Below are 57,050 nucleotides of genomic sequence, written 5' to 3'. Positions count from 1 at the left end.
TTTCCACAAAAATAATGAAAAAAAGTTGCTATATAATAATCATATTTAAATTTATTACATCTAATTATTTAGAATTACTATAAATAATAAAATAATAAATTGTACAATATTAAATTTCAAAACATGACCAATATCATGTTTTTGTATTTTTTAAATATACTTAAACTGTTGATTTTAAATAAATTAAAAATAAATTAGAATTGATATATTTATCTAGTTTGAGATATTATTCATATGTTTTATTGAGGGGTAATTTTAGTTTTTAAGTCTTATTATCAGTATTTTATACTAAGCTATTTAATGTGATATAGAACTCTATTCGATATTAAATTATTATTTCTTAATTTTTGTTTTATTATATTTTCAAAAATTACACTATATTTTTATTTTAAGTTAAAAAAAATTGTTTTACAGTATATGTTATACACTTGTTTGATTTTTTTATTAGCAAAAAAACATTAATATTGTAAAGCGTTTAAAACATTTGTATTTTATGAAAAAATCTATTTTAGAAATAGGAAATTTGCTACCAATAGCAGCAGGTTTTCTGTTACTTCCGAACTTTGTTTTTGCACAGAATGCAGAACAAGTAAAGAAAATTAAAGAGTCATCTAATCTCAAGCAACTAAATTTGTTGCAGAAAGGGTTTAGTAAGGCTACTCTTAGTGTTAAAGAGCTACAGGCTAAAGCAAAAGACCTTAAAATTCCATTTATGGGTGAAGCCAATGGTAAACTTTACCAACTTCAAGGCTTTGATAAAAAGGGGAGAGCTCTTTACTATATTACATATAACACGGGAGCTGCCGAAGGTACAGGTACTAGTAAACTTCATCCTAGTGCTGGAGTTTTCAACCTAGAAGGTAGTGGAATGAAGGTGCACGAATGGGACGGAGGAAAAGTGAGAGCTACCCATCAAGAGTTTGGAGGAAGAGTAACTCAGAAAGATGTCCCATTAAGTAATAGCGATCATGCTACCCATGTAGCGGGAACTATGGTAGCATCAGGAGTAGATGCTCTGGTGAAAGGAATGGCTCCCAAGGCTACATTAGATGCTTATGATTGGAATAATGATGAGAATGAAATGGTGGCTGCTGCTGCTGCTGGAGCAATTTTATCCAATCATTCTTATGGTTATTTGGGAGGATTCGAGTGGGGAAATTGGTCAGGAACTCAAGGCTGGCACTGGTTTGGAAGCGATGAGGACACTGAATATAAAGGCTATGGACAGTATACAGCTCCTGATAGAGATTGGGATTTAATTGCTCTTAATGCACCTTACTATTTACCTGTGAAAGCAGCAGGAAATCCTAGAGGAGATGGTCCTGCACCAGGAGAGACACATTATGTGAGAGACTCTGCAGGGCAATGGATGGCTTCAACGAAAGTAAGACAAAGAAATGGAGGTGATAATGGGTTTGATTGTATTATTTTCGGAAGCACAGGTAAAAATATTCTTACTGTAGGCGCTGCAAATAAAATAGTGGGAGGATATAAGACACCTCAAGATGTAAGAATGGCTAGTTTTAGTGCATTTGGACCTGTAGACGATGGAAGAATTAAGCCTGATATTTCTGGCGTTGGTGTTGACCTTAAATCTAGTGTATCTACAGGAGATACTGCTTATGGAACAATGAGCGGAACCTCTATGGCTTCTCCTAATGTTACAGGCTCTTTATTATTGTTACAAGAGCATTATTTCAAGAAGTTTAATGCTCATATGAAGTCAGCTACTTTAAAAGCATTGGCTATTGCTACAGCTAACGAAGCAGGTGAAGCTCCAGGACCAGACTATGCTTCTGGGTGGGGATTGTTAAACGCATTTGATGCAGCTAAGACTATTTCGCTAAGGAATCAATATTCTTTAATAGAGGAAAAAACTTTGCAAAATGGAGCAACAGAAGAATTGCAAGTAGTAGCTTCTGGAACAGAACCTCTAAAAGTAACTATTGCGTGGACAGATCCAGTTCCTGAAACTCTTCCTAGTATGGATAATCTTAACAATCGTACCAAAATGCTGGTAAACGATTTAGATATTAGAGTAATAAAAGATGGAGTAGAGGAACTGCCTTGGAGACTAAATCCTGACAATCCTGCATCTCCAGCTATTAAAGCTGACAATGACGTAGATAATGTGGAGCAAGTTGTAATAGATAACCCTGTGCCTGGTGCAACTTATACCATAAAGGTAACTCACAAAGGAACTCTAAAAAAGAATAATGTAACTACAGATGCTACAGGAACAGCAGTAACATTAGTTAATGCTGATAGTCAGGATTACGCTATGGTAGTTACTGGTATCAATAGTGGTGTAGCAAAAGACTTAGCAGTAACAGCTGTTAATGTAAAAGTATCTCCAGTAGAATATTCTTCTACTACACCTGTAGAGTTTAAAATAACCAACAAAGGTAACTCAGCTTCTACAGAGGCTAAAGTGATTTATAAGTTAATCAATAAAGATAATGGTCAAGAAGTTACTCAAGGTGAGATTACAGTTCCTACTTTAAACTCAGGAGAAACGGTAGCTTTAGTACAAAATATAGACTTATCTAAATCCTTTGTTAATTATACAATTACTTCGGAAGTAGTCTATACAGGTGATGAGGTAGAGCTTAATAATAAAGCCAGTGTAGAAGCATATGGTGTTGTAGCAGACTTAACCCCAGACTTATCATCTCATGAGTTTGGTTATGAAGATGATTTTGCTAAAAATGGTTGGACATCTGAAGATAAAGATGCTGATGGAAGAACATGGCGAAAATATGATGATGCAACTCTAGCTTATGAAGGTAGCTCTTTTGCATTAAATTTCCCAGGAAACAAAACTAATGTAAATGATTGGCTATTCTCTAACCCTCTAAAACTTAAAAAGAATACTCTTTATAGAGTGATATTCTATGCTCGTAAATTCCAAACTCCTATTGAAAATATTAGTATCTTCTTAGGTTCTGCAGCTAATAGCTCTTCAATGACTAAAGAAGTGGCTCCTAAGGTGGAAGCTCTTACGGCTTACAATAGATACTCTTATGAGTTTAGTGTAGATACTGACCAAATAGCTTATATCGGATTTAATCATAAAACAGAAGGTAGTGCTTTATCTTATGCCTTTGCTATAGATAAAACAAGGTTTGAGTATGCAGAAGATAAACCTAATATTGATTTTAAAGCAAGTAAATTAAACCCTAATTCTTTTGAAACGGTTAGTTTAACTAACAGTACGGTTACAGCTTCCACATTACCTATAAGTTCTTGGGAATGGTCTTTCAATCCTAGTACAGTAAGTTTTGTAGAGAATACTTCTGCTAGTTCTAAAGAACCTAAAGTAGTATTCAACCAAGAGGGAGTTTATGCAGTTACCCTTAAAGCTACTAATGCGAAAGGAGAAAATTCTCTAAGTAAGAGTGCTTACGTTACAGTCAAAAATACAGCTACGGTAGCAGACTTTACAGTAAATAATCAGAATATATACTCTGGTGAAGCGGTAATATTTACTAATACTTCTACAGGTAACCCTAAACCAACAGAGTACAAATGGACTATCACTCCGTCTGATGGAGTAGAGTATGTAGGAGGAACTAAAGATACTTCTGAAAACCCTAATGTTAAGTTTTCTAAAATAGGTAAATACAAAGTAGGGCTTACTGCTACATCTGCACACAGTACTAACACTAAAGAAAAAGATAATTATATCACAGTAACAGGCATCTACAATAGCGTAGAAAACCTAACACATAGCTTTGATGAGAATACAAAAAATCTAGCTCTTAAATGGGATAGACCAGAAATGAATCCTGTATATTCCGAAGGCTTTGAAAGTGCTGGAAACTTACCTGCAGGAATGACCGTGATTGATGGTAATACAGATAATCAAACATGGACTATTTCATCGGCTACATTGTTTAAAAATTCTGGAGGCTATGGTATTAGATCTTATTCTTGGTTCTCTGGAGCAATAGATGCTGATGACTATTTAGTAACACCTAAGTTAAGAAAAGGAGCAGAAGTATTGAAGTATGCTGTAAAATTCCCTTGGCCAGAAAGATATGATGTTTATGTTGTTGAAGCTCCAGCTTCAGGACAAGCACCTACTGTAGATGAGATAAAAGCAGGGTATAAAGTTTATACATTTGATGCAACAGGAAATGCTCCGACATTCGTTACTAAAACTTTTAACATTAAGCAATATACAAATAAAGAGTTCTTTGTAGCATTCCACCATAGAACTAAAAAAGCTGATGATGCTTTCTATATTGCATTAGATGATGTAGAAGTAGGTTACGATAACTCTCCAGCAGGAAAATCTAGTGCTAGCATTACAGATAAAGCATTGGCAACTTCTTCTGAGTTAGACTATAAGAAAGTTCTTTTAGCAGGACAGAAATTAGTTTCAAACGATGTACTTAAGGAAGGCGATAGCAAAGTAAATAATATTTCTAATCCTAAAATAACATTCGGAATAACTACATTACCTTACCTAGTAGGCTATGAGGTTGTTAAAGATGGTGTAAGTGTAAGCAATATTAATGATTACAGCACTCGTCTATACAACGAAACTATGACTACAAATGGTTCATATACTTACGATGTGTACGCGGTATATTCTGATGGAGTTAAATCTGATAAACAAACTGTTGTAGTTAATATTACTACGCTTTCTACATCAGATGTTAACGCAAATGGAGGATTAAAAGTATATCCTAATCCGTCTAATGGCAACTTTGTAGTAGAAGCAGCTCCTACTGTATCTTCTCTAAAAGCTGGAGTTTACGATATGTCTGGAAAACAGATTTTATCTAACAGCTACAACGGAAACAAGTTTGAGCTTAATTTAACTCAACAGCCTAAAGGTGTTTATATCCTAAATCTAGTAGATGATAAAGGAGTAAAACACAATGTAAAACTGATGGTTAAATAAAAATTGATATTCATTTCAAAATCAATTTTAATAAATAGAGAAAGTCGGCTTTTAGTCGGCTTTCTTTTTGTTTTATTTTTAAAATAAAATTACCTTTGTGGTTATGAATTTTCCAAGTAAGGTTTTAGAAAAAGCCGTAGAAGAAATATCAGGTCTCCCAGGGATAGGTAGAAAATCGGCTCTTAGGCTAGCACTTCATTTGCTTAGACAACCGAGTTCGCAAGGAATAGCTCTAGGCGATGCTATACAAAATCTAGTTACGGAGATAAAATACTGTAAAGAATGTCATAACTTTTCGGACACAGATATTTGCGAAATTTGTTCAGATGACAGTAGACACGCTGAGCTCTTATGCGTTGTGGAAGATGTGAGAGATGTAATGGCGATAGAAAATACAGGGAAATTCAAAGGGAAATATTTGGTTCTAGGAGGTAAAATATCGCCTATGGAAGGTATTGGACCTCAACAACTAAATATAGAAACTTTAGAAAGCAAACTAGAAACAGGAGAGATAGAGGAGGTAATTTTTGCACTGTCTGCCACTATGGAAGGCGATACCACCGTATATTATTTATATAAAAAGTTTAAGCATTTTCAGGTTAAATTCTCCAATATTGCGAGAGGTATTTCTGTTGGAGATGAGCTAGAGTACGCTGATGAAGTTTCTTTAGGGAGGTCTATTTTAAACCGAATACCTTATAAAGGTCATTAAGTTTTTATGAAAAAAAAACTAAGCATTATCATCGTTAATTATAATGTAACCGATTTATTGTTGGCTTGTGTTCAATCCATAGAAAAGTATGCAGCTAAAGTAGATTACGAGATTATAGTTATAGATAACTGCTCTACAGACAACTCTTGGCAAAAACTTAAACACACCTTTCCGAAGGTTACTTTTATAGCATTAGAAGAGAATTTAGGTTTCTCCAAAGCGAATAATATTGCCGCTACAAAAGCTCAAGGCGAATATATTTTATTACTAAATCCAGATACCGAGTTAGAAAGTGATGGGCTAGATGGTTTGCTAGAATTTGCTGATGGTTGTAATAATTTGGGTTGCATCGGTGTAAAAATGCATAATTTGGCGGGGGATTTTCTTCCTGAGAGTAAGCGTTCTGTTCCGAATATCATCAATTCTTTTGAAAAACTATTTCTATTTACCTCTCGGAAAAACAACCGTAAAACCTATTATAGAAACGATATTAACGAAAACGAAATTGCTTGTGTAGAAGTGATTACAGGAGCTTTTCTTTTAATGAAAAGAGAACTATATCTGGATATAGGAGGCTTAGACGAAAGATATTTTATGTACGGCGAAGATATAGATTTGTGCTATACTCTTATCTGTAAAGGCTTTCAAAACTACTATTATGGGGCTTATTCTATACTTCATCACAAGGGACAAAGCACCGTGAAAGATTTAAAATATTTGTCAAGATTTTATGGAGCGATGTTTTTATTTTTAGAAAAATACTATAAGTCCAAAAATAGATTCAAATATCTATTTTTATTACAAGGTTTAAAACTAAAATACTTTATAGAACGCCTAAAACTAAAAAAAGCGAAAGAAATGTAATCTCTTTCGCTTTTTTCTATTATTTAAGACCAAAAATATTAGTTTCCTGTATTGCTTGGAGCTACTGGTGTAGCTGTATTGTTTAAATCTACTTTTTGGTTTGGTGCTTGTGGGGCATTAGGTAACTCTGTTTTCTTAGGAGCTACAGGAGCCACATTTATTGTAGGTTTTGCAGTTAATACCACACTTAAAACAATCAGCAACACTACTGTAATTCCTAATGTCCAAGTTGCTTTTTCCATAAAATCATTAGTTCTTTGAACTCCAAAAGAAGCTGAAGACGCTCCCCCGAATGTTCCTGAAAGACCTCCACCTTTAGGGTTTTGTGCCATAACTACCATTACCAACAACACGCACACAATTACTATAAGAACCATAAATAGTGTAAAAACTGTACCCATAACTAAAAAGATAATTTTTTAAGTCCGCAAATATAAGAAGAATAATTTTATATTAAGAATAAAATCATCAAAACTTATATAAAAAAGAGGCAACTCCAAATAGAATTGCCTCTTAATGTTCAAAAAGTTATGATTTTATCAACTATTTAAAATCTGTTTCTTGAGCTTTATTAAATTCGTAAGATTTTACTTCAAAAGTAATATCCATACCACTCATATTCTGGTTGATTTTGAACGGCATTTTAACTCCTGAAACTTCTTTGTAATCAGAGAAAGTAGAAGGGATAGTCATTTCTTTGTCACCCATTTTTTCTACTTTAGTTTCACCTAATTTCAATCCAGATTTTACGCTGTAAAAATAAGTGGTTTTACCTGATTTAATAGCATAAGCATCTTCATTATTTACCTTTTCAATGCCTTTTAGTTCATAGTTACCATTATTAGCAAACGCTAATTCTTTGAATACTTCAGTAGATTTTTGCATCTCTTGTTTAGCCTGTTCTGGCATAGGAATTTTGTTTCCTTGAGCCATAATATAGCCTTCTTTACCATCAAATACAACTTTTTGCATAGAGTTGCCCATCATTTTCATATCCATCATCATTTTACCACCTTTTGCTTGTACTAAAGTCATTTCCAAAGGCATTCCCTGAACGGTAGCCGTAGCATTCATTGTAACAGAATTGATTTTACTAACCGCCTCTTTTCCACCTATGGCTTTAATGTAGTTTTGAGCAACGCTTTCTACATTTACATTAGCATCTACTTTTTTAACTTCAGGTTTTTTGCTAGGATTTGCATAGGCATCGTAATATTTTACTGGATAACCTAATTTTTCTAAATTATCCGCAATATCTGTTGCTTTACCAGCGATGAAAATTCTCGCTTGATTAGGCAAAATATTTTCATTAACCACCTTTTTAATATCAGCAGCTGTTACCTTTTCTATAGACTTTAAATAATTAGTATAGAAATCAGCAGGTAGATTTTGAAGTTTTTGGTTTAAAGCAAATCTAGCAATAGTTTCAGGTTTTTCTAAAGACATTATGAAACTACCTTTCAGTTTTGCCTTAGCGTTTTGTAACTCTTCTGGTTTTACAGTAGAGATGGCATTAAGCTCATTGATGAATTCTTTTACAGCCTTATCTGTAACCTCATTTCTTACACTTGCTTCTGCACTAAAGTTAGGCGAGTATTTACTCGTAGATAGGTTAGAATATGCCCCGTAAGTAAATGCATTTTTCTCTCTAAGGTTCATAAACAATCTGCCTTCGCCACCGCCACCAAGTATATAATTCGCCATAACTCCAGCAAAATATTGTGGGTCTTTCATTTGTAAAGTAGAAACATTACCTACTTTAATGATAGATTGTACAGCATTAGGAACATCTACTACATTCACTTCGGTAGTGGTTAGATTTTTCGCAGGTGCAGGAGTTGGGATTTTAACATTAGATTTTTTCCAATTTTTAAATTGGCTTTCTATCTGTTTCTTTACTTCATCATATTTTACATCTCCTACAATTACAAGATAAGCATTGTTAGGGGTGTAATATTTTTGATAGAATTCTTGCACATCTTTTAGTTGAATTTTATTGATGCTTTCCGCTGTTTTAAACTCTCCTAAAGCGGTATTTTTACCATAAATAAGTGCATCAGACACTCGGTTAGCGATAGCTTCTGCACTCTTTTCGTCTGCTTTAAGTCCTTCTAAAGCCCTTTCTTTAGACTTTTGAACTTCTTCACTAGAGAATTTTGGATTGATGATAGCATCTGCCATAAGGCTTACTACTTCTGGGTAATATTTAGATAGTGTATTGGCAAATGCTCCAGAAGCACCAAAATTTAATCTAGCTCCTAAGAAGTCTACTTTTTTATTAAATTCTTCTTTGCTAAGGGAAGTAGTGCCATTACCTAATTGACTTGCCATAATGTTAGAAACCCCAGCAATATCGCCCTCGTATATAGGAGGTGTGTCTATGGTAAGAGTAACATTAACCCTAGGGAGTTTATGATTTTCTACCACCATTACGGTAAGTCCGTTTTTAAGGGTGAAAGTTTTAGGCTGTGCCACATTTACCGTAGGAGTAGGTCCTGGTTTTGGCATTGCATTAAGGTCTATATTTTGAGCAGATAACATTCCTGAAACTAGAAATGCCGCTGCAATGTATTTGATATTTTTCATTGTTGATTAGAATTATTTTTTTTGAGGTAAATAATTGATGTTGATTCTTTGATTTGGATTAAGGTATTTAATCGCTGCTTGTTTTAAATCTTCACGGGTGATAGAACGGTAGATATCTATCTCTTTATTGATAAGATTAGTATCTCCTTTCAAAACATAACTATCTGCTAGAGAATGAGCGATACCTTCCACAGTAGAATTAGAATTTACAAACTGATTTTCAAACTGGTTTTGAAGTTTCTGATAATCTTCTTCCGAAATTAGTGTAGTTTGTAGTTTTTTGATTTCAGCATCTATATCCTTTTCTAGTGTAGCCTTAGTAGTAGCTCCCATAGGTATTGCAAAGAATGCGAAGATGCTATAATCTTCCATACCGATATTAGCAGCTTGTACCTGCAAAGCCTTTTTCTCTTGATCTACCAACTTCTTGTATAAAACAGAAGATTTGCCACTACTTAAATAACTGCCCAACATTTCTAAAACATAAGCATCTTTTTCTTTATTAGAAGGCGTTCTATAAGTAAATACATACGCTGGAATTTGGATATTATTATCATAAACCGTTACCTCCTCTTGTTTTGTAATAGGCGTTTCTTTGGGGAAGTTTCTAGTAATTTCTGCACCTCTAGGAATAGTAGAGTAGTATTCGTTAATCCATTTTTTAGTTTGTTCAGGATTGATGTCTCCAGCCACAACTAAAGTAGCATTGTTGGGTACATAATACTTTTTAAAGAAATTTTGAAACTCCTCTAATTTTGCTGCATTTAAGTCTTCCATAGAGCCAATGGTAGTCCCTTTGTAAGGATGATTTTTAAAAGCAGAAGTTAAAATACTATTAAATAGATTTCCGTAAGGTTGGTTATCCATTCTTAGCCTTTTTTCTTCTTTCACAACCTCTCTTTGAGTATCCACGCCTACTTGATTAATGATGGGGTGTCTCATTCTTTCAGCCTCCATCCAAAGTCCTAATTGAGTATTATTAGACGGGAAAGTTTCGTAGTAGTAAGTTCTATCTCCAGTGGTGTTAGCATTGTTATTACCACCGTTAGAAGAAACTACTTTAAACCATTCGCCTCTTTTAATATTTGGAGTTCCTTCAAATAAAAGGTGTTCAAAAAAGTGAGCAAAGCCTGTTCTGCCTTCCATCTCGTCTTTAGCACCTACGTGGTACATTACAGCAGTAGTAACTACCGGAGCAGAATTGTCTTGATGGAGAATCACATGAAGTCCGTTAGGGAGATCGTACTCCTCAAATTTGATTTGTTGTGCATTTAGCAGAACTCCCGCGAAAGTAGCCACTGCCAAAGAGAAAAACTTTTTTTTCATTACGATATTAAATTTATTTTTTGTTTTAAATTTCTTAAACCATTAGTAGGGTTTTCTAATGATTTGTTACAAAGTTAGAATGTTTTAATTGAACTTTCTTATAAGAAAATGTTAAAGTTTCAATCTGTAAAAGATAGATAAATGAAAAGTCATTTTTGTTTTTTTTCAAAAACTCAACAGATTCTTATAGAATTGTTGGAGGAGAGAATACTGAGAAATTTAATAATAAACAAAAATTAAACCGTCATATTTTAACGGTTTTGTTTTTGATTTTTGTTGTATAAAATTAAAGATATGGAAATACAACTTCACTTCGATGTTCTAGAAACAATTGAGAAAATTCATTTAAAATCGAAAGATGTTCAATTGAAAAAATCATTAAAGGAAAAACAGCCAAGTTTTGATTTAGTTGTGAAATTCTGTTCCGAAGAGAAATGGAGTATAGAAAATGGATTTGTTAGGAAGATTGGTTTTTAAAGAATTAATATGTAAATTCAAGGGAAATTAAAAAAAGATAATGTGATTTCGGAAACATGAGAAGTAAAATCTATACATCATTGTTTTGTTTACGAATATGATGAGTTTCAAAATTGGATAAAGCGAACTATTTTTGCCAAAAAAAAATCATGGGAGATTTATTACAAAATATAAATACTGTTCTTAAAAAACACAATGATAATATTTATAAAAACGGAGAAAATTTCAATATATACTCTCTTTTAGGTTTAGAAAGACAAGAAAATAACACTCATTCCAAAATTATTGCGGAACTACTTTCCCCTGATGGAAGTCACGGACAAGGAGATTTGTTTTTACAACTTTTTCTTTCAGAAATCTACGGAGAATGCTATTTGACAAAGGATTTTATTAGAGTAACTCGTGAGTGTTATTGCGGTCAAATTGATAAAAATAGCGAAAATGGAGGCAGGATAGATATTTTGATTGAAAATGGCAATAAACAATGGATGATTGAAAATAAAATAGATGCTGTTGAACAGTATAAACAATTGGAAAGGTATCATAATAAATTTCCAAATGGAGAACTTTTATTTCTGACGATGACAGGGTATCAATCTAGCTATCATAAGGAGCTTTCAGAGAAAAAAATAAGCTATAAATGTATTAGCTACCAAAATACAATCTGTAACTGGTTGGAAAAATGCACTGCAGAATTAGAAAAAAACTCTAATAAATTGTATTTGAAAACAGCCATACAACAGTATCATAATTTGATAAAAAACATGAATAATAAAGGTATTAATCAAGAAAAACAAATGGAAATAGTTGATGAAATTAAAGCCAATATAGAAGCCTCTTTTGAAATAAAAACGCTATTCAATAGAGCCGTGGAAGAAATTTTGCAAGATCTTTCTGATGAGATTTCAGATTTTTTAGGTTTAAAAGAAATCAATTCTACCAATTGGAATAAATATTTTACAAAAGATAATTGGGGAAATTTAGCCATAGGATTTGAACATGAAGGTTACAGCGTGTTTTTAGGAATTTGTACTATTGATAATTCGAAAGAATTGAATCCTATTATTCATGATAAACTAAAATCTTTCCAACAAGAAATCAATGACGAACTTGGAACCGTATCTTGGAGATGCTGGAAGTATTTTATTGAAACTAATGACGAAGAAAATTATGTAAAAAGATTTATTTCAAACTCCGAAAAGAAAAAATATTTAATTGAAAATTTAAAAACTTTTGCAGACTATTTAGATAAAATTTGTATTTAAAATTACAGTTGAAGCCACTCTTTCAGCGTTTTTCTTCTTTTTAGAAGATATGAAACAGCGTTGCTAAAAGTAGGAAGAGACTCTAGGCTAAAAGGATGAATGATGTTTTCTTTAAAATCTATAATTCCAAATTTCCCAGATTTGTTTTTCACACCAAAAAAATGTAGTCCAAGAAATTGCCCAGTAGTATAATTGGGTGAGATAATCCATTCTCCTTTTATGTCAATAAAACCAAAATCAACACCATTTTCAGACACACAGCAATAATTGAGGCTGAATTTGTTGACTTTAGCAAAGGGTTTCCCTATTACTTTCTGATTTTGAATGTTCATCAAAAACCAAGATTCGTTTCTCTTTACCCAAACAAAACTAGAAAAAGCAATTTTAATATCATCGTAAATTGGAGGTATTATTTTTGTGAAATCTTTAGAAAGAATCCCTTTCTTTTTACAAGTGGAAAAAATTAAAAAGTCTAACAAATAATCATTTGGGTATAACTCAACTTCAAGTTTCATTTTTGTTTTTTTTACAAATTTCTTGAAGTATTCAGACAAAATAAGGCGATTAAAAAAAAGTTTTCTCAGACTTATTTTGTCTGTTTAATCCTTTATCTTTACAATATAAAAATTCACAATGGCAAAAACAGAACAAATGCTTCGTTTGAAGTATATAGAAGAGCTACTAAGGCGGAGAAAAGAAAAAGGTGCGTCTTTTCAAGAAATTGAAAATTACTTAAAAGAAAAATTTGAAGAAAAAGACATTTTAGATCAACTCAAATTCACAGAGCGTACTTTTCTCAGAGATAAAAAGGCAATTTTAGAAATCTCAGGTATTGAAATTTCTTATTCCCGTGCAAACAATGCCTATTACATTAGTAATGAGGAATTGGAACTATATGAAGAAAATATCTTTGATAATTTACTTTTAGTTGAGGCTTACAGAGAAGTCAAAGGCAGGGAAAATATTATGCTTTTCGAAAAAAGGAAAGCAAGAGGATTACAGCATCTTCACGGACTCATTCACGCTATCGTCAATAAAAAAGTCATCTGTTTTACTTACCAAAAATTTTGGACAGACGAAAAGTTTGAAAGAATTGTAGAACCTTATGCTTTGAAGGAATTTGAACATCGCTGGTATTTGTTAGCAAAAGATCATCAGTCAAAAGGTGACAAAACATTATTTATGAAGACTTTTGGACTAGACAGAATCTCTGATTTGAACGTTAAAAATAAAACCTTTAAAAGAGAAACTTATGAACCCCAAAAAGCCTTTGAAAATTCTTTTGGCATTATTGCTACAAATGGAGAAGAACCACAAGAAATTGTTCTTTCATTCGATTGGCATCAGGGAAACTATATTAAGGCTTTGCCTTTGCATCCATCACAGAAAATCGTTTCCGAAACGAATGATGAGTTGGTGATTTCAGTATTTGTCGTTCCAACTTACGATTTTGAACGAGAAATTTTATCTTATGGGGATAGAGTCCGAATTGTTGAACCAAAGTCTTTTAAAGCAAAAATCAAATCAGAAGTCAAAGGTATGCTGAAGAATTTAAGTTAATTTTATCATCAATAAAAGTTAATGTTTTGTATAACAAATTTTCTAACTAAAGAACATCATCAGTATTTTTTTTAATCGTTTATAGATTGTAAATTTGTGGGATTTTTGGAGAGACAATATTAAAAAAGCACTTCTATGGTAGATTATTTGAAGGGATTGAATGAAGCTCAGTACGAAGCAGTTACTACAATACAAGGTCCACTAATGGTATTAGCAGGAGCTGGTTCTGGTAAAACGCGTGTACTTACGATGCGTATTGCACACTTAATTACCAATGGAGTAGATCCTTTTAATATACTTGCACTTACCTTTACCAACAAAGCCGCTAGGGAAATGAAGGAGAGGATTGCCAAAGTAGTTGGAGAAAGCGATGCTAAAAGCCTATGGATGGGGACTTTCCACTCAGTTTTTGCAAGAATATTAAGGAGCGAGGCTCATTACTTAGGATTTCCTTCCAACTTTACCATTTACGACTCTCAAGATGCTCTTAATGTACTTAAGAAGGTCATCAAAGACCTTAATATAGACTCTGATTTATACAAACCTAAAAAAGTACAAGCCAGAATCTCTCAATACAAAAACAATCTCATCACCGTAAGGGCTTACTATAACAATCCTGAACTTATGGAAAACGATGCCCGAGCAAATATGAAGCTCATTGGGCAAATTTATCAGAAATATGTGGAAGTTTGTTTTAAAAACGGAGCGATGGATTTTGACGACTTGCTTTTGAGAACCAACGAACTTCTCACGCGTTTCCCCGAAGTTCTTGCAAAATATCAAGACAGATTTAGATACATTTTAGTAGATGAGTATCAGGATACCAACCATTCTCAATATCTTATTGTAAAGGCGTTAGCCTCCAAATTTGAAAATATTTGTGTCGTGGGAGATGATGCCCAATCTATCTACTCTTTTAGGGGAGCTAATATTTATAACATTCTGAACTTTAAAAAAGATTATCCAGATGCCGTAACGGTTTCGCTAGAGCAAAACTACCGTTCTACACAGAATATTGTAAACGCTGCTAATGTGGTGATTGCTAAAAACCAGCAACAGTTCAAAAAGAATGTATTTAGTGCCAATGAAGAAGGCGAAAAACTTAAAGTTTACCGTTCACTTTCAGATGCCGACGAAGCCAACTTTGTTGCCGCAAACATTTGGGAGCTGCACAACTCTCAACAAAGAAAGTTCAATGAGTTTGCTATTTTATATAGAACAAACTCTCAAACTAGAGCTTTTGAAGATGCTTTAAGACGAAAAAATATTCCATACCGTGTCTATGGCGGATTGTCTTTTTATCAAAGAAAAGAGGTTAAAGATTTACTAGCCTACCTAAGACTTTTGGTAAACGAAAACGATGCCGAGGCACTCACAAGAATCATCAACTATCCCGTGAGAGGTATAGGCGAAACCACACAAAACAAACTTATTGTTTACGCAGATGGGCAAGGGTTGTCTTTGGCTCAAGTTCTGTCAGATTTGCCATTTCACGCACCTAGATTAGGGCTTAATAATTCGGCTCTCAATAAGCTAAATGATTTTTGGCAAATGATAAAAGCATTCCAAGTGATGCTTAAAACCGAAAATGCTTACACCGTTTCAATGGAGGTAGCTAAAAGAAGTGGGCTTATCAAAAACCTAAAAGACGACCAAACTCCAGAAGGAATTTCTAGGTTAGAAAACATACAGGAATTGATGAACTCAATGCAAGGTTTCATTGAGGAACAGCAACAACTTGAAGAAGGCGATGCTAGTCTTTCTAACTTTTTAGAAAACATTGCCCTTTCGGCAGACACTCAAGACAAGCCAGACGGCAGTGAGGATATGGTTTCTCTGATGACAATACACCTTTCCAAAGGTCTAGAATTTCCTGTGGTACATCTTGTAGGATTAGAAGAGAATTTGTTCCCGAGTTTTATGAGCAGTAGCTCCCGAGAAGAATTGGAGGAGGAGCGAAGGCTCTTCTATGTAGCTTTAACTCGTGCTGAAAAACAAGCCTATCTTTCCTATGCGGTTTCTCGTTTCCAATGGGGAAAAATTACAGACTCGGAGCCGAGCAGATTTCTTAGCGAAATAGATGCTCAATATTTAGACTTCCTTAATGCAAGTATGGAAAGGCGTTTTGTAAATCATTCAGGGATTAAATCTAATATTTTTGATGATACACCATCAGCTCCAATCGCTTTTAAAAAGAAAGAACCTAAGAAAACCATCAATCGTGCAGAAACGAGTTTTCAGCCTAAAGAACCTAAAAAGCTAAAACCGTTAGCATCAGCTAAAATTAACAATCCTGCTGGTGGAACAACGCAAGACATACAAGTAGGCGATAGAGTAAGACACGATAGGTTTGGTATGGGAGAGGTTATTTTTATTGATGGTACCGATGCTACCAACATCAAAGCAAAAGTTCATTTTGAACACGAAGGCGAAAAAAACTTGATTTTAAAGTTTGCTAGACTAGAGAAGCTCTAAGATTTAGTAGGAAATCTCAACTATTAGAAAAAAGATTTTGTTTATCTTTGCTCTATGACTGAGAACACCGATAAAAAATTATATCTTGTAGATGCCTACGCAATGATTTTTAGAGGCTATTATGCCTTTATCAGAAATCCTAGACTTACCACTGGTGGATTAGACACTTCCGCTATCTATGGTTTTACTAATTCTCTTATTGAGTTAATTAAAAAGGAACGTCCTACTCACTTAGCCGTCGTTTTTGATGTGGGGAGACAAAATGTAAGACACGAAGATTTTTCTGACTATAAAGCCAACAGAGCTGAAACTCCAGAGGCAATAAAAATTGCGGTACCTTACATTCATCGTATTTTAAAGGCAATGCATATCCCAATTTTAGGAGTAGAGGGCTACGAGGCAGATGATGTTATAGGTACTATTGCAGGCAAGGCAGAGAAGCAAGGTTACGAGGTGTTTATGGTAACGCCAGATAAAGATTTTGCACAACTCGTTACAGAGCATATAAAAATCTATAAACCAGGATTAAAAGGTGGTGATGTTGAAATCTTAGGTGTAAAGGAAGTTTTAGAAAAATACGAAATAGAAAACCCTAAGCAGATTATAGATTATCTAGGAATGATGGGTGATTCGGTGGATAATATCCCTGGGCTTGAAGGAGTGGGAGAGAAGACTGCAAAAAAATTCATCAAGGAGTATGGCTCTATGGAAAATCTTCTAGCCAATACTCATCAGCTTAAAGGTAAATTAAAAGAAAAGGTGGAAGCCTCTGCAGAGCGTGGTCTAATGTCAAAAAAACTAGCCACCATACTTTGTGATGCTCCCATAGAGTTTCATCAAGAGGAATACGATTTAGAAACACCTAACTTTGAAGAGGTAAAACAAATTTTTGAAGAGATAGAATTCCGAAGATTGTACGAAAATCTTTACAAAGCCTTCTCTACTGAAAAATCAGTAGAGGAAAAAAAATCGGATAAAGATTCTGTTCAGTCGCCAGTACAGTTAGATTTATTTTCAGATTTTGAAGCGTTAGAACAGACTACAACTACCAAACATACTATAGAAGACCGAGAGCATCTCTATCAATATATAGATACAGAAAAAGGTCAACTTTTGCTCCTACAAAATCTATTGAAACAAAAAGCGGTTTGTTTTGATACAGAAACCACCTCTTTAGATGAGATGGAAACAGAGCTTATAGGCATTAGTTTCAGTTATAAAAAAGGCTTGGCTTATTATGTCCCAATCCCTGAAAATAGAGCGGAGGCACAGGCTATTGTAGAGCGTTTTCGTCCGTTTTTTGAAAAGGAAAGTATCTTAAAAATTGCTCATAATTTAAAATACGATTACAAAGTACTCCTAAATTACGACATAGAGGTTAAAGGCAATTTATTTGATACAATGATTGCTCACTACCTGCTCAATCCTGATGGCAGACACGGTATGGATTATCTTTCTGAAATGTACCTTAACTATAAGCCTATAGCATTAGAAACTTTAATTGGCAAAAAAGGAAAAGGGCAAAAAACATTAAGAGAAATTGACCTACCGACACAAACACAATACGCTGCAGAAGATGCTGATATTACCTTTCAGTTATACGAAATTTTTTCGCCTCAACTAAGAAAAGAAGAAGTAGAAGAGGTATTTTATAAGATAGAAATGCCTTTAGTTAAAGTATTAGCTAAAATGGAACTTGCTGGTGTAGCTTTGGATAAAGAATGGCTAAAAGATGAAAGTATTAGCTTAGAGCAAGATTTAAAGATTTTAGAAGGACAAATATTTGAACAGGCAGGAGAAGAACTAAACATTAACTCACCTAAACAATTAGGAGATATATTATTTGAAAAATTAAAACTAGACCCTAAAGCTAAAAAGACCAAAACAGGACAATATTCCACATCAGAAGATGTTTTACAAAAACTTTCTCATAAACACGAGATTATCAAGTTAATTTTGGAATACCGACAATTACAAAAACTAAAATCCACTTATGTAGATGCTTTGCCAAATCAAATAAGTCCAATAGATGGCAGAGTACATACCAGTTTCGCCCAAACAGTAGCCGCTACTGGGAGATTAGCTAGTAATAATCCTAATTTACAGAATATCCCTATAAGAACGGAACGAGGACAACAGGTAAGAGGTGCTTTTGTAGCTCCAAAAGGTTCTAAAATTGTTTCAGCCGACTATTCTCAAATAGAACTTCGTCTTATTGCAGAAATTTCTGGAGAGGAAACTATGATAAACGCATTTAAGGAGGGGCAAGATATTCACGCTTCTACGGCTTCCAAATTGTTTGATGTTCCTTTGAGTGAAGTGTCCAAAACTCAAAGAAGCCAAGCCAAAACAGTTAATTTTGGTATTATTTATGGGCAAAGTGCTTTCGCTTTAGCAGACCAAACAGGTCTTTCTAGAACTGATGCCAAACAACTCATAGATTCCTATTACGAAACTTATCCAAAGTTAAAAGCCTTTATGACAGAGCAAGTTCAAACGGCTAGAAAAAAAGGTTATGTAGAAACTATAATGGGAAGAAAAAGACACCTTAAAGATATAAACTCTAACAATTTTATAGTAAGAGGACATGCAGAAAGAAATGCTGTAAACGCCCCAATACAAGGTAGTGCTGCTGATATTATAAAACTGGCAATGATAAAAATAGATTCTGAAATAAAAGCTCAAGGTTTAAAAACCAAAATGCTTTTACAGGTACACGATGAATTGGTATTTGAAGTCCCAAATGAAGAGATAGAGGTTGCGACTACTTTAATAAAACAAGAAATGGAAACTGCTTATTCTACCAAAGTACCATTGCTTACAGAGGTTGGGGTAGGAGATAATTGGCTAGAAGCTCATTAAAAAAATAGACTAATTTGAGATTCCTTATCATCATACCAGCACATAATGAAGAAGATAGTATTTTGCTATGTTTAAAATCTTTAGCAAAACAGACTTATCAAAATTTTGACTGCATTGTTGTAAATGATGGCTCTACAGATAAAACAAAAGAGTTGGTAGAAAGTTTCATTAAAGATAACCTTTCTTTTAAACTCAAAAATTTAGAATCTTCCTTTCATCAGCCTGGGGCAAAGGTCGTTCAAACTTTTTATCGAGGTTTAGAAGAGGTTTCTTTAGCTGATTATGATGTTATCTGCAAATTCGATGCTGATATTATATTTCCATCGCAATATTTAGAAAACATCAATAAAATCTATACAGAAAATCCTAAAGCTGGTATGGTCTCTGGATTGGTATATATTCAAAATGATAAAGGAGAATGGATTTATGAGAATTTATCCTCAAAAAATCATGTCAGAGGTCCTATAAAATCTTACCGAAAAGATTGTTTTTTAGCAATGAATGGACTTCGCTCCGTATTGGGTTGGGATAATATAGATGTGATGTTAGCTCAAATGAATGGTTATGATATTATCACCATTAAAAATCTTTGGGTAAAACATTTAAGACCTACAGCTTATAAATACAAATCTCAAAAAGCTGAAAAATTGGGAGAATATTTCTATAATATTGGGCTTAATCTTCCTCTAGCTATGATATCATCTGCGAAGTCGTCTTTTAAAAACGGTTCATTTTCAGAATTTTTTATAACAATGAAGAGCTTTTTATCTCAAAATAAGTCCTTACAATTAACTCAAGAAGAAATTAAATTCATCAGAAAGTTGAGAAACCCTCTACAAAAAATATTTAACAGACAATAAATATATCATTTAGTATATATGGAATTAACTTACGAAATTTCAGGAATAGAAATTAAAACCTTTTACGGAGTTCAAAATCAGTTTTTTAATCTGATAAAGTCTTCGTTTCCGACGCTTAAAATAACAGGGAGAGACCATTTTATATTCGCTATGGGAAATCCCGAAACTTTGGAGGTACTAAAAGAAAAATTGGACGATATTGTAAAATTTATCACTAAACATAATATTATTACTATCAAAGATGTAGAAAGTATCTTGATGATAAAAGACGAAAAAGAAAAACAACTTGTCTTTGATCAAGATATTATTGTGAAAGGAGTCCAAGGGAAAATCATTAAGGCTAAAACTACTAACCTTAAAAAACTCGTAAAGGAAACCGAAACAAAAGATATGGTATTCGCCATAGGTCCTGCAGGAACAGGAAAAACTTATACCAGTGTAGCTTTGGCAGTAAGAGCTTTAAAGGAAAAACAAGTAAGACGAATTATCCTCACACGCCCTGCGGTGGAAGCAGGGGAGAGCCTTGGTTTTTTACCAGGAGACTTAAAGGAGAAACTAGACCCTTATTTACAACCGCTTTATGATGCTTTGCGAGATATGATACCACACGAAAAGCTAGAAGGGTTTATTGAGAAAAAAGTGATAGAAGTAGCACCTTTGGCCTTTATGAGAGGGCGAACTTTGGACGATGCTTTTGTCATCTTAGATGAAGCACAAAATACAACCCATGCCCAAATGAAAATGTTTTTAACAAGAATGGGAATGAATGCTAAATTCATAATTACAGGCGACCCTACACAAGTAGATTTACCATATAAGCAAAAATCAGGCTTGAAAGAAGCTATGCATATCCTAGAAAACATTAAGGAAATAGGCTTTGTATATCTCAACGAAGCCGATGTGGTAAGGCACCCTGTGGTTAAAAAGATAATCTCTGCTTATAATGAGGAAGAAAAAAGACAGAGTGCAAAGGAATATGATAAATGAAGAGATTAAATTAGAATATGATAAAAATCATTTTGGTTTTAGAATAATATATATATCTTTGCGAAATAAAGAAACGAATAAAACTTTAAAACAATGAAAAAACTATTTTTAGTAGGTGCTTTAGCACTTTTCGGAGCAATGAACGCTCAAACAGAAAAAGGATCTTGGGTTGTAGAAGGTAAAACCAATTTAGGATTTAATAGTGTGTCAACTAAGGTAAAGTATGATGGAAAGTCTTACGATGCTGGTAAGGTTTCTACTTTTAACATTAGTCCTAGTGTTGGATATTTTGTTATGGATAACTTAGCTTTAGGATTAGAGTTTAACTTTTTATCTTCTAAGGAGGGGAATAGTTCTTCTAGTACACTTTCTTTCTTACCTAACGCAACTTACTATTTTTCTACAGGATCTCAATTCAGACCATATTTAGGAGTTGGAGTAGGATATGGTAGCAATACTACGGGTGATGTATCTGTAGGTGGTTTAGCTTGGGGAGTTAAAGGTGGTGGAGTTTACATGTTAAATAAAACTGCAGGTATAAATCTAGGTCTAGGTTACAGCCAATTCAGTACAACTAACAATAACCTAACTACAACAGCGGGTGCATTTGGAGTTAACGCAGGTTTCTCTTTATTCTTCAAATAATCTAAGATTTATAATAAAAGATAGTTAGAGCAGTCTAAAGGGCTGCTCTTTCTTTTATATTCCGATAATAAAATAGACTAACTTTAGTCTATTTTTTGTATTTTTGGGGCAAATTGGAATAATGAGAAGATTTATTGGTTTTGTGCTATTTTCTGTGCTGTTAGTTAGCTGTGGAACTTCTAAAAGATCCACAACTACAAGCAAAGTTAGTAAAGTTGCATCTAAAACATTATCTTCAGAAAATTCAGGAGTAGTTACTAAAGAGGCTAGAAAAATAATTAAAACAGCCGAAAAATATTTAGGTGTTCCTTATAAGTATGCAGGAAATACTTCATCTGGTTTTGATTGCTCTGGTCTAGTTTCTAAAGTTTTTATAGAGAATAATAAAACCCTTCCTAGGCGTTCAACAGATCAGGCATTGGAGGGGACTAGTATCTCTGTTAAAGAAATTAAAATAGGAGATTTAGTTTTTTTCGCAACTATGGGAGGTGCTAAAGTCTCTCATGTGGGTATTGTTCATACCATAGAAACTGATGGAGAAATTAAGTTTATTCATGCTTCGACTTCTAAAGGAGTTATTATTTCGTCTCTAAACGAAACTTATTGGAACAAATCTTTTTTATTTGCAAGAAGAATACTTTAATATAAAATACAAATATGTCATTACAACAAACAATAGAAAATCTTTGGGAGAACAGAGATTTATTACAGAATGAAGAAAACCAAAAAGTAATTAGAGAAGTTATTGCTAAACTAGACAAGGGAGAGCTTCGTGTAGCTGAACCTACGGCTAACGGTTGGCAGGTAAACGAATGGGTGAAAAAGGCGGTAGTAATGTATTTCCCTATTCAAAAGATGGAAACCATCGAAGTTGGACCTTTTGAGTTTCATGATAAAATGCCTTTGAAAAGAAACTACGCCGAAAAAGGGGTAAGAGTAGTGCCTCACGCGGTGGCTAGAGAAGGAGCTTATATAGCTTCTGGTGTTATTATGATGCCATCTTATGTAAATATTGGGGCGTATGTAGATAGTGGTACTATGGTAGATACTTGGGCTACAGTAGGCAGTTGTGCTCAAATAGGTAAAAATGTACATCTAAGTGGAGGAGTTGGTATTGGTGGTGTTTTAGAGCCATTACAAGCAGCACCTGTAATTATAGAAGACGATGTTTTTGTGGGATCTAGATGCATTGTAGTAGAAGGTGTACATGTGGAAAAAGAAGCGGTTTTAGGTGCTAATGTGGTACTAACAGGTTCTACTAAAATTATAGATGTAACAGGAGAGCAACCAATTGAATATAAAGGGAGAGTACCAGCTCGTTCAGTAGTAATTCCAGGAAGTCTTACTAAAAAATTCCCTGCAGGAGAGTATCAAGTACCTTGTGCTTTAATTATAGGAAAAAGAAAAGAGTCAACAGATAAGAAAACCTCTCTTAACGACGCTCTAAGAGAGAATAATGTAGCGGTATAATATGGCTATCCCAAAACAAATATTTCAGACTTTTAAAACTGATAAATTGCCATGGCTTACCCGTTGGCATATTAAGAGAATGCTTAGGAGAAATCCTGAGTATTCTTATTATTTTTATGATGACGAGAAAATAGAGGATTTTTTTAAAAATGAATTTCCAGAATATTACAAAGCTTACAAAAGTTTAACGGTAGGAGCTGCTAAAGCGGATTTTTTTCGTTATGCCATTCTATATAAAAAAGGAGGCATTTATTTGGATATTGATTGTAAGTTGGTAAGTAAATTTGATGAATTCATTTTAGATACAGACCAGGCCATTATAAGCAGAGAGCGAGTAAAGGTATTCTACACCCAATGGGCTTTAATTTTTAATGCTGGACATCCTTTTCTAAAACGAACGCTAGAAATTTGTTATGAAAATATCAAAAACCATCGTTATCCGCACAATGTCCATAAAACCACAGGTCCTCCTGTATTAACCCAAGCAATACAAGAATGTTTACAAGAAAATCCAAATATAAAATACCGAGAAATGGGAGAGGAATACGAAGGACGTATAGAGGATAAATATAAATTTGCTAAATTTTTTCTATATAGAAATAAAAAAGAACATTGGAATCAAAAACAGTTGAGCCAAGATATCATTAAACCTTTTGAGGAATGATTAAAATAGCCTTCGATGCCAAAAGATTTTTTCATAATACCTCAGGTCTAGGGAACTATTCTAGAGATTTGGTAAGGATTTTGGCTTCAGAATTTTCGCAATACCAATACTATCTTTTAGCTGAAAAAATAAGTGAAAGAGGAAAAGATATTTTAACATTACCAAATGTTGCTTTTAAAGAAATATCCAAAGGATTTTTAGCGAGGCAAAGGCAAATGGGAACTGATGCTCAGAATTTAAAAGCCGATATATTTCACGGACTTTCTGGAGAACTCCCTTTGATATGGAATGATAGAACAATTAAAAAAGTGGTAACTATTCATGATTTAATTTTCTTGCGTTACCCTCAGTTTTATTCTTTCTTTGACAGGAAAATTCATTTTTGGAAATTTAAAAAAGCGGCTCAACAGGCAGATGTTATCATTGCTATTTCGGAGCAAACAAAAAGAGATATTATTAAATATCTAAATGTTTCTGAAAAGAAGATAAAAGTAGTCTATCAAGGCTGTCATAAAGCTTTTAAGAACCCACTAAGCCCCAGCGAGCTTACTAAAATTGCTGTAAAGTATCAGTTACCAAAGCGTTTTTTACTAAATGTTGGCACGATAGAAGAACGGAAAAATTTACTTAATGTCATTAAGGCTTTAGATGGTACAGGTATCCCTTTAGTGGTAGTAGGTAGAAAAACAAAATATCAAAAAGAAGTTGATAAAACACTAGCTCAAACCAAAGTAGAAGTCCATTTTTTAGAAAATGTATCTATGGAGGAGCTGGCTGGGATTTATCAGTTGGCAGATATATTTATTTATCCCAGCCTTTTTGAAGGTTTTGGCATTCCTGTTATAGAGGCTTTATATTCAGGCACTCCTGTTATTACGAGTAATATAAGCAGTATGCCAGAAGCTGGTGGTCCAGATTCTACTTACATCAATCCGCAGAATATATCAGATATTAAATCCAAAATCCTATTTCTATGGAATAATGAAGCGGAAAGAAAACGCCGTTTAGAAAAGGGATTAGACTATGTGCAGAGGTTTAATGATGAAAATATCGCTACCGACTTAATGGAAGTTTATAAGGAGGTACTAAGTTAACTACAAGTTAAAATTAAAAAAGAATTTAAAATATTAAGTTCAAATTTGTATTTTTGTGCAAATCGTTACTTAAATAAAAAAACAAAAAATAATGAGAATACTAATCGTTGGAAATGGAGGTAGAGAATCTGCTCTAGCTATGAAACTCAAAGATGATAAAAGAGTTACCCAAATGTATTTTGCTAAAGGCAATGCCACTACGCAAGCCCTAGGTAAGACAGCACACGAAACTGATATTAAATACCTAAGAGATTTTGCTATCAAAGAAAAAATAGATTTAACTATTGTAGGTCCAGAAGCTCCACTGGTAGACGGTTTAGTAGACGAATTTAAAAAGTTTGATTTAAAAGTTTTCGGTCCTAACCAAAAGGCAGCTAGCCTAGAAGGAAGTAAAGCATTTTCTAAGAAATTTATGCAGAAACATGGCGTTAAAACGGCTGTTGCAAAAGTTTTTGATGCTTACGAAGAAGCTAAAGAATATCTAAATAACAAAAACTATCCTTTAGTAATCAAGGCAAGTGGTTTGGCAGGAGGTAAAGGTGTAGTTATTTGTGAAGACTATGATGAAGCATTGGCTACCCTTGATGATTTTATGATTAGAAGAATCTACGGAGATGCAGGGATTAGAGTCATTATAGAGGAGTATTTAAGAGGGTTTGAAGCTTCTATCATTGCTTTCTCTAATGGTAAAGAGCTTTTCCCTTGTATACCAGTAAAAGACTATAAGAAGGTAGGAAACGGAGATAAAGGAGCAAATACAGGAGGAATGGGGAGTGTGGCTCCAAGTCCAGAGTTTACAGAGGCTCACATGGAAGACTTTAAGAAAAATATACTTAATCCAACCATTCAAGGGCTTAAAGCTGATGAACTTGAGTTTAAAGGATTTATTTTCTTCGGTCTGATGGTAACAGCTGATGGTTGCTACTGTTTAGAATACAACATGAGGTTAGGTGACCCTGAAACACAAGTAATTATGCCATTGTTAGAAAATAATCTTATTGATGTTATTGAAGATTGTTTAGCAGGTAAAGAAGTTGAACTTAAATTTAAAGATGAGAAAGCAGTTTGTTTGGTAATGTGCTCTGGAGGTTATCCTAGAAATATAGAAACAGGATACGAAATTACAGGCTTAGATAAGGTAGAACATAGCCAAGTGCTATTTGCTGGGGCTACTAGACAAGGGGAAAGAATCATTACTAACGGAGGACGAGTGATTAATTTTATAGCTACAGCTCCAACTTATGAGGAAGCACGAAAGAAAGTTTATGCTGATGCCCATACAGTAAATTTTGATTATGCTTTTTATCGTGATGATATTGCTAAATTTTAATCAGATTATAATTATATAACCAAATATTGAAAAGTAATTATGTGAAATTTGTTAATAATTTCCATATTTACTTTTTGTCTAAATAAACCATCTATGCAAAACGGAATTATCATATTAGACTTCGGTTCTCAGTACAACCAACTGATAGGAAGACGTATTAGAGAAATGGAAGTTTATTCTGAAGTACTACCTTACAATACACCTATTGAAGTCATATTAGAAAAGAACCCCAAAGGGATTATCTTATCTGGTGGACCTAGCTCTGTAAATGCGAAAAATGCTCATTTGGTAGACAAAGCTTTGTTTGAACAATCAATTCCTGTATTAGGAATCTGCTATGGTATGCAGTTAACAACTCATCTACTGGGAGGCACTGTTAAAAAAGGTATCAAAGGAGAATATGGCAAAGCTGAGCTTAAAATACAACAATCTTCTAAATTATTTCAAGGTGTTTCGGAAGAAACTATCGTTTGGATGAGCCATTTTGATGAAGTAGAAGTAGTACCAGAAGGTTTTACTATTAACGCTAAAACAGAAGTAATTTCAGCTATTTCTAACGAAGATAAAGATATTTACTGCGTTCAGTTTCATCCAGAGGTTTCTCATACAGAAGAAGGTGTTAAAATGTTAGAAAACTTTGTCTTTAATATATGTAAGGCAGAGAAAAACTGGAAACTTACTAGCTATATAGACCGTACTGTAGAGGAAATTAGACAAAAAGTTGGTAATCAAAAGGTGATATTAGGGTTATCTGGAGGTGTAGATTCTTCTGTAGCAGCAGTTTTAATACATAAAGCGATTGGCTCTCAACTGACTTGTATTTTCGTAGATACAGGGCTTTTAAGAAAAAATGAAGCACAGAAAGTAATGGAGAATTATGGTTCTCATTTCAATCTTAACATTAAGCTAGTAGATGCTTCGGAGAGATTTTTATCAAAATTAAAAGGTATTTCAGACCCTGAACAAAAACGAAAAATCATCGGAAATGAGTTTGTAGCTGTTTTTGATGAAGAATCTCATAAGATAGAAGGAGTTAAGTTCTTGGCACAAGGAACAATTTATCCGGATGTGATAGAATCTCAATCGGTTAAAGGTCCATCTGCGGTTATAAAGTCTCATCACAATGTAGGTGGTTTACCAGAGGAAATGGATTTTGAACTTTTAGAACCTTTGAGGGAGCTTTTTAAGGATGAAGTAAGAAAGGTAGGAGAGGAGTTGGGTATTCCGCATCATTTAGTTTATAGACATCCATTCCCTGGTCCTGGATTAGGCATTAGAATTTTGGGTGAAGTAGATGCTGAAAAAGCTAAAATATTGCAAGAAGCCGATGATATTTTTATAGAAGAACTTTATAAAAATGATCTATACGATAAGGTATCTCAGGCGTTTGTGGTATTACTTCCTGTAAAATCCGTAGGGGTAATGGGGGACGAAAGAACTTATGAATACACAGCTGTGGTGCGTTCTGCAAATACAATAGATTTTATGACGGCAACCTTTAGTAAATTCCCTTGGGAGTTCTTAGAAAAAGTATCTAACAGAATTATAAATGAAGTTAAAGGTATCAATAGAGTAGCTTATGATATCTCTAGTAAACCACCTGCAACTATAGAATGGGAGTAAAATTTAAGTTAAAAAATAGATTATATGTTTTTAAATATTTTAGAACATTCATTCACTAAGAGTGTAGGCTCTGCTTGGGATAAAACTTATGAAAAGTTAGAAGCATGGCAATTAGCTGTATTCTCCAATATCCCAAATTTTATTGTGGCTATTCTTGTTTTTACGGTATCCTTGTTTTTATCTAGGCTTATTTATAAACTTGTTATAGGTTTGCTTCACAAAACATCTCTGCAAGATTCTGCTAAGAATGTAGTTGCTAGAATGGTTTCCATAGGTGTTATTATGCTCGGAATTATACTTGTTTTAGTAGTTCTTAATCTCAATGGTGTACTAAATACAATTCTTGCAGGTGCTGGGGTTATGGGGTTAGCTGTAGGTTTAGCATTACAAGGCACGCTATCTAATACTTTTTCTGGGATTGTACTTTCTTTAGTTAAAAATATCAGGATTGGAGACTGGGTATCGTCAAACAATTTCTCTGGTCAAATTGTAGATATAGACTTTAGAATGACGACGATAAAAGATATAGATAATAATATTGTGTTGATACCTAATAAATTGGTATTAGATTCTCCACTGAAAAATGCTTCTTTAACTCAGCAGAGACGACTTATCTTAACCTGTGGTGTTGGTTATGAGTCTGATTTAGATAAAGTTAAAGAAATTAGTTTAGAAACAGTAAAGAAAACGGTTGAACACTTAGTAGAAGGGGAAGAGATTGTATTTTTGTACACTTCGTTTGGAGATAGTGCTATTGATTTTGAAATAAGATGTATGCTCAATGTTAATTCTGGTTTGCAAGTAGCACAACAAAAAAGTAATCTTATTACTGCCCTAAAGAAAAGATTTGATGAGGAAGGTATCAATATACCTTTCCCTATTAGAACTTTCAAATTTGAACAATAAAGAAAAAAGCCTTGCAAGTTACTAGCAAGGCTTCTTTTTTTATTTCATATCGTACATTACCATTGCAGTCATTAGTTTTGGAGATATTAGAGTGGATTTTGGTGGCATTTTTTGATTTAAGTCGGAGATTTTAACTAAGTCATTAAAACTCACTGGATAAACCCCAAAAGCAACTTGATATTCATTTGAGTCTACCTTGTCTTTTAATTTTAGTATTCCGTTAATATCAGAAGTTCCCTTTAGAAATTTAACTCTATCCGAAATCTTAGAGTTTTCTATACCTAAAATTGGCTTTAGAATAAATTTTTCTAAAAGGTAATGGTCCATACTATCTAACCCTTCCTCCGTAGGACGAAGGTCGTGCTTAATGTGTAGACTGTAAAACTTCCCATCTAGATACATACTGATATGGAATTTTTTAGAAGGGAAATAAGGCGTTTCTCCCTTTTCATAGATAAGGAAATCTTGCTCCAATCGTTTTAAGAAGTCTTCCTTAGAAAATCCATTAAGGTCTTTTATCAATCTATTGTAATCGTGTATTTTTATAGATTGATTAGATACAATGAAACTATAAACAAAGTTATAACCTTCTGTACCTAAACTCTTTTTGTTTTTCTCTCTTTGTAGTTTTGCATTCAATGCAGCAGAGCCAATTCGATGGTGTCCGTCGGCTATGTAGAAAGAGTCTATTTGGTCTATAACTTCTTTAAACTGTTGGAGTTTTAGACGGTTATCTATTTTCCAAACTTTATGACAAATATTTTGGTCATCTTTGAAGTTTATAATAGGAATGTTTTTTTCCTCAAGGTTCATCAACATTTCTACCTTTGAATTTGCTGGATAAGTAAGGAGTACAGGTTCTGCTTGTAGTTCTACTTTACCAAGATATTCGGCTAACCTCTCCTTTTTATGTGTAATAGTAGCCTCGTGCTTTTTTATTTTGCCATTCCAAAAATCTTCTACAGAAACTAATCCTAACAAACCTCTGAAAACAGTTTTGTTAGGCATTATTTGCTCGTATAAGTAGTAAGAAGCAGCATCTTGCATAAGATTACTCTTTGCTATTTCTTCGTAGTTATTTCTTACCTTTCTTAAATTTCTGTTTACATCTTTGGATTTACTGCATATATAGGGCTTTACCATATTGATGTAGCTTCCTTCTATGTTAGCTTTTTCGGCTATTACATCATCAGTATAGTTATCCAACGGGCGAGTGGGGAATATGTTGATGTACTCACTTCTTGGTCTTACTCCTTTAAATGGTTTGAATGTAGGCATTTTACGAATTAAAGTTTATAATTTGTTGGGCAAGTTCTGTTCCTATTCTTTCTTGAGCTTCAAGAGTGTTGCCTCCTAGATGAGGACTTAATGAAAGGCAAGGATTCATAAGTAAAGATAAAGATGGTTCTGGTTCGTTCTCAAAAACATCTAGAGCAGCACCTGCTATTTTACCGTTTTCAATAAATTCTAGTAATGCTTCCTCATTAAGTACGCCACCTCTAGCCGTATTTACAATAAATACACCATCTTTCATACATTCGTACTCAGCAGAATCTAGTATATATCCTTCTGTTTTAGGTGTGTTTATTGTAATGAAATCAGACGAAGACAGTAACTTAGACAAATCGTTTGTAGTTTCTATTTCAAAATCAAGACTTCTCCCATCAAAAAAGTTGAGAGAAATAGTTTCTTTTCTAGCTTTTCTAGTGTAGGCTATGATATTCATTCCTAGGGCAATGCCTATTTTAGCCACTTCTTTACCAATACTTCCTAGACCTATAATCCCTAACGTTTTTCCTGAAAGTTCCACCGCTTTAGTATAGGCTTTTTTCAAATCTTTAAACTTGGTATCTCCTTCTAGAGGCATCATTCGGTTAGATTCGTGTAAAAACCTTGCCAAAGAGAAAAAATGAGCAAATACCATCTCTGCCACAGATTTAGACGAAGCTAAAGGGGTATTGATGACTTTAATACCTTTGGATAAAGCATAATCTACATCTATATTATCCATTCCTACACCACCTCTACCTATTATTTTGAGGTTAGGGCAGGCATCTATCAAGTCTTTTCTTACTTTAGTGGCACTTCTTACAAGAAGTACATTTATATTATTTTCATTTATAAAGTTGGCTAATTGCTCTTGAGCCACACGATGCTCAATAAACTCTATTCCTGCATTTTTTAACATGGTAATCCCTGCATTGGACATACCATCGTTAGCTAATACTTTCATATTACTCATTTACTATTAGTCTAAAGATTTCATAACATCTACCAACACCTGTACACTTTCTAGTGGAAGTGCATTGTAAAGGCTAGCTCTATAACCACCAATGCTTCTATGTCCATTAAGTCCATTGATGCCTGCTTCTTTCCATAAAGCATCAAACTTTTCTTTTTTAGACTCATCAGTCAATTTAAAGCTTACATTCATCATAGAACGGTCTTCTATGGTAGCGAAACCTTCAAACAGAGGGTTTCTATCTATTTCGTTATAGATAAGTTCTGCTTTAGCTTTATTTTTAGTTTCGGCAGCTGCAATTCCTCCATTTTGCTCTAAATGTTGTAGTGTAAGCAATGAGGCATAAACGGCAAAAACAGGAGGTGTATTGAACATAGACTCCTTTTTGATATGTAGAGAATAATCCAAATAAGAAGGAATATCTCTTTGTGTTCTTCCTAAAACATCTTTCTTTACAACCACTAATACCGTCCCTGCTGGTCCCATATTTTTTTGTGCTCCAGCATAGATTAAATCAAACTTAGAAAAGTCCAGTTGTCTAGAGAAAATATCCGAACTCATATCACACACCATTGGAACTTCCACTTGAGGAAACTCTTTCATTTGAGTACCATAAATGGTATTATTAGAAGTACAATGGAAATAATCAAAATCTTTCCCAACAGTATAGTTTTTAGGGATATAGCTGTATTGGTCGGCTTTAGATGAGGCTACAATTTCTACATTTCCTAATTTTTGAGCCTCTTTTATTGCCCCTGCTGCCCATGTCCCCGTATCTAGGTAAGCTGCTTTACCAGTAGTGCTAAGCAAGTTGAAAGGAACCATAACAAACTGCAAACTAGCACCTCCTTGTAAAAATAAAACTTCATAATCATCATTAAGATTCATTAGTCTTTTTACAATGGCTCTAGCTTCATCCATCACCGCAACGAAGTCTTTGGAACGGTGAGAGATTTCTAATAAAGATAAGCCTAATCCGTTAAAATCAAGCACGGCTTCCGCTGATTTTTGAAAAACCTCTTGTGGAAGTATACACGGACCAGCACTAAAATTATGTTTTTTATTCATTTTTAATTTCTATTAGATTATTTCTATTTAAAACTAAAACGCCCGCCATTTTCAGTTTAATAGCGAGCGATATTTGGGTGTCTATTCACCGTGTAGAAATGCTTTCTTAGATAATAGTTGTTCTTCTGTTTCTACATTATCTTCATCTGGGATACAACAATCTACAGGACATACAGCAGCACATTGTGGCTCTTCATGGAAGCCTTTACATTCTGTACATTTGTCCGAAACTATAAAATAGACATCATCATTTACTGGCTCTTGTGGAGCATCTGCATCTACCGTAAGCCCAGAAGGTAGTGTTACCATTCCTTTTAGTTCTGTTCCGTCAGAAGCACGCCAATCTACAGCTCCTTCATATATTGCGTTATTAGGACATTCTGGCTCACAAGCCCCACAGTTAATGCATTCGTCAGTGATTATGATTGCCATTCTTAATAAATTTTTAAATTTGCACAAAGTTATCATATTTTTATACAAAATACCAAATGAATATCAGTATTAAAATTTCAGGCTTAGCTCAACTGGGACTTTTCATAAATCAATTTTTGGAAAAAACGGAAGAGGTTTACTCAGAGGAAGAAGCTTTATTTTCAGCGAAACTAAGCCGTGCAGAAATAGAAAATCCTTGGTTTACTCAAGACAGTTTACGGTTTGCATTAAAACAATGGGCAGATTTATTAACCGAAGAAAACCTTAATAATTGGGTAAATAGTTATCCCGAAACCAAAGGCGGTAAAAAGGTAGGGCTGATTTTAGCAGGAAATATTCCTTTAGTCGGGTTTCACGATGTTATCACAGTCGTACTTAGTGGGCATATACCTGTTATTAAAATGTCTTCTAAGGATAAACAAATTTTACCTTTTCTTTTGGAAAAATGGGCTTCACTTTCTGATGGTATAGAATATCAGCTGGTAGAAAAACTGGAAAATTACGACGCTGTGATTGCTACGGGAAGTAATAATACGGCAAGGTATCTAGAATATTACTTTAAGAATAAACCAAACATTATTCGCAAAAATAGAACTTCGGTAGCTGTCCTTTCAGGGAAAGAAACAGATGAAGAGTTACAACTTTTAGCAGAAGATATTTTTAGATATTTTGGTTTAGGCTGTCGTAATGTTACGAGGCTTTTCATTCCTCAAGATTTTAAACTAGAGCGTCTGTTTGAAAACTTTGTAGGGTTTCAGGATATTATCAATCATCACAAATACGCCAACAATTACGACTATAACCGAGCGGTTTATCTTCTAAATCAAGAAAATTTTTGGGATAATAATTTTGTGATGCTTAAAGAGGATACTCAACTTTTCAGTCCACTTTCGGTAATTAACTTTAGCCGTTATGATAATATTGCAGAGGTTGAGACTTTCCTAAATGAAAACCACGAAAATATACAGTGCATTGTAAGTCATCTCTATTTGAATAGAGGAGAAGTAGGCTTTGGCGAGGCTCAAACTCCTAGTCTAAATACTTATGCTGATAATGTAGATAGCATGTCTTTCTTAAGAACTATAGACTGATTGAGAATGAATTAAATTTATTATATTTGTAAAAATAAAAACAATCTTATGGAATATTCTAATGATTTACTAGTGGCACAGGCTACAGATGTTGAAAAAGCAACATTCTACAAGAAAACTTATACTCACTTAGCATTAGCAGTATTGGCTTTTGTGGTGGTGGAGAGTCTTCTTATTAGTGTAGTCCCTCAAGAAACCATCATTTCTATGATTTCTGGGAAGTATATTTGGCTTTTGATACTAGGAGGCTTTTGGTTAGCTTCTATTTTAGCGAACAAATGGACACTGTCTCAGAATAAAAACACGCAGTATATGGGGCTTGGCTTCTATGTATTATTGCAGGCAATTATCTTTTTGCCAATGATTTATATTGCAATGTTTTATAGCGACCCAACTCTAATACCACAAGCAGCTATTATTACTTTAGCTTTGTTTGGTGGACTTACAGGAGTAGCGTTTACCAGCAAAAGAGATTTTTCGTTCCTAAGAAACATCATTGTAGTAGGTGGTTTTGTAGCTTTAGGTCTTATTGTAGCTGGAGCTCTTTTCGGGTTTAACCTTGGGCTTTGGTTTTCTGTAGGTATGGTACTTTTAGCATCAGCAAGTATCTTATACGAAACACAAAAACTACAATTTACTTATACCAAAAGTCAGTATGTAGGAGCTTCTCTACAATTGTTTGCTTCTGTAATGCTTCTGTTCTGGTATGTATTGAGAATTTTAATGTCTAGAAGAGATTAAAAATATTACTTAAAAAAGATAAAAAATCCTGAACCAAAAAGTTCAGGATTTTTTGTTTTTAGATGACTTCTAATTTTAACTTCTTACAAACTTACCGATGCTTTCCAATAGTTGTGGACGGTCGTCTAAGGCGATTTGGGCTACGGCGTAAAACTCCCGAACCCAATCGGAAAGGGTAGTAAAGGCTTTGTTTTTCTGTTGGGTGGCATCTTGGCTTTCGCCTTTTTCTTTTTCGTAAGCCGCACGGAGAGTTTCTACTTGTAGGATTTGTGCCTCTTGTGCCTTAGCTTCGGCTGGAGTGATTTTGAATTTCTCCAATAAAGGTTGGGCTTCGCTGTGGCTTTGGGCTTGTTCGTAAAAGGTTTTGATTTCTTGCATTGCTTTGAGATAAGCGGCAGACAAACTCCCATCGAGGGCGAGGGTTTTCCAAAGTTCGGTTTTTTTCATAAGGGCAACTTTGGCTATTTTTCGGTGTTTGTTGTAGGTTTTCTTTAGAACATCAAAGGCGTCTGAAAACCGAGCATAGGCTTCTTTTTCTTCGGCGGTTTCTTGTTGGTTTTGGTTGTAGAGCTGTTGTGTTTGGTCGAATAGGGCTTTGCCTTCGGCTATTTTGGCATCATCATAACCAAACTCTGCCAGTTCGGTTTTTAAATCTTGTACCTCATCAAGGTTGGCGAATAACAGACGGTAATTCTCCAAATATTGGAGTTCGGAAATTCTTTTTACTTTCATAAGTGTTAAATTTTAGTGATTTGTATTTAGTTTTTTAAATTATTTTCAAATTTATAAATAAAAACCACTCATTCTTCTATCGCCCCAAGCCGTTTTTGTATTTTTCACTAACAATTTGTGCTGCCCTTTATCATTCTTCTATCGCTCCATATCATTCTTGCATTGCCCACCAACTTTTTGTGTCGCCCCACGCCGTTGGTCTATTGCCCCAAGTGGTTTTTGTTTTATTGTGGGTTAAAGTTAATGATTTTTTGTATAATATATATATCATCGTTCATCTATTTTGCCTCTTTAAAGTCTGGATATATCTTTTTTACCGAATCTAATCGATTTAAGTCTTCCATAATTTTAGACAATATTTATTCTATGCATTTATATTCTCAGCATGTTGTATAGTATGCGTTTTTAATCAATTTATTTTATGCTCTTACTACTTCTACTATTCTTTCAGAAAACCGTATTGATAAACTTTTGGAGTAATTTTTTGAGCTAAGTCTTTCAAAGTATCTCTAAGTTGGGTAATGAGTTTTGTGTAATGTTGGTCTGAGCTACGAGAGTTCATTCTACCTTTGCTATTACGTCCTTGAAAATACTCTCGTATATCGTATAGACTGGCGTTAGGCTCAGCGTTAGGTTGAGTATGATAGTAGCACCAAAGGGCTTTACCTGCTTGGAATACAGCTTGAGCTTCTGTGGAGAATTGCAACGGTTCTGTGGGAACCAGTGGTGGAATTTCTTCCAAAGCAAAGAGAGGTGCTTCTTGTGATTTTTTTGTGGATTTAAGTTTACCCTTTATAAAATCAGTCATAAATGAACTGTCAAACTTATCTTGTGCATTCACTTCTTGCTCAGTAAAGGGTATCCAGTGGTTGGTGCCTTCTGTTGATGTAATGCGGTTTTGATTATGAAAAAGTGTAAATGCTAAACAATCATTTTGGAATTCTTTATCGCTTTGCCAGCCATCGTTAGGATATAGGAATTGGTCTCTGTCGTTAAGCCATGTGGCGGGGATAGCATGGCGGACAGAAAAATAGATGCTTGTAATGAATAAATTGGTACTATCTATATTCAATGTTGAACGATAGCGTCTATTACTCCTATCAGTTATTTTTACGGCATATCTATTTATATTTACAGAACTTTGCCCCTGAAAATCATTTGACCCACGACTGCTTAAGTGTCCTATTTTATTATAATCATCTAATATCTTATAGAAAATCCATTGATTTATATTTTTTGAGTTGTCATATGAATAAATGTTTTTCAGACAGACAAATTCTCCATCTTTATTATAGACATCTGCTTGGGCATATTTAAATTGCTCGTCTTTTGCTCCGTTCCATATAAAAAAACCAATGGGAAATTGACCTTTGACATTATCAAAAGTATCAGCAGGAACTAAAAAAATTTTTTCGAGCTTCGCTCGGAAGAAATTTCGGAAATCCGAAAAGTTAGGTGATTGCAAATTTTTCAACTTTGAAAAATTTGCAATCACGCTGTTAGGGATTTCAGCATAAATTCTGGCAAAAAACTGTGCAAAAAGCTCGTTGCTTGCCTTTTTAATAATTGGTTTATATTTTTCATAAATTTTATTATTGGTAGCTGTTCCACCCTTATGTGTTCCTGTACCTACTTTTGCTTTTGCATTACCAGCTTCTGCATAAGGTGGGTTGATATAGATGATTAATTTTTTACGTTTTTCTTCATCGTTAATAATGTCTTGCAAACTTTGTGGGAGTTTGCTAAAATCATCGTTCAGAAAATCAAACTGAAATACATGACTTTTTAGGAGGTTAGCACCGTGGTCTATACGCTCGTGCATTACATTTACATCTGCCATGTCTAGCGTGCTTGCCCAGATATTGTATTTGTTGGTAAGTCCTGCTAATAGGTTGCCTGTGCCAGCAGCACAGTCCCAAATGTAGTAGTCGTCTTGCCAATTTTCACCTAGATAATCGGTAAGGTATTTTTGGGAAAGTTCCACCCATTTTCTGGGAGTAAAAAATGCTCCCTTGCGTTCACGAATATCTTGTGGTACAAGGAGGTCTCTCCGTTCAATGATGTATTCCTGAAATTCAGTAATGGGTGGACGCTTGTAGCGTTTCCAAAATTGTTGGTAAGCGTTTTTGTTGCGTATGCCGATAGTGGCATCAAACATTTGGCGGAGGTTTTCTTTAGAAATTTTATAGCCTTGGTTTTCGTAAATTACAAATAGACTATCGCGTATGGAGGTATCGTCTTCAAGTTTTTGAGTATCCTTATCATCTACAAAAATATCGGCAAGGTAGAAGTCACTGTCTAAAATGTTATTTTTCTTGAGTTCGTCCCAATCAACATCAATTGTAGGCTTTACTATTTCTAGCCAGCGGAGGTAGATGGGGATAAAGTTGTTTTTATCTATTTTGATTTTTCGTACTTCAGAGGCATTAGCAATATTATTTTTAATAAAGAAACGCAGTTCCTTTTCGTCGGTTTCATAATCGTACACATAGGAAGTGTTTTTCAAAGTCTGGTCTATGCGTTCTTTGATAAGTTGAAACTCTTTAGTCGTGTGGTTGCTGGGAGTTACATTCCAATTAAAATCGTTAAGGTAGAAAATATCTTGGATATTGATGTAAGGTACAAAAGCGATTTTTTGTCCATCAAATGCACCAAGAAATGCAGGAGGATAGGCTTTATCAAAAGTTCGTGCCTTGCCAATAGTGAGGATAAGCTGTACGAACATAGCCGTGGTGTCGTAGTTTCCTGTTTTGGCTTCTGCCCATAGGAGGGCGGTTCTGCCAAAAATATTTTCCTGTCTTGGTAGTACGGTAAAGTCTATATTGCCTACTATTTCGGTAGTGTCATAATCTTTAAAAAAGTCTGTCCCAACTTTGTTTTTGAGTTCTTCTTCACGAATATTTTTGTATTTCATAAGACTACATGTTACGATTATTTTGTAAAGAAGGTATAAACCCTCTTATTGAGAAAAGCAAATATACAACTTTCAAGGGTTTTGAATGTTTTTGTAAGTAGGAGTATATTATTATTTACTTATTTTTGCTTCCTAATTTATTTGTGTGTCTTAATATGGATTTAAACCAACTTTTCACCAATCAAAGAACAGGCAACGACCCTAATACCAAAGTTTCTCGCAACGATTTCCAAAGAGATTATGATAGAATTATATTTTCTTCGGCTTTCAGAAGGTTGCAAAATAAAACACAAGTGTTCCCATTGCCAGGGAGTGTTTTCGTGCATAATAGGCTTACACACTCGTTGGAGGTTTCATCTGTTGGTCGGAGTTTAGGAAGTCTAGCGGGAGCTTTCTTGGTGGAAACTTTTAAGAATGATTTATCCGAAACAGCAAAGCATTTCTATACCTATCAGCTAGGAGAGGTTATCGCGGCTGCTTGTCTTTGCCACGATATAGGCAATCCTGCATTTGGGCATTCGGGAGAAGATGCCATTGCAAGTTATTTCGCTAGGAATGAAAGTGAGCTTAAATCTAAATTTACACCTAACGAATGGGCAGATTTTATCAATTTTGAAGGAAATGCTAATGCGATAAGAGTACTTACCAATCAGCAAGTGGGAAAGGAAAAAGGAGGTATTCAGCTTACCCATACCACTTTAGCGAGTATTGCAAAGTATCCTTGTGAGGCGATAGCTAAAGATAAAAGCGTTCTACACCGAAAGAAGTTTGGGTTCTTCCAAAGCGAAAAAGAAACTTTTAAGCACATTGCCGAAAATACAGCGATGATACAGGAAACGCAAAATCCGTTAGGCTACAAAAGACACCCTTTTGTGTGGTTGGTAGAAGCGGCAGATGATATTTGCTATAATATTATAGATATGGAAGACGCCCATAGATTGGGGATTGTAAATACTTCGGATTGTAAAAATTTGTTTTATGATTTAATAAAATCTATAGAGATTGACACTAAAAAGATAGACCAAAAACTAAGTGTAATTACGGATAGTAATGAGCAAATTTCTTATTTAAGAGCTAAAGTCATCAATTCTTTAATCAATAAGTCTATTGAGATATTTAAAGATAATGCGGCAGATTTATTAGAAGGAAATTTTGCTAGTTCGTTGCTTGGCATTTACCAAAAAGAAAATAATGCCCTCCAAAAGATAGAACGTTTTTCCATTGAAAAAATATACAATCATAAAGCAGTAGTAGAGATTGAAAACGCGGGTTATAATGTAATGTATGAATTGCTAAATCACTTTATTCCTTCGGCTATTTTAGACCCTTCGGAGCGAAAAGGTTATGATAAAAAAGCTCTTCAGTTAATTCCTAATCAGTTTAGGGTAGAGGAGGGAAGTGTATATCAAAAAGTATTGGGTGTACTAGATTTTGTAAGCGGTATGACGGATAACTACGCCACCGACCTTTACCGAAAAATTAAAGGAATTGATATTGGTATGACAATGTAGTACGGTCATAATCCTAAAACTTATTTTGTATCTTTGCTTGGCAAAATAACAAAAGTATGGTAGAAACATTTGAAGACGACGCAACTAAAGATCCTTATCATTCGTTTAGAGAAAAACTAAATGACGCTCATGATTTTCCAACGGATTATCTTTTTAAATTTATCTTCCCTAATGATAAGGCTAAACTTACAGAAATTTATCAGATTTTTGATAATACTCAAAACTCCATATCTACTAAGGAAAGTAAGAACGGTAAGTACATCTCTACCAGCATCCAAGCGTTTGTTTTAGATGCAGACCAAGTGATTAATCTTTATAAAAAAGTTCACAAGATAGAAGGTGTAATAATGCTATAAATAGTATTAAAAAAGTAAGAAAAGATTTTAATTTTTTCTTACTTTAAAATTTTTATGACCTTCATAAGGTGCAAAATAACCTAAATTCCAATAAGATTGTAACAGAGATTCTATAAACTCGTCGTGTCTATTTCTGTATGGGTCGTAAGGTTCTTTTATATCTACATCAGCAATATTTCCCTTTACATTCCACCAGAAAGCACTCCAGCCGCCTCGTAATTCTTTGATAATATCGTACACGCTTTTGCCAGTGGCTCTATACATCAATTTTGCAAAAATTCTACCTTCGGAAGTCGTTAAGTCCCTTAGTTTATTTTCATAGGCTTGTGCAAGTTCTTCCTGTTTAGTTTTTATGTATTTTCTTTTTTCAGATTTATCATCAAGACGAGAAGTGTAGTTATTTATTTCGTTATATTGTTCTAAAGCGGTTATAAATAAAGGGTAAACTCGGTTCAATTTTTTACTTAAAAAGAAATAATAATTTTTATCTAACTGATTATTAAATCTAGGCTTGTTTGGAATAACTACTTCATCTAAAACGATTACTGTTTCGCCTTCAATTTCGTAGATTTTAGCTTGTTGTTTCGCATCGTAATAATAGTAATTTCCGTAGTCATCTTTCTTGAGTAATTCCTTTGGATATTGTGATAGCGCCTTTACAACAAGGGTATCCTTTTGTGCTTTAGACATAAAACCGATACACAAAAAAATAATCAGCAGATTTATTTTAAAATTCATTACTTTTACCTTCTCAAAATAAGAATTTTTTAACATCAAAAATTATTCCCTTTTATGAAATTTGAAAAAAAATCTTTGAAATTTTTGGAACAATACCTTAATACAGCTTCTCCTACTGGATACGAACACGCTGGACAGAAACTATGGATGGATTACATCAAGCCCTATGTAGATGAAGTAAGAACAGACCATTATGGAACGGCTTACGGAATCATCAATCCTGATGCCCCGTTCAAAGTAGTTATAGAAGCTCACGCTGATGAAATTTCTTGGTATGTTAATTATATTACTGAAGACGGACTTATCTATGTGATTAGAAATGGTGGTTCAGACCAAAGTATCGCTCCATCTAAAGTGGTAAATATACACGGAGAAAAAGGCGTCGTTAAAGGTGTTTTTGGATGGCCTGCGATACATACTAGAGCTAAACAAGAGGAACCTGTACCTAAAATAGAAAATATCTTTATAGACTGTGGAGCTAAGTCTAAAGAAGAGGTGGAAAAAATGGGCATCTATGTTGGTTGTATGATTACTTACCCTGATACCTTTTTTGAACTTAACGACCGCTATTTTGTATGTAGAGCTTTGGATAATAGGATAGGAGGTTTTATGATAGCTGAAGTGGCTAGACTGCTAAAAGAAAATAAAAACAAACTACCATTTGGATTGTATATCACCAATTCTGTGCAGGAGGAAGTTGGGCTTTACGGTGCCGAAATGATAGCCAACACCATTAAACCTAATATCGCTATCGTAACCGATGTTACTCACGATACTACGACACCTTTTATTGATAAGAAAAAAGAAGGAGAGCAAAAATGTGGCGATGGACCAGTGGTTTTCTTCGCTCCTAGTGTACATCATAATATTAGAACTCTAATTACAGATACCGCTAAAGCTAAAAAAATTCCTTTCCAAAGAGCAGCTTCTAGCCGTGTTACAGGGACAGATACCGATGCTTTTGCACATTCTAATGGTGGAGTACCGTCTGCACTTATTTCGCTTCCGCTAAGATATATGCATACTACGGTAGAAATGGTGGATAAAACTGATGTGCAAAATGTAATTAAACTCATCTATGAAACACTTCTTAAAATAACTCCTGAAATGGAACTGAAGTATCATAAATAAAATAACTTTATGCAAAACAAAAATATTTTATTTTGTATCTATCTCTTACTATTCTTCGTTTCATGTAAGGATTCAGAAAAATTAGATGAAGGAGAACTTACAAAAAAAATCCCAGTTCTAAATGTTGGCACATTTCATATGGCAGAGACCTCAGACCAACATAAAACAGAGTTTGACTTGAATAATGAGAATAATAAAAAGGACTTAAATCGTCTAGATTCGTTACTTGCTCAATTCAAGCCAACAATAATTTTGGTAGAGGTAGAGCCTGAATATCAATCTATTTTAACTGAAGATTTTGAAGCTTATAAAAAGAATCCTAAACTAGAAACCAAATTTAATGGTGAGGTAAAATACATTGCTTATGAGGTTGGAAGATTAGCTAATACCTCAAAAATTATGGCTATTGATCATCAAATGGGCTATGATTATATGAAAATAGACAAATTAGCTCATGAGATTGATGCAAAAACTTATCTCAAGGGCTATGATTCTGCTTTAAAAACTATAATTCCGTAAATAAACTTCCATTGATTCAACGGTTTATAGCTATGAATGATTGGGCTTATTATAATGCCTCTATAAATATGAATGCAGATTTATTAGCCTATGTAAACACAAAAGATAATTTTGAAGGTGCTGATGTTGCCTCGGATTTTTACAGTCGTAATTTAAGAATGTATGCAAATATAAATCGGATAAAAGTAACGGATAAAGATAGAGTTATGATTTTATCAGGAGCAACACACGCTGCATTTTTTGATATGTTTATAAGTAGAAGTCCAAAGTACGAACTAATACCAATTACAAAATATTTGAAATCGTAGAGTGTTACTAAAATTATGAGACTGCAAATATCAACCTATTGAAAATAATATCTTAAATTTGCGACTATATGCATGAACAAGTAGTTTTAGTAAATTCCAAAGATGAAGTTTTGGGTGTGATGGAAAAACTCCAAGCACACAGAAGTGGTTTTCTACACCGTGCTTTTTCTGTTTTCTTATTCAACACCAAAGGAGAGATGCTGCTCCAGAGGAGGGCAGATGTTAAGTATCATTCACCTAAACTTTGGACTAACGCGGTTTGCTCTCACCCAAGATTAGGAGAAAGTTACAAGGCTGGAGCTCAGAGGAGGCTTATTGAGGAGTTGGGTATTGATGCTGATATTTCTGAAAAATTTAGTTTCATTTATAAAGCCGAAGTTGGTGATAATCTTTGGGAACACGAGCTAGACTATGTGTTTACAGGAATTTACGAAGGTGATTTTAACCTTAATCCAGAAGAAGTTTCGGAGGTAAGATACATCTCTATGGAAGCTTTGGATAAAGAGCTAGAGAATAATCCAGAGCAATTTACAGAATGGTTTAAAATCATTCTCAAAGAATATAAACAAAAAATGTTGAAGTAATAAAATAATTTAATAATAAAAGTAATAATGAACAAAACCGCTTTATTTAACAAACATGTTTCGCTGGGAGCTAAAATGGTTCCTTTCGCTGGGTTTGAAATGCCTGTGCAATATTCTGGAGTAACAGAAGAACACTTTGCTGTAAGAGAAAAAGTAGGAATTTTTGATGTCTCCCATATGGGGCAATTCTACATAGAAGGTGCTGGTGCTAAAGAACTTCTACAATATGTTACCTCTAATAATGTAGAAGCTTTAGAAAACGGAAAAGCACAATACTCTTGTCTTCCTAACGGAAAAGGTGGCATTGTAGATGATTTAATTGTTTACAAAATGGAGGACCAAAAGTATTTTGTAGTAGTAAATGCCTCTAACATAGATAAAGATTGGCAACATATCTCTAAATACAACGAGAAATTTGGAGCTAAAATGACTAATGCTTCAGACGAAATTTCTCTCATCGCAATACAAGGTCCTAAAGCCTTAGATACTTTACAAAAACTAACGGATACTCAACTTGCGGATATTCCTTACTATCATTTTACTGTAGGAAGCGTAGATGGTGTGGCTGATGTTATTATTTCTAACACAGGCTATACCGGAAGTGGAGGTTTTGAGATTTATTTTAAAAATGAATATGCTGAGCAAATTTGGGATGCTTTGACTAAAGCAGGAGAGGAGTTTGGGCTTATTCCTTGTGGGTTGGCGGCTAGAGATACCCTCCGTTTAGAAAAAGGATTCTGTCTATATGGAAATGATATTGACGACACTACTTCTCCATTAGAAGCAGGGCTAGGTTGGATTACCAAGCTAGATACAGAGTTTGTAGATAGAGATTTTCTGGCTCAACAAAAAGAACAAGGTATTACGAGAAAATTAATAGGTTTTGAGATGCAAGAGAAAGCCATTCCAAGACATGACTATTCTGTTGTAGATTCAGAAGGGAATGTAATTGGTAAAGTAACTTCTGGAACAATGAGTCCTATGAAGAAAATTGGTTTGGGATTAGCCTATGTTGACCAGCCTCATTTTAAACTAGGTAGTGAGATTTTTATTCAGATTAGAAATAAAAATGTACCTGCAAAAGTGGTTAAAATACCTTTTGTTTAGTATTTACCCTAAATAAAAGCATCGCCTCGAATAAAATTCGAGGCGATGCTTTTTTATAATTAAAGTAATCTTTTAAGAAAGAATGATATTACCTGTCATTGCTTCAGGTTTTTCTATATTCATTACTTTTAAGATACTTGGTGCAATGTCGCCTAACTTACCTGGTGTTAAGTTCCATACTTTGTCTTTATCCATAACAATAAGAGGAACTAAATTCGTAGAATGTTGTGTGTTAGGACTACCGTCAGGATTTATCATAACATCAGAGTTTCCGTGGTCAGCTAGTATAAATACAGTGTAACCATTTTCGTAAGCCGTAGTAGCTACTTTTTCTATACATTTATCTACGGTTTCGGCTGCCTTTACTGCTGCTGCAAAAACGCCAGTATGCCCTACCATATCAGTATTAGCAAAGTTAAGACAAACGAAATCTGCCGTTTCATTCTCTAGTTCAGGCACAATTTTGTTGGTAATATCGTAAGCAGACATTTCTGGTTTAAGGTCGTAGGTAGCCACCTCTTTAGGACTTGGGCATAAGATTCTTTTTTCATCATTAAATTCCTTCTCTCTACCGCCTGAAAAAAAGAAAGTTACATGAGGATATTTCTCTGTTTCTGCCACTCTTATCTGTGATTTTCCGCTTCGCTCTAAGACTTCTCCTAGAGTATCGCTTAAAACCTCTTCATCAAAAACCACCTTCACCTCTTTAAAATCTTTATCATAATTGGTAAGTGTGATGTAATGGAGTTTTAGTGGTGTCATACCAAAATCAGGAAATGCTTTTTGCGAAAGAACTTCGGTAATTTCTCTACCTCTATCGGTTCTAAAATTAAAACAGAATACCACATCATCGTTTTCTATCTTTGCAATAGGGTTCCCATGTTCATCTACACAAAGAATAGGTTTCAAAAACTCATCAGAAACGCCTTCTTGATAAGATTTTTCTATGCTCTCTACTACATTTCTGCTAGGTTCTCCTATTGCATTCACCATTACATCATAAGCTAATTTTACCCTTTCCCATCTGCGGTCTCTATCCATCGCGTAGTATCGCCCCACAACGCTAGCAAGTTTCCCAGTCGTACTTTGCATATGTTCTGAAAGCTCTTTTATAAAGCTCTTTCCCGAATGTGGGTCGCAATCCCTACCATCTGTGAAGGCGTGTACAAAAACATTATCTTTTAATCCAAAATCACTTGCTGCAGACAATAGTCCTTTTAAATGATTGATATGAGAGTGAACTCCACCATTGGATACTAAACCAATAAAATGAACTTTTTTACCGTTTTCTTTAGCATAATTAAAAGCCTCTAAAATAACCTTCTCTTGACCTAAGGTTTTATTTTCCACCGCCATATTGAGCTTTACCAAATTCTGATAAACCACTCTTCCTGCTCCTAAATTCATGTGTCCTACCTCAGAATTTCCCATTTGTCCGTCTGGTAACCCTACGGCTAAGCCACTAGCTTCTAAAGTGGTATTGGGAAACTTACTGTAACAGCTATCCATAAATGGTGTGTGTGCTTGGGCAATTGCAGAAACTTTATCATCTGTACCTAATCCCCAACCGTCTAATATTGCTAAAAGTACTTTTTTTGACATAATATGTTGTATTTTCCTACAAAATTACAAATTAAAACTTTTATGATAAGATATGTTTAATATCATATTTACACTTAATTCTACAGGAACATATGGTTCTCTTAGACTTCGCAAGTTGTTTAAATAATAAGTTTTGCTTATTTTCGTTCCTTTAAATAAATACTAAAAACCTCATTTTAAAATCAAGATGAATAAAAATAAAATATGGATAGCTACGGCTGTGCTTTTTTTCGGACTTTCGGAAGGACAACAGTCGGCTATTTTTAGTCAAAAAAATACTTTTTCTTCGGATTTAGCGAGCCAACTCTACACAACTAAAGTTTTTGCGGCTTCTCAATATCAATACACTCAGCAGTATCTTTATCATCAGTCTTTAACTCAATCTCAAAAAGAGGTTGCTGGGTTTTACACTCATTTGATTGATGTTATTTTACAAAATCCTTATGCGGAAAAAGGATTGGATACCTTCATTACAAACCATCCTAATGCGGAACATTTTGCAGAGGGACAAGCTCCTTTAGCCGATTTTTATTTAATAAAAAAAGACTTTCCAAAGGCATTAGAAATACTTAATAAATTAAATGTTAATCACTTATCATCTTCGGAACATACCCAACATTCTTTAAAGCTAGGGTATGCTAAGTTTATGTCTGGCGATTCAAAAGCGGCTATTAAGGATTTGGAAAATGCTTATATTTCTTCTGAAGATTCAGAAAAAGGAGACATCGCCTATATGCTAGGACATTTGTACTACACAGAAGGACAAACAGGAAAGGCTTTTGAATACTTTAACGAGATTAAAGACAAGGAAAAATACAGCAAAATAGTAAAGCCTTATTTTGTTCAGATGTATTTTAATGATAAAAACTATGATTTAGCAATAGCTGAAGGAGAAACGCTTTTAAAAGAAAATCTAAGTAGTTCTTACAAATCCGAGGTTCATAAAATAATAGGAGAAAGCTATTTTATGAAAGGAGAATACAGAGCTGCATATCCTCACCTAAAGGTATTTTTAGACTCTAAAGAAGCTCCTAGTGAGTCCGATTTATACGAAATGGGGTTTGTAGCGGCACAAATGGGTTTGTATGATGAAGCGGTATCCTATTATAATCAGTTAGTTAATAGTCAGTCTGCTTTATCTCAAAATGCCTATTATCAGCTAGGAAATGCTTATTTAGAAACCAATAAAAAGCAAGAAGCTCTGTCTGCCTTCCGTTCTGCTTATCAGATGTCCTATGATGCTAAAGTTAAAAAGTTAGCTCATCTACAATATGCTAAATTAAGTTATGATATAGGAAACCCTTATGAATCTTCGTCTTCGGTGATACAATCTTATATCCACAGTTATAAAGATAGTTCTCCAGAGATGCAAACTTTATTGGTGAAATCTTATCTTTATTCGGGTAATTATAAAGAAACTTTAAGTGCTTTAAATCAAATCAATACCAAAACTACCGAAACAGATAAAATAGAACAAGAGGTAGCCTATCTATTAGGAACGGAAGAATTTAATAAAGGAAATTACAAAGAAGCCGAACTATATTTTAAAAAGAGTTTAAAGTTTAATCATAACCAAGAGTTTTATCTAAAGGCTCAATATTGGTTGGCACAGACTTATTATCAGTTAGAGGATTATCCTTCGGCTATTAGTTATTTTGAAAAACTACAAAAGACAGAAGGTCGCTTTGATGAACGCTCGCAAATCAATTATGATTTAGGATATGCTTATTTTAAGAATAAAGATTTTGGTAAAGCTAAGGAATGCTTTAAACTTTATCTCAAAAACCCTAAAGCAGAATTCAAAGCCGATGCTGAGTTAAGACTAGCCGACACACACTATGCTGATAACGAACTAAACGATGCTATCGCCATTTATAATAATGCCGAAACTACCGATGAATATACGCTGTTCCAAAAGGCAATGGCTTTAGGTTTTAAAGGCGATACTGAAGCTAAAATTTCAGAAATGAAAAAGCTAGTTGCTCAGTATCCCAATTCGGAGTATAAAGATGATGCTTTGTACGAAATAGGTACTGCCTATGCTGCTAATGATGAGTTTACTCTTTCTAGTGAATACTTTGATAAAGTTGTTAAAACCAGTATAGATACTCATTTGGTAGCCAATGCGGAGATTTATATGGTACAAAATGATATTGAACAAAACCAAGAAGCCAAAGCATTTTCTGGAATAAAAGCGTTAGCTAAAAAATATCAAAACACCGTTTATGCAGATAAGGTATTAGTGGTGGCTCGTTCTCTTTATTTAAAAACAGGAGATACGGCAGGTTATCAAAACTTTGCTAAGAATTTAGGTGTTAGTCTAGACAAATCTGAAATAGATGAAATTAACCTTTCTACCGCAAGACAGCTTTACACCAAAAAGCAGTACGAAAAAGCAATCCCTTACTACGAGAAATATTTAGCACAAAATATTTCTAGCAATACAGCCTTCCAAGCTCAATACGAATTAGGAGAATCTTATTATCAAAATGGAGATGATGCCAAAGCATTGAAATCATTCAATTTTGTAACGGCTTATCCTAATGATTATCAAGAGGAAGCAAGGCTTCGTTCCGCTCAAATTCTTTTATCTAAAAATAAAGGAGAAGAAGCTGCAGAACATTTAGCAAAGCTAGTAGATTCTAATAACCCAAAAATAAAATCTTTCGCTCAACAAGAGTTGATGAAATATTATGCTGATAAAAAAGACTTCGCTAAAGCAGAAACTTATGCAGGTTTAATTTTAAGTAATACCAAAAACTCACCTGCAGTGTTAGAACAGGCTAAAGTCATTAAAGCTAGAAGCCTTATGAATCAAGGAAAAGACAAAGAGGCTCAAAAATCTTATACAGATTTAGAGAAATCATCTAACCCTAGCGTAGCGGCGGAAGCTCTTTATGCTAAGGCTTATTATCAAAATAAAGCTAAAGCCTTTAAAAATAGTAACGAAAGTATCTTTAAACTCGCTAATAATTACGCTTCGGAGGAATATTGGGGCGCTAAATCTTTGGTATTGATGGCTAGAAACTATTTGGCGTTAAAGGACAAATATCAAGCGAGTTATACCTGCGATCAAGTGATAACTAACTATCAAGACTTCCCTGATGTAGTGACAGAAGCTAAGGAAGTCAAAAAAATGATTAAATAATTTTTAGCGATTAAAAAACTAGAATTTAAAATGAACAAACATAAAATAATAGCACTAATATTGTTAGGTTGGGGAAGTATCTCGTTAGCTCAGATTAAAGAGGAAAAGCTTATCCTAGACCGCAAAAGAGAGCCTGAAGTTAAGCGTATAGAAAAAAAGAAAACTTCTGTAGCTCTAGAAAAAAATTATCCACCCGAAGAAAAACAGCAAGAGCCTATAAATTACGAAGTAGTGAATGTGCCTGTATTGTCGGATTTCAAAACTTCAGCAATACAAGGTGAAGATATTTCGCCAGAATTCAATAGAAATTATCTAAGAAACTACTTTAGAATAGGTTATGGTAATTACAATCAATTTTTAGCAGATGCTAATGTTTCTGGTAAGATGCAAGATAATTTAGAGGTGGGAGCAAATGTGCATTATCTATCTAATGAAGGTTTAAAAAAACAATACGCTTGGGATTCCTCACAGAAACAAGCGGAGATTTCAGGATTTCTTAATCATTTTGGAGAAAAAGGCAAGGCTAACCTTACCACTTCTGTAGGTCTTAACGATTATAATTACTATGGTATTTATGCTCTAGTTCCTAATTCTGATGCTGATTTGGGACAAAAATACAGTCGTTTTCAGATAAGTGGGAATTATGATTTTTACTCCAACGAAATTTTTAATGATATTACTGTAAAAACTTCTGCTATTAGAGATAGATTTAAAGCTAACGAAAGCCAAATAGAAGCTCTTGTAAATCTGTCTAAGCATCATTTAAAATTAGGTCAAGATTTAGATATTAATTTGGATTTAGGTGTAAAAATGGATATGGTAAACACTCAGTTTAATATTTTAAATCAACATAATTCTCGTTATTTTGGTGGTGGATTATCGCCCAAAATCACTTTTAAAAAAGGGCAATCTTACTTAAAAATTGGTTCTGGATTTAATCTATTAAGTTCTAGCTTAACAGAGCTGAACGAAGTTCAACAAAAGTCTAACCGTTTCTATTGGTTCCCTCAAGCGGAACTATTCGTAGCGACAACTCCAGAAGTTAATTTATATGGTGGGGTAGAGAGTGGGCTTCAGTTTAACACTTACTCAGAATTATTAGAGCAGAATCCGTTTTTGGTATCCGATTTAGAATTAAAACCTACACATACTAAATATCAGTTTTATTTTGGTGTAAAAGGAATAGTTTCTGAACAAATTAAGTACAATGTTAAAGCTAGTTACGGTAAATTGGATAATATGATGTTCTTTAGAGGTAACTCTTTGTTTTCTAATCTAATGGACGATAACTCAAGGCTAGGATATGATTATGCTAATACTTTTTCCACTACTTATCACAACGGTACTCTTAGCCAAATTAAAGGTGAGGTAGAGTATAAACCTCTAGCCTCTCTAATTTTAGATGGCAATATTCAGTTCCAAAAGTATAATTTAGAAAACAATGCCAATATCTATTATAGACCTTTATTGCAAGCATCAATAGGAGCAAAATATCAAACGCTTAAAGATAAATTATTGTTAGGATTTAGAGGCTTTTTTGTAAGTGATAGAATGGCTAATCGTTTTTCTATCAATCCTTCAGGTATCCTAATTTCTACTCCTATATACGCAGAAGAAGAGATTGATAACCAAAAAGTAGGTGGTTATGCAGACCTTAATATTTCAGCGGAATATCAGATTAACAAGAATTTCAGTATTTTTGCACTTGGTAATAATCTTTTGGGGGCTAATTACCAAAATTATTATGGTTACAAAGTTTTAGGTACGCAAATTATGGGTGGACTTAAAATTAAGTTTTAAATAAAACAAGGGGCCCTATAGTTTAATGGATAGAATTAAAGATTCCGGTTCTTTAGGTTGAGGTTCGATTCCTCATAGGGCTACAAACTACGCTTTTAGGCACTTTTCACGAAGTGCCTTTTTGTTTTTGATATCAATAAGAGATAGTAAAGTAACGAATTTATAAATAGAAAACTTACCTTTGCAAAGGTATAATATTTTTGAAATGCAAATCGGAATTACTCAAACACTTGAAATAAAAGAAAAAACAGATAATGGTTGGTTACTAACATCAGATAATGGTGAACAATGCCTACTCCCTAATATTTTTACTTTGCCTAATATGGAGGTAGGGGACAGCCTAGAGGTGTTTGTTTATCAAGATGAAGGAATCCTCAAAGCAACTACAGAAATACCTCTTTGTCAAGTTAATGAATTCGCCGTTCTCAACTGTGTGCAAGTGTTACCTAGCGGTGCTTTTATGGACTTAGGGATTATCAAAGATTTATTTGTCCCATATAAACAACAAAAGGGTAAAATGCAGGAGGAAAAACGCTATCTTATCTATGTCTATGTAGATGAAGAAACAGGGTTACTTACAGGAACTACCAAATTTAAAAGAAATCCTCAATATCAAAATTTATCATTAAAGAAAGGGGAGAAGGTAAACCTTATTCTCATGAATGAAACAGAGCTAGGGTGGAATGTTATTATTAACCAAAAATATATTGGACTGGTTTATAATTCAGATGTTTACCAAAAACTTTATCCATTAAACGAAATAGAGGGGTATATTAAAAACATTAGAGAAGATGGTAAAATAGATGTAAGTCTTCAACCTGAAGGCTATACTAATATAGATGAATTCAAGCAAAAGATATTAGATAAACTAGAGGAAAATTATGGATTACTCTATCTATCTGACCAGTCATCTCCAGAAGAAATAAAGACTGAACTACAGATGAGCAAAAAAAACTTTAAAAAAGCCATTGGAGGTCTTTATAAAGATAAAATAATAGAAATATTAGACGATAAAATTAAACTTCTATAAAAATGACTAAGACTGTTTTTTATCTAAAAACCTGTAGCACTTGCAAAAGAATTATGCAAGATTTAGATTTATCAGATTGGAATCTAAGAGAAATCAAAAGTGAGCCTATAAACGAAGAAGAACTCTCCCAGATGTATGCTATTACAAAGTCTTATGAAGAGCTTTTTAGTAAGCGTTCTACTCAAATTAAAGCAAACAATATAGATGTGAAAGAGTTGAAAGAAGAAGACTTCAAAACACTTTTATTACAGCATTATAGTTTCTTAAAACGACCTGTATTTCTTGTAGGGAAAGAAAATATTTATATAGGTAATAGCTCTAAAACCATAGAGGCATTACAACAAAAGTATTTTTAATAAAAAAGCACGCATCTTCTTAAGGTGCGTGCTTCTATTTTATCTATAACCAAAACTTTTTAAATCTCTTTCATTTTTACGCCAATCTTTTCTAACTTTTACAAAAAGATTAAGATGGATTTTTTTATCAAAAAACTTTTCCAAATCAAGTCTTGCCTGTGTGCCTACCTTTTTTATAGCTTCGCCTTTGTGTCCTATTAAAATACCTTTTTGGCTGTCTCTTTCCACATAGATAATGGAGTCTATAAAGATAATACCTTCTTTTTCTTTAAACATTTCTGTAACCACCTCTACCGAGTACGGAATTTCTTTTTCATAATTGAGCAAGATTTTTTCTCTAATGGCTTCATTTACGAAAAAGCGTTCAGATTTATCTGTAAATTGTTCCTTATCGTAGTATGGTGGATTCTCAGGAAGCAAAGATTTTAACTTCGGTAAAATAACATCTGTGTTAAACCCCTCTAGTGCAGATATAGGCAATATTTCCGCCTTAGGTATTTGCTCATGCCAAAAATGCATTGATTTTTCTAATTCCTCTTGATTGGTTTGGTCTATTTTATTGATAAGGATAAGTACAGGAACAGGAATTTTATTCAACTTTTCTACCAAAAATTCTGAAGGAGCATCTTTATCAGTTACATCTACTATAAAAAGAAAGACATCTGCATCTTGTAGAGAATCTTTTACAAAATCCATCATCTTTTCCTGAAGTCCATATTTTGGGTCTAGCACTCCTGGAGTATCAGAAAAAACAATTTGCAAATCAGGTTCATTATAAATCCCGAATATTCTATGTCTTGTGGTTTGTGCTTTTTTAGTTACTATCGCTAGTTTTTCACCCATCAATTGATTAAGAAGGGTAGATTTACCAGCATTTGGTTTTCCTACGATATTTACGAATCCTGCTTTGTGCATTATATTATTTTATATTCTACAAAGTTATGAAATGGTCTATAAATAAAAAAATCCCTCTAATAACTAAGAGGGATTTTGGTTTAGTTCTTCTAGTAAAGCCTAAATTATTTAGCAATATAAGGCTTATCTTTAATTCTAGCTTTTTTACCTCTAAGGTCACGGAAGTAGTAGATTCTAGCTCTTCTTACGCTACCTCTTCTGTCTACTGTGATTTTTTGTAGAGCAGGCATATTGATAGGGAATACTCTTTCTACACCCACATCGCCACTCATTTTTCTGATAGTGAAAGTCTTAGTAGCTCCAGTTCCTCTTAGTTGGATAACTACTCCTTTAAAGAACTGGGTTCTTGTTTTTTGACCTTCTTTAATTTCGTAGTAAACAGTGATGGTATCACCAGCTTTGAATTCAGGGAATTCTTTTTTTGTAATGTACTTGTCTTGTACGTACTTAATTAAATCCATTTTTTAATAAATAAAATAAGTTTATGCCAAACAACATACACGGCTCTCGTCAGAGGTTGATTAACAGTCGGCAAAGTTAAAATATTTTTTTTAATCAGCCTAATTTTTATGAGAAAATTTACATGTCAGGTTCAATAGAGAAAATTTTGCCTCTGTATGCAAAAAACAATGACAAAATAAAGGTTTAATAACTTTTCAATTGCCTTAGGTTTTAGTAAATTTGGGCTTAGTTAAATTATTAAAATAGGTATTATGAGTTTTCCAGCAGATTTAGAAATAGCACAAGGTGCAAAAATATTACCAATAAAAGAAATTGCTGCAAAGGTTAACATTCCAGAAGATGATTTAGAATTATACGGAAAGTATAAAGCTAAGCTTCCATTGTCGCTAATTGACGAGAATAAAATAGGAAAATCTAAACTTATTCTTGTGACTGCAATTACACCTACCCCAGCAGGGGAAGGTAAAACTACCGTAAGTATAGGGCTTACCGAAGGACTTAATAAAATTGGAAAAAAAGCCATCGCTGTATTAAGAGAGCCGTCTTTAGGTCCTGTTTTTGGAATTAAAGGTGGGGCTGCAGGTGGTGGTTATTCCCAAGTGATTCCAATGGAAGATATTAACCTGCATTTTACAGGTGATTTTTCTGCTATAGAAAAGGCAAATAATCTGTTGGCTGCAGCTATTGACAATAATATTCAAAACGCATCTCGTTCGCTTAATATAGACCCTAGAACGGTGGTTTGGAAAAGAGTAATGGATATGAATGATAGGGCTTTAAGACAAATAGTAATTGGACTTGGAGGCTCTGCGAATGGTATTCCTAGAGAAGACGGTTTCAATATCACACCTGCTTCTGAGGTTATGGCTATTCTTTGTCTAGCTGAAAATTTCTCAGATCTCAAAAAGCGTTTAGGAAACATCTATGTAGGAAGTACTTATGATAAAAAACCAATCTATGCTAGAGATTTAAATGTTGTAGGGGCAATGGCTATCCTTCTAAAAGACGCTATAAAACCTAATCTTGTACAAACTCTAGAAGGCAATCCTGCTATTTTACACGGTGGTCCGTTTGCAAGTATAGCACAAGGTACTAATTCTGTTTTAGCGACTAAAATGGGACTGTCTTTAGCTGATTATACCGTAACTGAAGCAGGATTTGGAGCAGATTTAGGAGCGGAAAAGTTTCTTAATATTAAATGTGTTTCTGCAGGGCTAAAACCAGATGCGGTGGTTGTAGTGGCTACGGTAAGGGCTTTGAGACATCACGGAGGAGCTAAAAAAGAGGAATATAGCACACCTAATCTAGATTTTGTAAAAAAAGGGATAGGTAATTTAGAAAAACATTTGGAAAATGTAATGAAATTTGGTTTGAAGCCTGTGGTAGCTATCAATCATTTTGATACAGATAGCGAGGAGGAAATAAATTTTATTAAAGAAAAATGTAAAGAGAAAGGCATAGAAGCCGTGGTTTCCTATGGATTTACACAAGGTGGAGAAGGTACGAAAGAATTAGCTAAAGTAGTTGCCGAATTGGCGGAAAGCAATAGTTGCAATTTCAAGCCACTTTATGCTTACACAGAAACCATACCAGAAAAAATAGATAAGATAGCAAAAGAAATCTACGGTGCATCATCTGTTGCTTATACTTCCAAAGCTAAAACTCAATTGAAAAAGATAGAATCTTTAGGACTTTCAGTACTTCCTGTTTGCATGGTAAAAACGCCGAAATCTCTTAGTGATACCGATTCTAAAATTGGTAGACCTGAAAATTTTGAAGTTACAGTAAGAGAGTTTGAATTTGCTGCTGGTGCAGGGTTTGTAATTCCGTTGCTTGGGACTACTATGCGTATGCCAGGGTTGCCTAGTATCCCTGCTGCCGAAGGTATGGATATAGATGATAATGGCGTAATTACAGGGCTTAGCTAATAATTAAGAAATGAAAAAAATAGGCTACATCATACTATTGAGTATTGTTTTCATTGTAGATTTACTAGGAATCTATTTTGACAAGATAGGTATAAGAATATATAGTAAGCCACTACTAATTCCTATAATAGCTTTAATTTATTATCAACTTAATAAAACCGAGTCACTAAGTAATAATAAACTTTTTTTAACAGGATTGTTTTTTAGTTTTTTAGGTGATGTTTTTTTACTAAAAGACTCTGGTTTTTTGTATGGATTAGCTAGTTTTTTATTAGCTCATATTTTTTACATTATCTGTTTTTATAGAATAAGGTCGCCTCAATTTTCTTTAGTAAAATTGTTACCGATAGCTATTTATTTAGCTGTCTTTATTAGCTTGTTTTGGAGTCATTTAGGTGATATGAAAATCCCTGTAGTTGTGTATGCTTCTACTATATCGGTAATGCTTTATTTTTCGTTAGGCTTAAAAAATAAATACATTAAATTTGGAGTTTTGTTTTTTGTAATATCGGATACGATTCTTGCTCATTCTATTTTCTTTGAATATAATGTGTATAAAGGTCTTGCGGTAATGATAACTTATATTATAGCTCAAGTATGTTTAGCTTATGGTATTTATAAAATTGCAAAATATCAAAGAGAAATTCAACCTAAATAATTTTAAAATATGGTACTTAAAAATTTAAATTATCCGTTAGACTTTAAGTTTAAACTAACTACCCTTGCCAGTGATTTTAATATCACGGATAAAAATGGTAATTATGTAGCCTATGTAAGACAGAAAATGTTTAAGCTAAAAGAAGATGTAGTAGTTTATAATAATGAGAAAAAAGAGCAGGAATTATTTCGTATAAAGGCAGATAGATGGCTAGACTTTAATGCGTCTTATTCTATGTTAGATATTGTTAATAATAAACTTTATGGAAGACTGGCTAGAAAAGGTATGCGTTCTATATGGAAGGCTCATTATGACATAATAGACGAAAATAACCAATTAAAGTATAGTATTTCGGAGGATAATGCTTTCGTTAAGATTTTGGATAGTTTTGTAGGTGAAATCCCTATTTTAAGTTTTTTTACTGGTTATTTGTTTAATCCTAGTTATTCCGTTAAAGATGCTTCGGGTAAAACTTATTTTCAGTTGAAAAAAATGCCTTCTTTTTTTGGTAGAAAATTTCAACTTAACCGAATGTTAGACATAGATGATGAAGAGGAAACTTTGGTTGTTTTGTCTTTCCTCATGATGGTTCTATTAGAAAGACTTAGAGGATAGCTCTTATGTTATAGTTGGTAGTATATAAAATAAAAACCTCTCCTAAAGAGAGGCTTTATTATATTATTTAGTTTCTTAGTTTTAAGTGTAACTCTTCTAGTTGTTCTTCTGCAATGTTGCTTGGAGCATCTATCATGACATCTCTACCGCTATTATTTTTAGGGAAAGCAATATAATCTCTAATAACTTCGTTGCCGTCTAGGATAGCCACTAGTCGGTCAAAACCAAAGGCAAGTCCGCCATGAGGTGGAGCACCATATTTAAAGGCATTCATTAAAAATCCGAATTGTGCTTCTGCTTCCTCTTCTGTAAAACCTAATAGATTAAACATTTTAGATTGTAAATTTCGGTCGTAAATACGGATAGAACCACCTCCAATTTCGTTACCATTAAGTACCAAATCATAGGCATTAGCTCTCGCTTTGCTAGCCTCATTTTCTAGTA

47 protein-coding genes, 1 tRNA gene and 1 pseudogene (1 of these 49 only partly in view) are annotated in these 57,050 nt (G+C 33.9%); 34 read left to right on the top strand and 15 right to left on the bottom strand.

Annotation, left to right across the window (positions count from 1 at the left end; all coding sequences use genetic code 11):
* The first annotated feature begins 493 nt into the window (after nucleotides 1–493).
* The 3 genes from GXW81_RS05775 to GXW81_RS05765 all read left to right on the top strand — a co-directional run bounded on the left by GXW81_RS05775 (nucleotide 494) and on the right by GXW81_RS05765 (nucleotide 6,488).
* Nucleotides 494–4,912 carry a S8 family serine peptidase gene (locus GXW81_RS05775; RefSeq protein WP_161531572.1) on the top strand — a complete coding sequence of 1,473 codons (4,419 nt, stop codon included), beginning with the start codon at nucleotides 494–496 and terminating at the stop codon, nucleotides 4,910–4,912.
* Between the two features lie 103 nt (nucleotides 4,913–5,015).
* Nucleotides 5,016–5,624, top strand: a complete 609-nt coding sequence (gene recR, locus GXW81_RS05770; RefSeq protein ID WP_161531571.1) for a recombination mediator RecR — start codon at nucleotides 5,016–5,018, stop codon at nucleotides 5,622–5,624.
* A 6-nt stretch (nucleotides 5,625–5,630) separates the two neighbouring features.
* On the top strand, nucleotides 5,631–6,488 hold the full coding sequence (locus tag GXW81_RS05765) for a glycosyltransferase family 2 protein (RefSeq protein ID WP_161531570.1): 858 nt from the start codon (nucleotides 5,631–5,633) through the stop codon (nucleotides 6,486–6,488).
* A 38-nt stretch (nucleotides 6,489–6,526) separates the two neighbouring features.
* Here the strand turns inward: GXW81_RS05765 and secG are convergent, their stop codons facing one another.
* The 3 genes from secG to GXW81_RS05750 all read right to left on the bottom strand — a co-directional run bounded on the left by secG (nucleotide 6,527) and on the right by GXW81_RS05750 (nucleotide 10,400).
* Complete coding sequence (gene secG, locus GXW81_RS05760; RefSeq protein ID WP_161531569.1) at nucleotides 6,527–6,889, bottom strand: preprotein translocase subunit SecG; 363 nt, start codon at nucleotides 6,887–6,889, stop codon at nucleotides 6,527–6,529.
* 142 nt (nucleotides 6,890–7,031) lie between these two features.
* The gene (locus GXW81_RS05755) at nucleotides 7,032–9,074 is read right to left on the bottom strand and encodes a pitrilysin family protein (protein WP_161531568.1); all 2,043 of its coding nucleotides are present in this window, start codon (nucleotides 9,072–9,074) and stop codon (nucleotides 7,032–7,034) included.
* A 12-nt stretch (nucleotides 9,075–9,086) separates the two neighbouring features.
* A complete protein-coding gene (locus GXW81_RS05750) occupies nucleotides 9,087–10,400 on the bottom strand; it encodes a pitrilysin family protein (protein ID WP_161531567.1) in 1,314 nt (437 codons plus the stop codon).
* 294 nt (nucleotides 10,401–10,694) lie between these two features.
* Here GXW81_RS05750 and GXW81_RS05745 point away from each other — a divergent pair, with 294 nt between their 5' ends.
* Together GXW81_RS05745 and GXW81_RS05740 are read left to right on the top strand one after the other, a co-directional pair.
* The gene (locus GXW81_RS05745; protein ID WP_161531566.1) at nucleotides 10,695–10,877 is read left to right on the top strand and encodes a hypothetical protein; all 183 of its coding nucleotides are present in this window, start codon (nucleotides 10,695–10,697) and stop codon (nucleotides 10,875–10,877) included.
* Between the two features lie 149 nt (nucleotides 10,878–11,026).
* Complete coding sequence (locus GXW81_RS05740) at nucleotides 11,027–12,142, top strand: PD-(D/E)XK nuclease family protein (protein WP_161531565.1); 1,116 nt, start codon at nucleotides 11,027–11,029, stop codon at nucleotides 12,140–12,142.
* Between the two features lie 2 nt (nucleotides 12,143–12,144).
* Here GXW81_RS05740 and GXW81_RS05735 read toward each other — a convergent pair whose 3' ends face one another.
* On the bottom strand, nucleotides 12,145–12,657 hold the full coding sequence (locus tag GXW81_RS05735; protein WP_161531564.1) for a WG repeat-containing protein: 513 nt from the start codon (nucleotides 12,655–12,657) through the stop codon (nucleotides 12,145–12,147).
* Nucleotides 12,658–12,775: 118 nt separating this feature from the next.
* Between GXW81_RS05735 and GXW81_RS05730 the strand changes: the two genes are divergently transcribed.
* The 13 genes from GXW81_RS05730 (at nucleotide 12,776) to GXW81_RS05670 (ending at nucleotide 28,618) form a co-directional block, all read left to right on the top strand.
* The gene (locus GXW81_RS05730) at nucleotides 12,776–13,702 is read left to right on the top strand and encodes a YafY family protein (protein ID WP_161531563.1); all 927 of its coding nucleotides are present in this window, start codon (nucleotides 12,776–12,778) and stop codon (nucleotides 13,700–13,702) included.
* Between the two features lie 135 nt (nucleotides 13,703–13,837).
* Nucleotides 13,838–16,177: an ATP-dependent helicase gene (locus GXW81_RS05725; RefSeq protein ID WP_161531562.1), complete on the top strand. Its 2,340-nt coding sequence runs from the start codon at nucleotides 13,838–13,840 to the stop codon at nucleotides 16,175–16,177.
* Between the two features lie 54 nt (nucleotides 16,178–16,231).
* Nucleotides 16,232–19,039 carry a DNA polymerase I gene (gene polA / locus GXW81_RS05720; protein ID WP_154136879.1) on the top strand — a complete coding sequence of 936 codons (2,808 nt, stop codon included), beginning with the start codon at nucleotides 16,232–16,234 and terminating at the stop codon, nucleotides 19,037–19,039.
* A gap of 14 nt (nucleotides 19,040–19,053) precedes the next feature.
* The gene (locus GXW81_RS05715) at nucleotides 19,054–19,899 is read left to right on the top strand and encodes a glycosyltransferase family 2 protein (RefSeq protein ID WP_161531561.1); all 846 of its coding nucleotides are present in this window, start codon (nucleotides 19,054–19,056) and stop codon (nucleotides 19,897–19,899) included.
* A gap of 18 nt (nucleotides 19,900–19,917) precedes the next feature.
* A complete protein-coding gene (locus GXW81_RS05710) occupies nucleotides 19,918–20,886 on the top strand; it encodes a PhoH family protein (RefSeq protein ID WP_154136881.1) in 969 nt (322 codons plus the stop codon).
* A 93-nt stretch (nucleotides 20,887–20,979) separates the two neighbouring features.
* The gene (locus GXW81_RS05705) at nucleotides 20,980–21,531 is read left to right on the top strand and encodes an outer membrane beta-barrel protein (protein ID WP_154136882.1); all 552 of its coding nucleotides are present in this window, start codon (nucleotides 20,980–20,982) and stop codon (nucleotides 21,529–21,531) included.
* Between the two features lie 121 nt (nucleotides 21,532–21,652).
* Entirely contained in the window at nucleotides 21,653–22,174 is a 522-nt protein-coding gene (locus tag GXW81_RS05700) for a C40 family peptidase (RefSeq protein ID WP_154136883.1), read from the top strand.
* 14 nt (nucleotides 22,175–22,188) lie between these two features.
* Nucleotides 22,189–23,001 carry a 2,3,4,5-tetrahydropyridine-2,6-dicarboxylate N-succinyltransferase gene (locus GXW81_RS05695; RefSeq protein ID WP_154136884.1) on the top strand — a complete coding sequence of 271 codons (813 nt, stop codon included), beginning with the start codon at nucleotides 22,189–22,191 and terminating at the stop codon, nucleotides 22,999–23,001.
* A 1-nt stretch (nucleotide 23,002) separates the two neighbouring features.
* Nucleotides 23,003–23,665: a glycosyltransferase family 32 protein gene (locus GXW81_RS05690; protein WP_161531560.1), complete on the top strand. Its 663-nt coding sequence runs from the start codon at nucleotides 23,003–23,005 to the stop codon at nucleotides 23,663–23,665.
* Nucleotides 23,665–24,759: a glycosyltransferase family 1 protein gene (locus GXW81_RS05685; RefSeq protein WP_161531575.1), complete on the top strand. Its 1,095-nt coding sequence runs from the start codon at nucleotides 23,665–23,667 to the stop codon at nucleotides 24,757–24,759. Before GXW81_RS05690 ends, GXW81_RS05685 begins: the two co-directional genes overlap by 1 nt.
* Before the next feature lie 91 nt (nucleotides 24,760–24,850).
* The gene (gene purD / locus GXW81_RS05680; RefSeq protein ID WP_161531559.1) at nucleotides 24,851–26,089 is read left to right on the top strand and encodes a phosphoribosylamine--glycine ligase; all 1,239 of its coding nucleotides are present in this window, start codon (nucleotides 24,851–24,853) and stop codon (nucleotides 26,087–26,089) included.
* Nucleotides 26,090–26,182: 93 nt separating this feature from the next.
* Nucleotides 26,183–27,712, top strand: a complete 1,530-nt coding sequence (gene guaA, locus GXW81_RS05675; RefSeq protein ID WP_161531558.1) for a glutamine-hydrolyzing GMP synthase — start codon at nucleotides 26,183–26,185, stop codon at nucleotides 27,710–27,712.
* Nucleotides 27,713–27,736: 24 nt separating this feature from the next.
* A complete protein-coding gene (locus GXW81_RS05670; protein ID WP_161531557.1) occupies nucleotides 27,737–28,618 on the top strand; it encodes a mechanosensitive ion channel family protein in 882 nt (293 codons plus the stop codon).
* A 39-nt stretch (nucleotides 28,619–28,657) separates the two neighbouring features.
* Here the strand turns inward: GXW81_RS05670 and GXW81_RS05665 are convergent, their stop codons facing one another.
* From GXW81_RS05665 to GXW81_RS05650, 4 genes are all read right to left on the bottom strand, one after another.
* On the bottom strand, nucleotides 28,658–29,896 hold the full coding sequence (locus GXW81_RS05665; RefSeq protein WP_161531556.1) for a DUF1015 domain-containing protein: 1,239 nt from the start codon (nucleotides 29,894–29,896) through the stop codon (nucleotides 28,658–28,660).
* Nucleotide 29,897: 1 nt separating this feature from the next.
* Nucleotides 29,898–30,851 carry a D-2-hydroxyacid dehydrogenase gene (locus GXW81_RS05660; protein ID WP_161531555.1) on the bottom strand — a complete coding sequence of 318 codons (954 nt, stop codon included), beginning with the start codon at nucleotides 30,849–30,851 and terminating at the stop codon, nucleotides 29,898–29,900.
* A 15-nt stretch (nucleotides 30,852–30,866) separates the two neighbouring features.
* Nucleotides 30,867–31,928, bottom strand: coding sequence for a 3-phosphoserine/phosphohydroxythreonine transaminase (gene serC, locus GXW81_RS05655; protein ID WP_161531554.1), 1,062 nt, complete (start codon nucleotides 31,926–31,928; stop codon nucleotides 30,867–30,869).
* 81 nt (nucleotides 31,929–32,009) lie between these two features.
* Nucleotides 32,010–32,360, bottom strand: coding sequence for a 4Fe-4S dicluster domain-containing protein (locus GXW81_RS05650; protein WP_004919366.1), 351 nt, complete (start codon nucleotides 32,358–32,360; stop codon nucleotides 32,010–32,012).
* A gap of 56 nt (nucleotides 32,361–32,416) precedes the next feature.
* On the opposite strand from GXW81_RS05650, the gene GXW81_RS05645 reads away from it, so the two are divergent.
* A complete protein-coding gene (locus GXW81_RS05645; RefSeq protein WP_161531553.1) occupies nucleotides 32,417–33,451 on the top strand; it encodes an acyl-CoA reductase in 1,035 nt (344 codons plus the stop codon).
* 48 nt (nucleotides 33,452–33,499) lie between these two features.
* The gene (locus GXW81_RS05640) at nucleotides 33,500–34,192 is read left to right on the top strand and encodes a Bax inhibitor-1 family protein (protein WP_064970666.1); all 693 of its coding nucleotides are present in this window, start codon (nucleotides 33,500–33,502) and stop codon (nucleotides 34,190–34,192) included.
* 75 nt (nucleotides 34,193–34,267) lie between these two features.
* On the opposite strand, the gene GXW81_RS05635 is transcribed toward GXW81_RS05640, so the two are convergent.
* Both GXW81_RS05635 and GXW81_RS05630 read right to left on the bottom strand, forming a co-directional pair.
* Complete coding sequence (locus GXW81_RS05635) at nucleotides 34,268–34,924, bottom strand: hypothetical protein (protein WP_052911111.1); 657 nt, start codon at nucleotides 34,922–34,924, stop codon at nucleotides 34,268–34,270.
* Nucleotides 34,925–35,363: 439 nt separating this feature from the next.
* A complete protein-coding gene (locus GXW81_RS05630) occupies nucleotides 35,364–37,838 on the bottom strand; it encodes a hypothetical protein (protein ID WP_161531552.1) in 2,475 nt (824 codons plus the stop codon).
* A 155-nt stretch (nucleotides 37,839–37,993) separates the two neighbouring features.
* Between GXW81_RS05630 and GXW81_RS05625 the strand changes: the two genes are divergently transcribed.
* Nucleotides 37,994–39,349: a deoxyguanosinetriphosphate triphosphohydrolase gene (locus GXW81_RS05625; RefSeq protein ID WP_161531551.1), complete on the top strand. Its 1,356-nt coding sequence runs from the start codon at nucleotides 37,994–37,996 to the stop codon at nucleotides 39,347–39,349.
* A gap of 56 nt (nucleotides 39,350–39,405) precedes the next feature.
* Complete coding sequence (locus GXW81_RS05620; protein ID WP_064970674.1) at nucleotides 39,406–39,705, top strand: DUF493 domain-containing protein; 300 nt, start codon at nucleotides 39,406–39,408, stop codon at nucleotides 39,703–39,705.
* A 27-nt stretch (nucleotides 39,706–39,732) separates the two neighbouring features.
* Here the strand turns inward: GXW81_RS05620 and GXW81_RS05615 are convergent, their stop codons facing one another.
* A complete protein-coding gene (locus tag GXW81_RS05615) occupies nucleotides 39,733–40,443 on the bottom strand; it encodes a DUF4294 domain-containing protein (RefSeq protein ID WP_161531550.1) in 711 nt (236 codons plus the stop codon).
* Nucleotides 40,444–40,497: 54 nt separating this feature from the next.
* Here GXW81_RS05615 and GXW81_RS05610 point away from each other — a divergent pair, with 54 nt between their 5' ends.
* From GXW81_RS05610 to gcvT, 4 genes and pseudogenes are all read left to right on the top strand, one after another.
* Nucleotides 40,498–41,574: a M42 family metallopeptidase gene (locus GXW81_RS05610; RefSeq protein WP_161531549.1), complete on the top strand. Its 1,077-nt coding sequence runs from the start codon at nucleotides 40,498–40,500 to the stop codon at nucleotides 41,572–41,574.
* A gap of 9 nt (nucleotides 41,575–41,583) precedes the next feature.
* Nucleotides 41,584–42,401: pseudogene (locus GXW81_RS10625) on the top strand (DUF5694 domain-containing protein).
* A gap of 68 nt (nucleotides 42,402–42,469) precedes the next feature.
* Nucleotides 42,470–42,985, top strand: a complete 516-nt coding sequence (gene idi / locus GXW81_RS05595; RefSeq protein ID WP_161531546.1) for an isopentenyl-diphosphate Delta-isomerase — start codon at nucleotides 42,470–42,472, stop codon at nucleotides 42,983–42,985.
* Nucleotides 42,986–43,012: 27 nt separating this feature from the next.
* Entirely contained in the window at nucleotides 43,013–44,092 is a 1,080-nt protein-coding gene (gene gcvT / locus GXW81_RS05590; protein ID WP_161531545.1) for a glycine cleavage system aminomethyltransferase GcvT, read from the top strand.
* Nucleotides 44,093–44,164: 72 nt separating this feature from the next.
* On the opposite strand, the gene gpmI is transcribed toward gcvT, so the two are convergent.
* Nucleotides 44,165–45,694, bottom strand: coding sequence for a 2,3-bisphosphoglycerate-independent phosphoglycerate mutase (gpmI, locus tag GXW81_RS05585; RefSeq protein WP_161531544.1), 1,530 nt, complete (start codon nucleotides 45,692–45,694; stop codon nucleotides 44,165–44,167).
* Nucleotides 45,695–45,881: 187 nt separating this feature from the next.
* Here gpmI and GXW81_RS05580 point away from each other — a divergent pair, with 187 nt between their 5' ends.
* From GXW81_RS05580 to GXW81_RS05560, 5 genes are all read left to right on the top strand, one after another.
* Nucleotides 45,882–48,842, top strand: coding sequence for a tetratricopeptide repeat protein (locus GXW81_RS05580; protein ID WP_161531543.1), 2,961 nt, complete (start codon nucleotides 45,882–45,884; stop codon nucleotides 48,840–48,842).
* 30 nt (nucleotides 48,843–48,872) lie between these two features.
* Nucleotides 48,873–50,642, top strand: a complete 1,770-nt coding sequence (locus GXW81_RS05575) for a TonB-dependent receptor (RefSeq protein WP_161531542.1) — start codon at nucleotides 48,873–48,875, stop codon at nucleotides 50,640–50,642.
* A gap of 11 nt (nucleotides 50,643–50,653) precedes the next feature.
* Nucleotides 50,654–50,725: transfer RNA gene (locus tag GXW81_RS05570), tRNA-Arg, on the top strand.
* Between the two features lie 122 nt (nucleotides 50,726–50,847).
* Complete coding sequence (locus GXW81_RS05565; RefSeq protein WP_161531541.1) at nucleotides 50,848–51,672, top strand: S1 RNA-binding domain-containing protein; 825 nt, start codon at nucleotides 50,848–50,850, stop codon at nucleotides 51,670–51,672.
* A gap of 2 nt (nucleotides 51,673–51,674) precedes the next feature.
* Nucleotides 51,675–52,028 carry an arsenate reductase family protein gene (locus tag GXW81_RS05560; protein ID WP_221410756.1) on the top strand — a complete coding sequence of 118 codons (354 nt, stop codon included), beginning with the start codon at nucleotides 51,675–51,677 and terminating at the stop codon, nucleotides 52,026–52,028.
* Between the two features lie 39 nt (nucleotides 52,029–52,067).
* On the opposite strand, the gene era is transcribed toward GXW81_RS05560, so the two are convergent.
* Nucleotides 52,068–52,943 (bottom strand): GTPase Era, encoded by an 876-nt coding sequence (gene era, locus GXW81_RS05555; protein WP_161531540.1) that lies wholly within the window; start codon nucleotides 52,941–52,943, stop codon nucleotides 52,068–52,070.
* A 104-nt stretch (nucleotides 52,944–53,047) separates the two neighbouring features.
* Entirely contained in the window at nucleotides 53,048–53,404 is a 357-nt protein-coding gene (rplS, locus tag GXW81_RS05550) for a 50S ribosomal protein L19 (RefSeq protein ID WP_004919056.1), read from the bottom strand.
* A 252-nt stretch (nucleotides 53,405–53,656) separates the two neighbouring features.
* On the opposite strand from rplS, the gene GXW81_RS05545 reads away from it, so the two are divergent.
* Genes GXW81_RS05545 through GXW81_RS05535 form a run of 3 tightly spaced genes read left to right on the top strand, consistent with a single transcriptional unit; the run spans nucleotide 53,657 to nucleotide 56,606 of the window.
* Complete coding sequence (locus tag GXW81_RS05545) at nucleotides 53,657–55,333, top strand: formate--tetrahydrofolate ligase (RefSeq protein WP_161531539.1); 1,677 nt, start codon at nucleotides 53,657–53,659, stop codon at nucleotides 55,331–55,333.
* A gap of 10 nt (nucleotides 55,334–55,343) precedes the next feature.
* Nucleotides 55,344–55,991 (top strand): lysoplasmalogenase, encoded by a 648-nt coding sequence (locus GXW81_RS05540; RefSeq protein WP_161531538.1) that lies wholly within the window; start codon nucleotides 55,344–55,346, stop codon nucleotides 55,989–55,991.
* 9 nt (nucleotides 55,992–56,000) lie between these two features.
* Nucleotides 56,001–56,606, top strand: coding sequence for a hypothetical protein (locus GXW81_RS05535; protein ID WP_161531537.1), 606 nt, complete (start codon nucleotides 56,001–56,003; stop codon nucleotides 56,604–56,606).
* Nucleotides 56,607–56,673: 67 nt separating this feature from the next.
* Here the strand turns inward: GXW81_RS05535 and aspS are convergent, their stop codons facing one another.
* Nucleotides 56,674–57,050, bottom strand: the final stretch of a protein-coding gene (gene aspS / locus GXW81_RS05530) for an aspartate--tRNA ligase (protein ID WP_161531536.1). Its footprint extends 1,372 nt past the window's final position; only the last 377 of its 1,749 coding nucleotides appear in the window; its start codon lies beyond the right edge, outside the window; it ends in the stop codon at nucleotides 56,674–56,676.

The organism is Riemerella anatipestifer (assembly GCF_009932355.1).
Taxonomy (GTDB): Bacteria; Bacteroidota; Bacteroidia; order Flavobacteriales; family Weeksellaceae; genus Riemerella; species Riemerella anatipestifer_E.
This window is presented reverse-complemented; position numbering and strand designations above follow the sequence as displayed.

Excerpts from the sequence above, each read along its gene's own strand:
- GXW81_RS05775 (WP_161531572.1), top strand. The coding sequence starts at position 494 with ATGAAAAAATCTATTTTAGAAATAGGAAATTTGCTACCAATAGCAGCA.
- recR (WP_161531571.1), top strand. The coding sequence starts at position 5,016 with ATGAATTTTCCAAGTAAGGTTTTAGAAAAAGCCGTAGAAGAAATATCA.
- GXW81_RS05765 (WP_161531570.1), top strand. The coding sequence starts at position 5,631 with ATGAAAAAAAAACTAAGCATTATCATCGTTAATTATAATGTAACCGAT.
- secG (WP_161531569.1), bottom strand. The coding sequence starts at position 6,889 with ATGGGTACAGTTTTTACACTATTTATGGTTCTTATAGTAATTGTGTGC.
- GXW81_RS05755 (WP_161531568.1), bottom strand. The coding sequence starts at position 9,074 with ATGAAAAATATCAAATACATTGCAGCGGCATTTCTAGTTTCAGGAATG.
- GXW81_RS05750 (WP_161531567.1), bottom strand. The coding sequence starts at position 10,400 with ATGAAAAAAAAGTTTTTCTCTTTGGCAGTGGCTACTTTCGCGGGAGTT.
- GXW81_RS05745 (WP_161531566.1), top strand. The coding sequence starts at position 10,695 with ATGGAAATACAACTTCACTTCGATGTTCTAGAAACAATTGAGAAAATT.
- GXW81_RS05740 (WP_161531565.1), top strand. The coding sequence starts at position 11,027 with ATGGGAGATTTATTACAAAATATAAATACTGTTCTTAAAAAACACAAT.
- GXW81_RS05735 (WP_161531564.1), bottom strand. The coding sequence starts at position 12,657 with ATGAAACTTGAAGTTGAGTTATACCCAAATGATTATTTGTTAGACTTT.
- GXW81_RS05730 (WP_161531563.1), top strand. The coding sequence starts at position 12,776 with ATGGCAAAAACAGAACAAATGCTTCGTTTGAAGTATATAGAAGAGCTA.
- GXW81_RS05725 (WP_161531562.1), top strand. The coding sequence starts at position 13,838 with ATGGTAGATTATTTGAAGGGATTGAATGAAGCTCAGTACGAAGCAGTT.
- polA (WP_154136879.1), top strand. The coding sequence starts at position 16,232 with ATGACTGAGAACACCGATAAAAAATTATATCTTGTAGATGCCTACGCA.
- GXW81_RS05710 (WP_154136881.1), top strand. The coding sequence starts at position 19,918 with ATGGAATTAACTTACGAAATTTCAGGAATAGAAATTAAAACCTTTTAC.
- GXW81_RS05705 (WP_154136882.1), top strand. The coding sequence starts at position 20,980 with ATGAAAAAACTATTTTTAGTAGGTGCTTTAGCACTTTTCGGAGCAATG.
- GXW81_RS05700 (WP_154136883.1), top strand. The coding sequence starts at position 21,653 with ATGAGAAGATTTATTGGTTTTGTGCTATTTTCTGTGCTGTTAGTTAGC.
- GXW81_RS05695 (WP_154136884.1), top strand. The coding sequence starts at position 22,189 with ATGTCATTACAACAAACAATAGAAAATCTTTGGGAGAACAGAGATTTA.
- GXW81_RS05690 (WP_161531560.1), top strand. The coding sequence starts at position 23,003 with ATGGCTATCCCAAAACAAATATTTCAGACTTTTAAAACTGATAAATTG.
- purD (WP_161531559.1), top strand. The coding sequence starts at position 24,851 with ATGAGAATACTAATCGTTGGAAATGGAGGTAGAGAATCTGCTCTAGCT.
- guaA (WP_161531558.1), top strand. The coding sequence starts at position 26,183 with ATGCAAAACGGAATTATCATATTAGACTTCGGTTCTCAGTACAACCAA.
- GXW81_RS05670 (WP_161531557.1), top strand. The coding sequence starts at position 27,737 with ATGTTTTTAAATATTTTAGAACATTCATTCACTAAGAGTGTAGGCTCT.
- GXW81_RS05665 (WP_161531556.1), bottom strand. The coding sequence starts at position 29,896 with ATGCCTACATTCAAACCATTTAAAGGAGTAAGACCAAGAAGTGAGTAC.
- GXW81_RS05660 (WP_161531555.1), bottom strand. The coding sequence starts at position 30,851 with ATGAAAGTATTAGCTAACGATGGTATGTCCAATGCAGGGATTACCATG.
- serC (WP_161531554.1), bottom strand. The coding sequence starts at position 31,928 with ATGAATAAAAAACATAATTTTAGTGCTGGTCCGTGTATACTTCCACAA.
- GXW81_RS05650 (WP_004919366.1), bottom strand. The coding sequence starts at position 32,360 with ATGGCAATCATAATCACTGACGAATGCATTAACTGTGGGGCTTGTGAG.
- GXW81_RS05645 (WP_161531553.1), top strand. The coding sequence starts at position 32,417 with ATGAATATCAGTATTAAAATTTCAGGCTTAGCTCAACTGGGACTTTTC.
- GXW81_RS05640 (WP_064970666.1), top strand. The coding sequence starts at position 33,500 with ATGGAATATTCTAATGATTTACTAGTGGCACAGGCTACAGATGTTGAA.
- GXW81_RS05635 (WP_052911111.1), bottom strand. The coding sequence starts at position 34,924 with ATGAAAGTAAAAAGAATTTCCGAACTCCAATATTTGGAGAATTACCGT.
- GXW81_RS05630 (WP_161531552.1), bottom strand. The coding sequence starts at position 37,838 with ATGAAATACAAAAATATTCGTGAAGAAGAACTCAAAAACAAAGTTGGG.
- GXW81_RS05625 (WP_161531551.1), top strand. The coding sequence starts at position 37,994 with ATGGATTTAAACCAACTTTTCACCAATCAAAGAACAGGCAACGACCCT.
- GXW81_RS05620 (WP_064970674.1), top strand. The coding sequence starts at position 39,406 with ATGGTAGAAACATTTGAAGACGACGCAACTAAAGATCCTTATCATTCG.
- GXW81_RS05615 (WP_161531550.1), bottom strand. The coding sequence starts at position 40,443 with ATGAATTTTAAAATAAATCTGCTGATTATTTTTTTGTGTATCGGTTTT.
- GXW81_RS05610 (WP_161531549.1), top strand. The coding sequence starts at position 40,498 with ATGAAATTTGAAAAAAAATCTTTGAAATTTTTGGAACAATACCTTAAT.
- idi (WP_161531546.1), top strand. The coding sequence starts at position 42,470 with ATGCATGAACAAGTAGTTTTAGTAAATTCCAAAGATGAAGTTTTGGGT.
- gcvT (WP_161531545.1), top strand. The coding sequence starts at position 43,013 with ATGAACAAAACCGCTTTATTTAACAAACATGTTTCGCTGGGAGCTAAA.
- gpmI (WP_161531544.1), bottom strand. The coding sequence starts at position 45,694 with ATGTCAAAAAAAGTACTTTTAGCAATATTAGACGGTTGGGGATTAGGT.
- GXW81_RS05580 (WP_161531543.1), top strand. The coding sequence starts at position 45,882 with ATGAATAAAAATAAAATATGGATAGCTACGGCTGTGCTTTTTTTCGGA.
- GXW81_RS05575 (WP_161531542.1), top strand. The coding sequence starts at position 48,873 with ATGAACAAACATAAAATAATAGCACTAATATTGTTAGGTTGGGGAAGT.
- GXW81_RS05565 (WP_161531541.1), top strand. The coding sequence starts at position 50,848 with ATGCAAATCGGAATTACTCAAACACTTGAAATAAAAGAAAAAACAGAT.
- GXW81_RS05560 (WP_221410756.1), top strand. The coding sequence starts at position 51,675 with ATGACTAAGACTGTTTTTTATCTAAAAACCTGTAGCACTTGCAAAAGA.
- era (WP_161531540.1), bottom strand. The coding sequence starts at position 52,943 with ATGCACAAAGCAGGATTCGTAAATATCGTAGGAAAACCAAATGCTGGT.
- rplS (WP_004919056.1), bottom strand. The coding sequence starts at position 53,404 with ATGGATTTAATTAAGTACGTACAAGACAAGTACATTACAAAAAAAGAA.
- GXW81_RS05545 (WP_161531539.1), top strand. The coding sequence starts at position 53,657 with ATGAGTTTTCCAGCAGATTTAGAAATAGCACAAGGTGCAAAAATATTA.
- GXW81_RS05540 (WP_161531538.1), top strand. The coding sequence starts at position 55,344 with ATGAAAAAAATAGGCTACATCATACTATTGAGTATTGTTTTCATTGTA.
- GXW81_RS05535 (WP_161531537.1), top strand. The coding sequence starts at position 56,001 with ATGGTACTTAAAAATTTAAATTATCCGTTAGACTTTAAGTTTAAACTA.